At 40.9% G+C, this 57,671-nt stretch carries 52 protein-coding genes, 2 tRNA genes and 1 other RNA gene (1 of these 55 running past the window's edge); 19 read left to right on the forward strand and 36 right to left on the reverse strand.

Annotation, left to right across the window (positions count from 1 at the left end):
- Positions 1-143 precede the first annotated feature (143 nt).
- The 3 genes from PE36_RS08600 to phoB form a co-directional block, all read right to left on the reverse strand.
- Complete coding sequence (locus tag PE36_RS08600) at positions 144-1,121, reverse strand: PstS family phosphate ABC transporter substrate-binding protein (protein WP_006031611.1); 978 nt, start codon at positions 1,119-1,121, stop codon at positions 144-146.
- Positions 1,122-1,400: 279 nt separating this feature from the next.
- Positions 1,401-2,699 (reverse strand): phosphate regulon sensor histidine kinase PhoR, encoded by a 1,299-nt coding sequence (gene phoR / locus PE36_RS08605; RefSeq protein ID WP_006031612.1) that lies wholly within the window; start codon positions 2,697-2,699, stop codon positions 1,401-1,403.
- A gap of 22 nt (positions 2,700-2,721) precedes the next feature.
- Positions 2,722-3,408 (reverse strand): phosphate regulon transcriptional regulator PhoB, encoded by a 687-nt coding sequence (phoB, locus tag PE36_RS08610; protein ID WP_006031613.1) that lies wholly within the window; start codon positions 3,406-3,408, stop codon positions 2,722-2,724.
- A 388-nt stretch (positions 3,409-3,796) separates the two neighbouring features.
- Here phoB and rdgC point away from each other — a divergent pair, with 388 nt between their 5' ends.
- The 4 genes from rdgC (at position 3,797) to PE36_RS08630 (ending at position 8,224) form a co-directional block, all read left to right on the forward strand.
- Positions 3,797-4,714, forward strand: a complete 918-nt coding sequence (rdgC, locus tag PE36_RS08615) for a recombination-associated protein RdgC (protein WP_006031614.1) — start codon at positions 3,797-3,799, stop codon at positions 4,712-4,714.
- 395 nt (positions 4,715-5,109) lie between these two features.
- Entirely contained in the window at positions 5,110-6,261 is a 1,152-nt protein-coding gene (locus PE36_RS08620) for a sodium:phosphate symporter (protein WP_006031615.1), read from the forward strand.
- Positions 6,262-6,533: 272 nt separating this feature from the next.
- Positions 6,534-7,934, forward strand: coding sequence for a tRNA 5-hydroxyuridine modification protein YegQ (gene yegQ, locus PE36_RS08625; RefSeq protein WP_006031616.1), 1,401 nt, complete (start codon positions 6,534-6,536; stop codon positions 7,932-7,934).
- Between the two features lie 26 nt (positions 7,935-7,960).
- Positions 7,961-8,224: a YfhL family 4Fe-4S dicluster ferredoxin gene (locus PE36_RS08630; RefSeq protein ID WP_006031617.1), complete on the forward strand. Its 264-nt coding sequence runs from the start codon at positions 7,961-7,963 to the stop codon at positions 8,222-8,224.
- Between the two features lie 39 nt (positions 8,225-8,263).
- Here PE36_RS08630 and rimJ read toward each other — a convergent pair whose 3' ends face one another.
- From rimJ to PE36_RS08645, 3 genes are all read right to left on the reverse strand, one after another.
- Positions 8,264-8,842, reverse strand: a complete 579-nt coding sequence (rimJ, locus tag PE36_RS08635; protein WP_006031618.1) for a ribosomal protein S5-alanine N-acetyltransferase — start codon at positions 8,840-8,842, stop codon at positions 8,264-8,266.
- 39 nt (positions 8,843-8,881) lie between these two features.
- On the reverse strand, positions 8,882-9,460 hold the full coding sequence (locus PE36_RS08640; RefSeq protein WP_006031619.1) for an NAD(P)H-dependent oxidoreductase: 579 nt from the start codon (positions 9,458-9,460) through the stop codon (positions 8,882-8,884).
- 281 nt (positions 9,461-9,741) lie between these two features.
- Positions 9,742-10,269: an SCP2 domain-containing protein gene (locus PE36_RS08645; RefSeq protein WP_006031620.1), complete on the reverse strand. Its 528-nt coding sequence runs from the start codon at positions 10,267-10,269 to the stop codon at positions 9,742-9,744.
- A 173-nt stretch (positions 10,270-10,442) separates the two neighbouring features.
- Between PE36_RS08645 and PE36_RS08650 the strand changes: the two genes are divergently transcribed.
- Positions 10,443-11,438, forward strand: a complete 996-nt coding sequence (locus PE36_RS08650) for a peptidase U32 family protein (protein WP_006031621.1) — start codon at positions 10,443-10,445, stop codon at positions 11,436-11,438.
- A 69-nt stretch (positions 11,439-11,507) separates the two neighbouring features.
- Positions 11,508-12,389 (forward strand): U32 family peptidase, encoded by an 882-nt coding sequence (locus tag PE36_RS08655; RefSeq protein ID WP_006031622.1) that lies wholly within the window; start codon positions 11,508-11,510, stop codon positions 12,387-12,389.
- 136 nt (positions 12,390-12,525) lie between these two features.
- Here PE36_RS08655 and nlpI read toward each other — a convergent pair whose 3' ends face one another.
- The 15 genes from nlpI to rlmE form a co-directional block, all read right to left on the reverse strand.
- Positions 12,526-13,416 (reverse strand): lipoprotein NlpI, encoded by an 891-nt coding sequence (nlpI, locus tag PE36_RS08660; protein WP_006031623.1) that lies wholly within the window; start codon positions 13,414-13,416, stop codon positions 12,526-12,528.
- Between the two features lie 83 nt (positions 13,417-13,499).
- Positions 13,500-15,617, reverse strand: a complete 2,118-nt coding sequence (gene pnp / locus PE36_RS08665; RefSeq protein ID WP_006031624.1) for a polyribonucleotide nucleotidyltransferase — start codon at positions 15,615-15,617, stop codon at positions 13,500-13,502.
- Between the two features lie 211 nt (positions 15,618-15,828).
- On the reverse strand, positions 15,829-16,098 hold the full coding sequence (gene rpsO, locus PE36_RS08670; RefSeq protein WP_006031625.1) for a 30S ribosomal protein S15: 270 nt from the start codon (positions 16,096-16,098) through the stop codon (positions 15,829-15,831).
- Between the two features lie 217 nt (positions 16,099-16,315).
- Entirely contained in the window at positions 16,316-17,281 is a 966-nt protein-coding gene (truB, locus tag PE36_RS08675; protein ID WP_006031626.1) for a tRNA pseudouridine(55) synthase TruB, read from the reverse strand.
- Positions 17,282-17,283: 2 nt separating this feature from the next.
- Positions 17,284-17,709, reverse strand: a complete 426-nt coding sequence (rbfA, locus tag PE36_RS08680; RefSeq protein ID WP_006031627.1) for a 30S ribosome-binding factor RbfA — start codon at positions 17,707-17,709, stop codon at positions 17,284-17,286.
- A 76-nt stretch (positions 17,710-17,785) separates the two neighbouring features.
- Positions 17,786-20,485, reverse strand: coding sequence for a translation initiation factor IF-2 (gene infB, locus PE36_RS08685; RefSeq protein ID WP_006031628.1), 2,700 nt, complete (start codon positions 20,483-20,485; stop codon positions 17,786-17,788).
- A gap of 26 nt (positions 20,486-20,511) precedes the next feature.
- Positions 20,512-22,011, reverse strand: a complete 1,500-nt coding sequence (gene nusA, locus PE36_RS08690; RefSeq protein WP_006031629.1) for a transcription termination factor NusA — start codon at positions 22,009-22,011, stop codon at positions 20,512-20,514.
- 14 nt (positions 22,012-22,025) lie between these two features.
- Positions 22,026-22,484 (reverse strand): ribosome maturation factor RimP, encoded by a 459-nt coding sequence (rimP, locus tag PE36_RS08695; protein ID WP_006031630.1) that lies wholly within the window; start codon positions 22,482-22,484, stop codon positions 22,026-22,028.
- Between the two features lie 240 nt (positions 22,485-22,724).
- A tRNA-Met gene (locus PE36_RS08700) sits at positions 22,725-22,801 on the reverse strand.
- 277 nt (positions 22,802-23,078) lie between these two features.
- Positions 23,079-23,165: transfer RNA gene (locus tag PE36_RS08705), tRNA-Leu, on the reverse strand.
- 21 nt (positions 23,166-23,186) lie between these two features.
- On the reverse strand, positions 23,187-23,507 hold the full coding sequence (secG, locus tag PE36_RS08710) for a preprotein translocase subunit SecG (RefSeq protein WP_006031631.1): 321 nt from the start codon (positions 23,505-23,507) through the stop codon (positions 23,187-23,189).
- A gap of 248 nt (positions 23,508-23,755) precedes the next feature.
- Positions 23,756-25,090, reverse strand: a complete 1,335-nt coding sequence (gene glmM, locus PE36_RS08715; RefSeq protein WP_006031632.1) for a phosphoglucosamine mutase — start codon at positions 25,088-25,090, stop codon at positions 23,756-23,758.
- 91 nt (positions 25,091-25,181) lie between these two features.
- The gene (folP, locus tag PE36_RS08720; RefSeq protein ID WP_006031633.1) at positions 25,182-26,045 is read right to left on the reverse strand and encodes a dihydropteroate synthase; all 864 of its coding nucleotides are present in this window, start codon (positions 26,043-26,045) and stop codon (positions 25,182-25,184) included.
- A gap of 94 nt (positions 26,046-26,139) precedes the next feature.
- On the reverse strand, positions 26,140-28,077 hold the full coding sequence (ftsH, locus tag PE36_RS08725; protein ID WP_006031634.1) for an ATP-dependent zinc metalloprotease FtsH: 1,938 nt from the start codon (positions 28,075-28,077) through the stop codon (positions 26,140-26,142).
- A 296-nt stretch (positions 28,078-28,373) separates the two neighbouring features.
- Positions 28,374-29,018 (reverse strand): 23S rRNA (uridine(2552)-2'-O)-methyltransferase RlmE, encoded by a 645-nt coding sequence (gene rlmE / locus PE36_RS08730; RefSeq protein WP_006031635.1) that lies wholly within the window; start codon positions 29,016-29,018, stop codon positions 28,374-28,376.
- Positions 29,019-29,132: 114 nt separating this feature from the next.
- On the opposite strand from rlmE, the gene yhbY reads away from it, so the two are divergent.
- Positions 29,133-29,429 carry a ribosome assembly RNA-binding protein YhbY gene (gene yhbY / locus PE36_RS08735; protein WP_006031636.1) on the forward strand — a complete coding sequence of 99 codons (297 nt, stop codon included), beginning with the start codon at positions 29,133-29,135 and terminating at the stop codon, positions 29,427-29,429.
- Between the two features lie 115 nt (positions 29,430-29,544).
- On the opposite strand, the gene greA is transcribed toward yhbY, so the two are convergent.
- Entirely contained in the window at positions 29,545-30,024 is a 480-nt protein-coding gene (gene greA, locus PE36_RS08740; RefSeq protein WP_006031637.1) for a transcription elongation factor GreA, read from the reverse strand.
- Positions 30,025-30,970: 946 nt separating this feature from the next.
- Between greA and PE36_RS08745 the strand changes: the two genes are divergently transcribed.
- A complete protein-coding gene (locus PE36_RS08745; RefSeq protein WP_006031638.1) occupies positions 30,971-31,594 on the forward strand; it encodes a trimeric intracellular cation channel family protein in 624 nt (207 codons plus the stop codon).
- 108 nt (positions 31,595-31,702) lie between these two features.
- On the opposite strand, the gene tyrS is transcribed toward PE36_RS08745, so the two are convergent.
- Entirely contained in the window at positions 31,703-32,899 is a 1,197-nt protein-coding gene (gene tyrS / locus PE36_RS08750) for a tyrosine--tRNA ligase (RefSeq protein ID WP_006031639.1), read from the reverse strand.
- Between the two features lie 240 nt (positions 32,900-33,139).
- Between tyrS and PE36_RS08755 the strand changes: the two genes are divergently transcribed.
- Positions 33,140-34,438: a peptidoglycan DD-metalloendopeptidase family protein gene (locus tag PE36_RS08755; RefSeq protein WP_006031640.1), complete on the forward strand. Its 1,299-nt coding sequence runs from the start codon at positions 33,140-33,142 to the stop codon at positions 34,436-34,438.
- Between the two features lie 29 nt (positions 34,439-34,467).
- Positions 34,468-35,646, forward strand: a complete 1,179-nt coding sequence (locus PE36_RS08760) for an anhydro-N-acetylmuramic acid kinase (RefSeq protein ID WP_006031641.1) — start codon at positions 34,468-34,470, stop codon at positions 35,644-35,646.
- Positions 35,647-35,817: 171 nt separating this feature from the next.
- Here the strand turns inward: PE36_RS08760 and grpE are convergent, their stop codons facing one another.
- Positions 35,818-36,468: a nucleotide exchange factor GrpE gene (grpE, locus tag PE36_RS08765; RefSeq protein WP_006031642.1), complete on the reverse strand. Its 651-nt coding sequence runs from the start codon at positions 36,466-36,468 to the stop codon at positions 35,818-35,820.
- A gap of 258 nt (positions 36,469-36,726) precedes the next feature.
- On the opposite strand from grpE, the gene nadK reads away from it, so the two are divergent.
- The 3 genes from nadK (at position 36,727) to PE36_RS08780 (ending at position 39,966) form a co-directional block, all read left to right on the forward strand.
- Positions 36,727-37,608, forward strand: coding sequence for an NAD(+) kinase (nadK, locus tag PE36_RS08770; protein WP_006031643.1), 882 nt, complete (start codon positions 36,727-36,729; stop codon positions 37,606-37,608).
- A 185-nt stretch (positions 37,609-37,793) separates the two neighbouring features.
- Complete coding sequence (gene recN, locus PE36_RS08775; RefSeq protein WP_006031644.1) at positions 37,794-39,455, forward strand: DNA repair protein RecN; 1,662 nt, start codon at positions 37,794-37,796, stop codon at positions 39,453-39,455.
- A 154-nt stretch (positions 39,456-39,609) separates the two neighbouring features.
- Positions 39,610-39,966 carry an outer membrane protein assembly factor BamE gene (locus tag PE36_RS08780; RefSeq protein WP_043994370.1) on the forward strand — a complete coding sequence of 119 codons (357 nt, stop codon included), beginning with the start codon at positions 39,610-39,612 and terminating at the stop codon, positions 39,964-39,966.
- A gap of 90 nt (positions 39,967-40,056) precedes the next feature.
- On the opposite strand, the gene PE36_RS08785 is transcribed toward PE36_RS08780, so the two are convergent.
- Both PE36_RS08785 and PE36_RS08790 read right to left on the reverse strand, forming a co-directional pair.
- On the reverse strand, positions 40,057-40,386 hold the full coding sequence (locus PE36_RS08785) for an RnfH family protein (protein WP_006031646.1): 330 nt from the start codon (positions 40,384-40,386) through the stop codon (positions 40,057-40,059).
- The gene (locus PE36_RS08790) at positions 40,367-40,810 is read right to left on the reverse strand and encodes an SRPBCC family protein (RefSeq protein WP_006031647.1); all 444 of its coding nucleotides are present in this window, start codon (positions 40,808-40,810) and stop codon (positions 40,367-40,369) included. Before PE36_RS08790 ends, PE36_RS08785 begins: the two co-directional genes overlap by 20 nt.
- A gap of 221 nt (positions 40,811-41,031) precedes the next feature.
- Between PE36_RS08790 and smpB the strand changes: the two genes are divergently transcribed.
- The 4 genes from smpB (at position 41,032) to PE36_RS08805 (ending at position 42,605) form a co-directional block, all read left to right on the forward strand.
- Entirely contained in the window at positions 41,032-41,511 is a 480-nt protein-coding gene (smpB, locus tag PE36_RS08795; RefSeq protein WP_006031648.1) for an SsrA-binding protein SmpB, read from the forward strand.
- Positions 41,512-41,552: 41 nt separating this feature from the next.
- Positions 41,553-41,911, forward strand: a transfer-messenger RNA (tmRNA) gene (gene ssrA, locus PE36_RS23980).
- 135 nt (positions 41,912-42,046) lie between these two features.
- Positions 42,047-42,241, forward strand: coding sequence for a hypothetical protein (locus PE36_RS08800; protein ID WP_006031649.1), 195 nt, complete (start codon positions 42,047-42,049; stop codon positions 42,239-42,241).
- Positions 42,242-42,296: 55 nt separating this feature from the next.
- Positions 42,297-42,605 (forward strand): hypothetical protein, encoded by a 309-nt coding sequence (locus PE36_RS08805; RefSeq protein ID WP_006031650.1) that lies wholly within the window; start codon positions 42,297-42,299, stop codon positions 42,603-42,605.
- 940 nt (positions 42,606-43,545) lie between these two features.
- On the opposite strand, the gene PE36_RS08810 is transcribed toward PE36_RS08805, so the two are convergent.
- The 8 genes from PE36_RS08810 to rbsD form a co-directional block, all read right to left on the reverse strand.
- Entirely contained in the window at positions 43,546-44,493 is a 948-nt protein-coding gene (locus PE36_RS08810; protein ID WP_043994372.1) for a porin, read from the reverse strand.
- A 156-nt stretch (positions 44,494-44,649) separates the two neighbouring features.
- On the reverse strand, positions 44,650-44,952 hold the full coding sequence (locus tag PE36_RS08815) for a hypothetical protein (RefSeq protein WP_006031653.1): 303 nt from the start codon (positions 44,950-44,952) through the stop codon (positions 44,650-44,652).
- A 736-nt stretch (positions 44,953-45,688) separates the two neighbouring features.
- The gene (locus tag PE36_RS08825) at positions 45,689-46,693 is read right to left on the reverse strand and encodes a substrate-binding domain-containing protein (RefSeq protein ID WP_006031655.1); all 1,005 of its coding nucleotides are present in this window, start codon (positions 46,691-46,693) and stop codon (positions 45,689-45,691) included.
- An 81-nt stretch (positions 46,694-46,774) separates the two neighbouring features.
- Entirely contained in the window at positions 46,775-47,695 is a 921-nt protein-coding gene (gene rbsK, locus PE36_RS08830; RefSeq protein ID WP_006031656.1) for a ribokinase, read from the reverse strand.
- 161 nt (positions 47,696-47,856) lie between these two features.
- Positions 47,857-48,738 carry a ribose ABC transporter substrate-binding protein RbsB gene (gene rbsB, locus PE36_RS08835; protein WP_006031657.1) on the reverse strand — a complete coding sequence of 294 codons (882 nt, stop codon included), beginning with the start codon at positions 48,736-48,738 and terminating at the stop codon, positions 47,857-47,859.
- Positions 48,739-48,860: 122 nt separating this feature from the next.
- Positions 48,861-49,820 carry a ribose ABC transporter permease gene (gene rbsC, locus PE36_RS08840; RefSeq protein ID WP_085983533.1) on the reverse strand — a complete coding sequence of 320 codons (960 nt, stop codon included), beginning with the start codon at positions 49,818-49,820 and terminating at the stop codon, positions 48,861-48,863.
- 65 nt (positions 49,821-49,885) lie between these two features.
- On the reverse strand, positions 49,886-51,391 hold the full coding sequence (gene rbsA, locus PE36_RS08845) for a ribose ABC transporter ATP-binding protein RbsA (RefSeq protein WP_006031659.1): 1,506 nt from the start codon (positions 51,389-51,391) through the stop codon (positions 49,886-49,888).
- An 82-nt stretch (positions 51,392-51,473) separates the two neighbouring features.
- Positions 51,474-51,893, reverse strand: coding sequence for a D-ribose pyranase (gene rbsD / locus PE36_RS08850; protein ID WP_006031660.1), 420 nt, complete (start codon positions 51,891-51,893; stop codon positions 51,474-51,476).
- Between the two features lie 496 nt (positions 51,894-52,389).
- On the opposite strand from rbsD, the gene PE36_RS08855 reads away from it, so the two are divergent.
- Complete coding sequence (locus PE36_RS08855) at positions 52,390-52,854, forward strand: DUF1097 domain-containing protein (protein ID WP_006031661.1); 465 nt, start codon at positions 52,390-52,392, stop codon at positions 52,852-52,854.
- Between the two features lie 262 nt (positions 52,855-53,116).
- Here PE36_RS08855 and PE36_RS08860 read toward each other — a convergent pair whose 3' ends face one another.
- Both PE36_RS08860 and PE36_RS08865 read right to left on the reverse strand, forming a co-directional pair.
- Positions 53,117-53,983 carry an outer membrane protein OmpK gene (locus PE36_RS08860; RefSeq protein WP_006031662.1) on the reverse strand — a complete coding sequence of 289 codons (867 nt, stop codon included), beginning with the start codon at positions 53,981-53,983 and terminating at the stop codon, positions 53,117-53,119.
- 315 nt (positions 53,984-54,298) lie between these two features.
- Positions 54,299-55,138, reverse strand: a complete 840-nt coding sequence (locus PE36_RS08865) for an outer membrane protein OmpK (protein WP_043994373.1) — start codon at positions 55,136-55,138, stop codon at positions 54,299-54,301.
- Between the two features lie 1,077 nt (positions 55,139-56,215).
- On the opposite strand from PE36_RS08865, the gene ushA reads away from it, so the two are divergent.
- Positions 56,216-57,671: the 5' portion of a bifunctional UDP-sugar hydrolase/5'-nucleotidase UshA gene (gene ushA / locus PE36_RS08870; protein WP_006031664.1), read on the forward strand. It continues 212 nt past the right edge of the window; 1,456 of the gene's 1,668 nt are visible here — the first part of the coding sequence; its start codon is at positions 56,216-56,218; its stop codon lies off the right edge, out of view.

Genomic DNA, 57,671 nt, shown 5'->3' on the forward strand with positions numbered 1-57,671 from the left:
AAAATTTGCACCAAGATGGTGACAAAATGTGAGCAATGTATCATTTTGTGAGCAAGATCTCTAAACTCAGACATAGCAACAAACAGGCAGCAAAAAGCCCGCTACATAGCGGGCTTCGAATCATTTAACCTTAGTAACCAATATTACAGTGTAATACCCGCTTTCTTAAGATCTTTTGATGTTACTGAGTTCGGTAGTGGCACGTAACCATCTTTCGCTACGATTTTCTGACCTTGTTTCGATAACATGAATTTTAAGAACTCTGTTTGCATTGGTGATAATGACTTATTTGGGCTCTTGTTAACATAAACGTATAGGTAACGAGACAGTGGGTATTTACCTGATGCAGCGTTATCGAGTGATGCTTCAATGTAGTTCGTGCCTTTTTTCGCCAGTGGTACTGCACGTACGCCCGATGTTTTGTAACCGATACCAGAGTAACCGATTGCATTTAGCGATGATGATACCGACTGTACAACAGATGCTGAACCCGGTTGCTCATTGACGTTGTTTTTAAAATCACCTTTACACAGTGCTTTCTTCTTAAAGTAACCGTAAGTACCCGATACTGAGTTACGACCAAATAATTGGATATCACGCTCTGCCCAAGAACCTTGTAGGCCAAGTTCACCCCAACGTTCAACACGCTTAGCTTCACCACATTTTAGTGTGCTTGAGAAGATTGCATCGACATCAGCAATGTTTAAACCTTTAATCGGGTTATCTTTATGGACGAATACCGCAAGTGCATCGATAGCAACACGGATAGCGGTTGGCTTGTAACCATAACGTTTTTCAAACGCTTCTATTTCTTTAGACTTCATCTTACGGCTCATTGGACCGAATTGTGAAGTACCTTCAGTAAGTGCCGGTGGCGCAGTAGAAGAGCCAGCGGCTTGAATTTGAACGTTAACACTCGGGTAAGTATATTTGAATTCTTCAGCCCACAACGTCATCATGTTTGCTAATGTATCTGAACCAACTGTAGATAGATTACCTGAGATTCCGCTTACTTTTTTATATTCTGGTAATTTAGGGTCTAGACCTGCTGCAAATGCGCTTTGTGAAGCGATTGCTGTCATTGATATCCCTAATGCTACAACAATTTGTTTAATATTCATTTTTACTTCTCCAAGTATAATTTTTATTTTGTGTCTATGACTACAAGGTATATAAGCTTTGTATTTAGTGTCTACGACTACAAGTGATATAAGCTTTGTATTTAGTGTCTACGACTACAAGTGATATAAGCATGTATCTCGTTTCTGTGACTACAAGTATTCAATAAACTGATGACAATAATATGAATGAAACATGACGGTTTGATGACAGTGCGCAATTAATACTAAAAAACCCATCACAGCGGGATGGGTTTAATAACGAGGTTAAAGGCGATAACGTTAGTGACGTTTTACATAAAGAACCAAGGGTAGCGTAAAGCTAAAACAACTCCCTTCGTTTACTTTACTATCAATGTCCAACACGCTGTCATGATTGCTTAATACATGCTTCACAATCGACAAACCGATACCTGAACCACCAGAGTCACGTGAACGCGCATCATCAACACGATAAAAACGCTCAGTTAAATGATGCACATGCTCCGCAGAGATACCATCACCATTATCGGTCACGCTAAATGAGCCACCAGCAGACGTTTGTTTCCACTCAACGACAACTTTACCTTGTTCAGGTGTATAGCGTACCGCGTTGTAAATTAAGTTAGATACTGCACTGCGTAATTGCGATTCATCACCCATGGCAAACAACCCATGTTCGACATGGAATTCCACTTTTAAGGCTTTATCCGCCCCTAAAATTAATACTTCTTGCTCTAACATCGACAGCATAAACGGAATATCAACTTGCTTTTCAAAGTCGACCGCTTGTGCGGCTTCAATACGCGATAAGGCGAGCAGCTGATTTACTAATGAATCCATACGCGCCGTTTGTTCAGACATCACTTTATGCGCACGGGCAAACATTTTATCCCCCTCATCCGGTTCAAGCATTTCCAGATAACCCTTTAATACGGTTAACGGGGTACGTAATTCATGAGAAACATTGCCCATAAAATTACGTCTCACTTGTTCCAGTTGACGCAGTTCGGTGACATCACGAGCCACCAGCATCGATTGATCATCGGTATAAGTCATCACCCGAATTTCTAACGTCTTGGCATGATGGATTGGCGAGGTGATCTCTAACGGTTCTCGATAATCTTTGGAGTTTAAATATTGAATAAAATCCGGCGTTCGGATCAAATTACCAATATGTTGATGGGCATCTTCAGGCCATTTCAAGCCAATCATTTGTTGCGCTAATTTATTACACCACATAATAGAAAAATCCGTATCTAACGCCACCACCGCATCCGGCAAAGCCTCTGCACCTTCACGGAAACGGCGGATAACCATACGTAATTCTTTACGTTTACGCTTATGTCGTCGCTGCAAACGATAGATACCATTGAAAATAGATTCCCAACTGCCTTTACCTTCTGGTGGTGTCGCACTGCGCTCAACCCACAACCATTTATGCAATACATACTGACTACGATACAGAGCAATGACATTTACCACAGTGGCAATGAGTAAACTCAATGTAATGTTATCAATGATCAAACCAACAAGAAAAAACGGGATATACCAATAAACTAGTCGCCATAAGCCACTGACAAAAACATTCGTTTTATTCATATTGAAACTTCAACTCTCATGATTAACGTATCGAGAAGCGATAACCTGCACCACGCACGGTTTGTACATATTTGTCATGTTCACTCGGTGTTAATGCTTTACGTAGACGACGGATATGCACATCAACCGTACGGTCTTCAACATACACATTCATACCCCAAACATTATCTAATAACTGCTCTCGGCTATATACGCGTTCTGGATGAGTCATAAAAAAGTGTAATAATTTAAATTCAGTGGGACCAATATCAATCACGGTATCATTCGCTGAGACGCGATGAGCCACAGGATCAAGTTGTAAACCATGGATATCAATCACAGTATCTTGTGTCATAGGGGCAACGCGACGCATTACCGCATTTAAACGGGCAATCAATTCTTTTGGTGAAAATGGTTTGGTAATATAATCATCCGCGCCCACTTCCAAACCTTTAACCTTATCCTCTTCTTCACCACGTGCGGTTAACATCACCACCGGGATCGCGGATAAATGCGGTTGAGATTTCAGGTGTTTAATATATTTAATACCACTACCACCCGGTAACATCCAATCTAATAAGATTAAATTAGGGTAAGGTTCGACCAGCCGGTCTACCGCTTCGTTATAATCCCCTGCTTCGACAACATCAAATCCTTTTTGCTCTAACGCAAAACACAGCATTTCTCGGATCGCTAGTTCATCTTCAACTACTAAAATTCGCTTAGACACTTTGAATATCCTTTACTATTAGTCCCTTTATTAACTGTTGCCAGTCAGTAAAGTAATGATGAAAGACCCATTTATCTTCCGACTTTAACTGAAAGCAATTATCAGCTCAATATGTTTCAGAATTATTACATTAATGAATTTTTTATTAAAAATTAGCTTCATAGCTAATAAACGTCATAAATAAGGTATAAATATAACATTTAATTAAAGTGCTGATATTATTAATCAAAACTAGCTTTTCCATTATTCATTTATACTTTTAAATAACACCAATCAGTATTGGGTGAAAATGTTGATTGCTGCATGTTTAGCCAAGTGCCAAACTTGTATTTCCAACATCCTTGAGTATACTGGTTATCCAAACAGTTGATACCAAGGTCCTGCTATAATGTGGTTTAAAAACTTACTAATTTATCGTTTCACTCGTCCATTTGAATTAGATATTGAACAACTTGAAACCAAGTTAGCTGATTTTCCTTTTACCCCTTGCGGTAGCCAGGATTTATCCAAGTTCGGTTGGGTCAAGCCACTGGGTAAATCAGGTCAGGCTTTAACGCATGGCATTACAGATAACATCCTGATCTGTGCGAAAAAAGAAGACAAAGTATTACCAGCATCCGTTGTCAAAGACATGCTACAAGAAAAAGTTGATACGATTGAAGCAGAACAAGGCCGTGGTCTAAAGAAAAAAGAAAAAGATGCACTAAAAGAAGATATCGTTCATCAACTATTACCACGTGCATTCCCGCGCAGTAGCCAAACATTTGCTTGGATCTGTCCGTCACAAAACTTATTAGTGGTTGATGCATCAAGCGCGAAAAAAGCCGAAGACCTCATTGCTTTATTACGTAAGTGTGTCGGTAGCCTACCCGTTGTGCCTGTTGCTTTAACGACACCAGCAGATATAACCATGACCGAATGGTTAAATAGCGGCAGTGCGGCACCGGGTTTTGAATTAGGTGACGAAGCTGAATTACGCTCTGCACTTGAACATGGCGGCATTATCCGTTGTAAAGAACAAGACTTAACCAGTGAAGAGATCAAACACCATCTTAACGCAGATAAATTAGTCACTAAATTAGCCCTAGACTGGAGTGAGTCACTGTCTTTCTTACTTGGCGAAGACATGTCGGTAAAACGTCTTAAATTTAGTGATCTCATCAGAGAACAAAATGATGATGTTGCAACCGATGATTACGCAGCTAAATTTGATGCCGACTTTGCCTTAATGACTGGCGAGTTAATGCGCTTTATCCCAGACCTGATCACAGCATTAGGCGGCGAAGAAGCAACCACATCAAAATAATAATGCACGCTTGCAGTATACAGGTTTCTGTATACTGCATCTTCAACCAAACATGCTCAGCCTAGCGCTCTCATTTGCTATTCTTTAATTCAATTTCTATTTTATTCCCTATCCCCCCCATTTTGACCACACAATTAACATAACAAGACTGTCACAATTGCTATTTATGGCCTATAAAAGCCAACAAAACAGTCCATTCGCACATCAAGCCACACTAATACAAAAAATAAACACGACAAATTAATAAATATAAAACAGTAGCTTAAATAGTAATGCTAAATTTTTATGACATTAAGAATTCACTGTAATATTTCTGTCACATAACTTTGTTTTAATCCCCCTCGTCAACTAATTAAACAATCTGTCATTTGATACAGATAAAATGGTATTTAGAGATGAAAAATAACGAAGCAATTGAATTAAACCCAAGCATGATGAAAAAAATATTTAGCTGGGTAAGTGTAGCCGCATTGGTATACTTAGTGCTAGTTGCAGTATCTACGGTGAGCGGAGGTTTCAAAATGTTCTCCGGTGGTAGCGCTGGTGCAGAACAAATTTTCGCTTTCGCAACCAATCCATTTGTAGCCTTATTATTAGGTATCCTAGTAACAGCATTAGTACAGTCTTCAAGTACAGTAACATCAGTAATCGTTGGCCTAGTAGCCGGTGGCTTACCAATCTCAATCGCAATTCCGATGGTGATGGGTGCCAATATGGGCACGACAATCACCAATACCTTTGTCAGCATGGGTCATATCCGAGACAAAGAAGAGTTCCAGCGTGCATTTAGTGCGGCAACTGTACATGATTTCTTTAACATTCTTGCCGTTGCTATCTTCCTACCACTAGAAATTGCCTTTGGTATGCTTGAAAAAATGGCAACTTACCTAGCCGAGTTCTTTGTTGGTGGTAGCAGCTTAAGCATTAAAGAATTCAACTTTATTAAACCGTTAACAAAACCTGCGGTAAACCAAATTAAAGAACTTGCATCCGCATTACCATTCGAAAGCAGCACAACGGGGCTGGTTATGGTATTCATCGGTATCTTCATGATTGGCTTCTCGGTGACCTTCCTGGGCAAAGTATTAAAAGCTGTGATGGTTGGTCGTGCTAAAGCCGTGTTACACAATGCTATTGGTCGCGGTCCAATCGGTGGTATTCTATCGGGTACAGCGGTAACCGTGATGGTGCAATCATCATCAACAACAACCAGCTTGATGATCCCACTAGCGGGTAGCGGCGTGTTTACCACACGTCAGATTTTCCCATTCACCTTGGGTGCGAATATCGGCACCACAATTACCGCATTACTGGCAGCAACATCAATCAGTGGTGATACAGCCCAACTAGCAATGACTATTGCACTGGTACACGTTATGTTTAACGTATTCGCAGTCGCGCTTATTTACGGTATCCCAGTACTACGTGAGATTCCAATTAAGTGTGCAGAAGCATTAGCACGCCAAGGTACTGAAAATAAATTCATCGCTTTTGGTTATGTCATTGGTGCCTTCTTCGCACTACCTGGCCTGATGATTATATTCTAGAGAATACAATGACAGATAATGGTGATGACGATTAATCACCATTAAACTTTCAAGATTAAAAAGCTCAGACTTGCTCTGAGCTTTTTTTGTTTCCGACTTTGACATCACTATCTTGCCCCCCTCCCTTGCAAATATCAGTAACCACTCTCGAGCACGATTAAATAAAAGCTGATCCAGATCAAGGTCAGATCCACAGCCAACACGTAGAATCGCGAACCTTGATGCCCTTAGGGTATTCCCTGACTTGAACTCAGACAAAAATTGAGGTTGACATGTTTACTCCAGAATTACTTTCCCCTGCAGGTTCACTAAAGAACATGCGCTATGCTTTCGCTTACGGTGCAGATGCTGTGTACGCTGGCCAACCACGCTATAGCCTACGTGTTCGTAACAATGAATTTAGCTTAGAAAACCTAGAAATTGGTATCAATGAAGCACACGCACTTGGTAAGCAATTCTATGTGGTTTGTAATATCCAACCTCATAACTCAAAGTTAAAAACCTTCATCCGTGATTTAACGCCGATCATCGCCATGCAGCCTGACGCAATAATCATGTCTGATCCCGGTCTGATCATGATGGTGCGTGAAGCTTTCCCGGATATGGTTATTCACCTGTCAGTACAAGCAAACGCAGTGAACTGGGCAACGGTAAAATTCTGGTATACCCAAGGCATCAAGCGGGTGATCTTATCGCGTGAATTATCCCTTGATGAAATTGAAGATATTCGTTTCCACTGCCCTGACATGGAAATCGAAGTATTTGTGCATGGCGCACTGTGCATGGCTTACTCGGGTCGCTGCCTGCTGTCTGGTTACATTAACAAACGCGATCCGAACCAAGGTTCATGCACTAACTCATGTCGTTGGAAATACGATGCCCATGAGGCCACCGAAAATGAAAACGGTGATATTGTGGCAACCAACCCAGAAATTTATATACCAGAAACTAAGTCACCAGAGACTAAATCACCAGAAACTGAGTCACCAGCGCCGACATTAGGTAAAGGTAAACCGACCGACCAAATCTTCTTATTACAAGAACAAGGTCGTCCAAATGAATATATGCCTGCGTTTGAAGATGAGCATGGTACGTACATCATGAACTCAAAAGACCTGCGTGCGATCCAACACGTTGAACGTCTGACTAAAATGGGCGTACATTCATTAAAAATTGAAGGTCGTACTAAATCGTACTACTACTGTGCGCGTACCGCACAAGTATATAAACAAGCGATTAATGATGCTGTTGCAGGCCGTGACTTTGATCCCTCGCTATTGGGAACACTAGAACACCTTGCACACCGTGGTTATACCGAAGGTTTCTTAAGCCGTCATACCCACGATGCATACCAAAACTACGATTACGGTTATTCAATCAGTGAAACCCAGCAATTTGTCGGTGAGTTCAATGGTCGTAACGATAAAGGCCTTGCTGAAGTGATCGTGAAGAACAAATTCTTAGTGGGTGACTCATTAGAATTAATGACACCACAAGGTAACATGACCTTCAAGCTGGAAGAATTAGAAAACCGTAAAGGTGAAGCAATGGACGTTGCGCCAGGTTCTGGCCACATTGTTTACTTGCCAGTACCAGAAGAAGTCACACTGGATCACGCATTGTTAATGCGTAACTTTCATAACAGTGAAGATACGCGTAACCCGCATAAATAATCCATTAGGAAAGAAGACATAACCTTATGGCATTATTAATTAATGATAAGTGTATTAACTGTGACATGTGTGATCCGGAGTGCCCGAATGGTGCAATCACCTTTGGCGCGAAGATTTATGAAATCGACCCGCTGTTATGTACCGAGTGCGTGGGACATTATGATAAACCGACCTGTAAAACTGTTTGCCCGATTAACTGCATAATTACCGATCCGAATTATGTCGAAAAAGAGGAAGCATTATGGGAAAAATTTGTCATGATCCAAGAAGCGATAAAAGCCGCACGCTAATCATAGTGTAGCCTGGGTATAAAAACTAAAACTGCGAGCTTATAGCTCGCCGTTTTTCGCTGACCAATCTTCATGCAGTAATGCCGTTAATACATGGTCTTGCCAGCTTCCGGCAATCCTAAGATATTTTCGAGCATACCCTTCTCGTTCAAAACCAAGTCGCTGTAATAACGCACCGCTACGCTCATTGGCCGGAATATAATTGGCCATGACGCGATTAAGGCCCATATTTTCAAACATGAAAGCTAAACAGCTTTGCAAAAACTCGACCATCAGCCCCTGCCCTTCATAAGCCTTGGAAATTGAATAACCGAGATAACAGGACTTGAACACACCTTGAATAATATTACTAAAATTGGCCACCGCGACGATCTCAGATTTATCCGGCGTCAAAGCGATAAAGTTGATCGCACTGGCATCATTAAATTCCGCATGAATTTGCTGAATACGTAATGTCCACCAACGCAATGTATAATAAACGTCACTACGAATCGGCTCCCAAGGTGCAAGATGAACTTGATTACGAGCATAATACAGGCATAATTTTTCAGCATCACTCGCCATCGCCACTCGGATAACTAAACGCTCAGTAACAAATTGGGGAAATTTTGATAACATCCAACACCTCAGCCAAACTAGATCAACACTAGATAAAAACTAAGCGAGATGTAACCGTGCTGCAGATAATAAACCACCATTATCAACCAGCTGCTTCATCAAGCCTAAATTAGCCAGTATACGTTCTACTAATGGTGTTTCAAATGGATAATAAGTTTCTTTGCAATTATTCACCGAATCGATAGTCGCGACAATAAAATGTTCCAAGATCAAGCAAGTGCGATTTTTACTAAAATTGGCCATTGATAGCTCTGTTGGTGAATAAGCCCCACGGCAATTACTACCAACACGTAGTACCACACTGGGTAATAAAGATAAATTGTCACTTTCACAAAAGGCATAGAAGTTATCTAGGCTTTCTTCTTCCCACTCAGGACTAACAATAATAATCGCATCTGCGAGTCGCATTAATTCAGCGGTTTCCTGCCATTCGTCTTGCCAGTCGGCAATTTCATGTTTTAATGCTTTATCCCAAATAGGCAAAGCCACTTTAACAAAATCCAATAAATTCACTTTCTTAAACAATTGGGACTGCTGGGCTAATTGTAATACAGACTGTGCAACCTTGATGGTTGTCGACCGATTTCGAGTACTACCACTAATAACAACTAGTCTCACCTTATGCTCCTTGCATGAAAGACACTCACAACTGAGTTATGCCTATATCCGTATGGCATTTATACCCAAGTTATTTCAACATGCTTGGATATACATTAATCTATTGATGATATGAGGGAAGCATCCATAAGGTCTATAGCGATCGCGCAAAGCAATACTATAACCATACTAAGGCATGGTACTAAAGAGTAAATAGGAATGAGTATGAAGCGAATACCCACTTCGCCATCGCCATGGCAGTAAATAACAGTCAATGACAAAGTTGAGTATTCAGTCTGTGTTTATGCCGTTACTTTACCTTTCACGGTACTACTTAGTACTGGCTCAGCTAAACCTTGCTGAATAAACTCAGCAACATAAGCCAGTAATGTTGTTACCGCTTTTGGTAGTTCATCCAGATCAAAACTATCCAGCATGTTTTTTACTTCAAGGCCAAGTTCGGTATCGCCTTCGATTTTTAAACGACGCTGAAAAAATAACGTATCCGGGTCTTCTTTACGTGCGGTAATGAGCACTAATTCATTTATGTTACCTTTAAAGCTAACATCTACCGAGGCTGCATTGGGTGCAATAACCAGCTTATTGTCTACGCAACTAATAAACCAATTAATGCCTAAGTCAGTAATTTCAACCTGTAACCATTTTTTCTCAAGAAACTCAAACTCATCATCCGCTAGCGCTTCAGCAAATACTCTATTCAATACCTGTGATAGTACTTTCTCTTGCAGTGAAAACGGTAATACTTTAGCTGGGATCGCTAATAATCCAGGTACAGTATGTACCAACTTACGGTGTAGAGTATGTAACATCAGGGTCTAGTCCTTGCATAAAAAAACTATTTTAGCGTGCCATTGGCGAACATATCCTAAGCAAAGTCAATTTAAAGTAAATTAACTCAGATAATCCTGCCCTAAATCAAATCCAATAAAACATCGATGCCTTACAATTTTTACCAATATTCATCGTTCAAGATACTATAACAATGGAATTACTCTGCCCTGCTGGTAATTTACCGGCCCTAAAAACCGCTGTTGATCATGGCGCTGACGCAGTTTATATCGGTTTTAAAGACGATACTAATGCCCGCCATTTTGCCGGATTAAACTTTACCGATAAGAAACTCGACAAAGCAGTCGACTATATCCGCAGTCACAATCGCCACTTACACGTCGCGATCAATACCTTTGCTCACCCAGGTAAACTAGAACGTTGGCAACGTGCGGTTGACCGCTGCGCAGACATGGGCGTCGATGCTGCCATAATTTCAGATATTGCTGTGCTTGATTATGCCACCAAAAAACATCCCGATTTAGAATTGCATTTATCCGTGCAAGCCTCGGCAACGAATGTTGAAGCAATTAACTTTTATACCAATAATTTTAATGTCAGCCGGGTGGTATTACCGCGCGTATTGTCGATCCATCAAGTAAAGCAGTTAGCGCGTAATACCGATGTTGAATTAGAAGTTTTTGCCTTTGGTAGCTTATGCATCATGGCCGAAGGCCGCTGCTATTTATCATCCTATTTAACTGGCGAATCACCGAATACGGTTGGCGCTTGCTCACCAGCAAAATATGTCCGCTGGGAAGAAACAGAGCAAGGCTTAGAATCACGTTTAAACGGCATATTGATTGATCGTTACCAACCGGAAGAGAAAACCGGCTACCCGACACTTTGTAAAGGTCGCTTTAATGTTGATGGCAAAGTTTTTCATGCTTTAGAAGAACCAACCAGCTTAAATACCCTTGAATTAGTGCCGGAACTGGCACAAGCCAATATTGCGGCAGTGAAAATTGAAGGTCGCCAGCGTAGTCCAGCCTATACTGAACAAGTGACTAAAGTATGGCGTGCTGCGCTTGATCGCTACCAACAAAACCCAGAAAAATATCAGGTTGAAGCCGCTTGGAATAGACAACTCGATCGGCTTTCTGAAGGCACCAGTACCACGCTAGGCGCCTACCACAGGGATTGGCAATAACCTATATTTGCAAGAACCGTTACGGGTAACAACTTAAACTGGCAACCACAGTCAGCAGCGAGAATAAACATGAAATACGCATTAGGGCCAATCTTATATTATTGGCCAAAACAACAAGTTGAAGATTTCTACGCAGCCGCAATGAATTCACAGGCTGATATTATTTATCTTGGTGAAACAATTTGCAGTAAACGCCGAGAACTGAAACCCAAAGACTGGCTAGGACTAGCGAAAGAGATTGCCGATTCTGGTAAGCAAGTCGTGATCTCAACCATGGCATTACTCGAAGCGCCATCCGAGGTCAATATACTGCGTAAATACTGTGAAAATGGTGACTTTATTGTTGAAGCGAATGATTTTGGCGCGATCAATTTATTAGCTGAAGCCAAAACCCCCTTTGTCTGTGGCCACGCGCTTAATGTCTATAACGCACAAGTATTGCAGCTACTCGTGAATAAAGGCATGCAGCGTTGGGTCATGCCGGTTGAGTTATCGCGAGATTGGTTAGTACAATTACAAGAAGACAGCAGAATACTCAATATCCGTGATCAATTTGAAATCGAAGTATTTGCCCATGGTCACTTACCACTGGCCTACTCTGCACGCTGCTTTACCGCCCGTTCAGAAAACAGAGCAAAAGATGATTGCGAACTTTGCTGTATTAATCACGCCAATGGCAAACCCGTCTATAGCCAGGACAATAAAGAACTGTTTACCATTAATGGCATTCAAACCATGTCAGGTTACAAATATAACCTGTTAAATGATGTGGCAAGCATGCTCGATTTAGTCGATGTGGTACGTGTCAGTCCGCTAGGAGATTCAGCGTTTCAGACCCTAGATCAATTTAAACAAGCGGCAGAGCAAGACATTAAGTTCGACTTGCAGTTAGATCGGGAATGTAATGGTTATTGGCATCAGATTGCCGGATTCGATACGGTGACTAGCTAACCCCACCCTAGCCCTCCCCTTAAAAAAAAGGGAGGGAACAGAGAACTTAGCTCCTCCGCCTTACTTTAAGTAGGAGGCAGAGAACTTGCTCCTCCCCTTTAACTTCAAGGGGGAGGCTGGGAGGGGGTTTATCTTATTAACTATTATTTGCTAATCTCAATAACTCTAGACGTGCATAACCATGCTCGATAAATTCATACACATTATTGCTTAATGCTAATTTGAAATAGCTTGCTGCCGCGCGATCATCATTCATCAATACTTTGTACTTACCAAGATAAAAGTAGGTTTCGGTTAAACGATGCGCGAGTATTTTGTTATAACTCGGGTCATTCTCATCTAACCCATCAAGTAACTTGTCCAATAATTCTGTTTCATTTATCGCTTGGCTATAGAGCGCAACAATATTCCATGACCAAATGTCATCAATATGTTGATTATAACGCCCTTGAACTGATTTTAACGCGTCATCAGCATTAACTTGGTATTCTGGGTAATATAACCATAGCGTTCTAAATGGGTCGTTAGGCGCTTCATTATAAGCACTAACAAGATCATCAATCGCTAATGAATAGCGTTCGCCATAATACAGCGCAATACCGCGATTGAGTAATACATAATTATTATCAGGATCTAACTGGGCAATTGAATCATAAGCATCAAATGCTTCATCAAACTGCTCGGTTTGGGTCATATACAAGCCAATAAAATTATAAGCAGGCACAAAGTCAGGTTGTAAGGTTAATGAACGTTGAAAGTCAGCGTGTGCCAGTGAACGTAGTCCCATGCTATCCGCCAATAAACCACGTTCATAAAAATAGCGTGCTTGACGACTACGATCGTCTTTGGCATCAAGAATAAGCTGACTATAACGCATCAACATAATTTCGGTTTGATAATTAACTTGTAGTGGTTCAGCAAGGACTAGCTCAGAGGGCGTGCGAATATCTGCAGAGAAAGGCCCTGATAATGAGCTACAGCCAGAAAGTAAGGCTACAGAAATGAATAAACTTAAACATCTTTTCATAATTAAACCACTTATTTTTTTACAGATATAAAAAAGGAGCGTATCAACGCTCCTTAAAATAATCAATCTAAATAAACAACAAGTTATTCGCTAACTGGTTGCTCAGCAGGCGCTGCAGGAGCGTCCATTGCTTCTTTAATACTTAGACGGATACGACCTTGACGGTCTACTTCTAGAACTTTAACTTTAACTACTTGTTCTACAGACAGGTGATCTGCAACTTTGTTCACACGTTCTTGCGTAATTTGCGAGATATGAACTAAGCCATCTTTACCAGGTAAGATGTTAACAAATGCGCCGAAGTCAGCTAGACGTACAACTTTACCTTCGTAGATTTGACCAACTTCAACTTCCGCTGTTAGTTGGTGAATACGTTCGATTGCTGCTTGTGCTTGTTCGTTGCTTGTCGCTGCAATTTTCACTGTACCATCATCTTCGATTTCGATCGTAGTACCAGTTTCTTCAGTAAGAGCACGGATTGTTGCGCCACCTTTACCGATGATGTCTTTGATCTTGTCCGTGCTGATTTTGATTGTATGAATACGCGGTGCGAATTCAGATACGTCATCACGGTTAGTTGCGATAGCTTGATCCATCACACTTAAGATGTGTAGACGTGCAGCTTTTGCTTGTACAAGCGCTTTCTGCATGATGTCTTTAGTGATACCTTCAATTTTGATATCCATCTGTAGTGCAGTGATACCAGCACTTGAACCAGCAACTTTAAAGTCCATGTCACCTAAGTGATCTTCATCACCAAGGATGTCTGAAAGAATAACGCTACGGTCGCCGTCAAGTACTAGACCCATTGCGATACCCGCAACAGAAGCCTTGATTGGTACACCAGCATCCATAAGTGCTAACGAAGTACCACATACAGAAGCCATTGAGCTTGAACCGTTAGATTCAGTAATTTCAGATACAACACGTACTGTGTACGGGAATTCATCTGCGTTTGGCATAACAGCTAAAACACCACGTTTCGCTAGACGACCGTGACCAATTTCACGACGTTTAGGCGAACCAACCATACCAGTTTCACCAACACAGTAAGGAGGGAAGTTGTAGTGCATTAGGAAGCGATCAATCGTTTCGCCAGTTAGACTGTCGATACGTTGTGCATCACGTTCTGTACCTAGTGTTGCAGTTACTAACGCTTGCGTTTCGCCACGTGTGAATAGTGCGCTACCGTGTGTACGTGGTAGAACGCCAGTCATTACGCTTAGTGCACGGATCATTTCTGGATCACGACCATCAATACGTGGCTCGCCATCTAGAATACGGTTACGTACGATGTTTTTTTCTAAAGAAGCAAGTAACTCACCCGCTTCACGCGTGTTTAGCTCTGCATTTTCTTCTTGAAGTTTAGCGATTACTGCTGACTTGATGCCACCAACTTTAGCGTAACGTTCAGTTTTTTCTTGGATTTGGTATGCTTCAGCAAGGTCGCCTGATGCTAGTTCAGCGATTTTCGCTTTAAGCTCAGTATTTACTACTGGTGCAGTCCAATCCCATTTTGGTGTATTAACTTCTGCTGCAAATTCTTTAATCGCTTCGATAACAACTTGCATTTGCTCGTGGCCATACATAACCGCGCCTAGCATTTGTTCTTCGCTAAGAATTTCAGCTTCAGACTCAACCATCAATACTGCATTTTCAGTACCGGCAACAACGAGGTCTAGTTGGCTTTCTGCTAACTCAGATGTTGATGGGTTAAGAATGTATTCGTCATTTTGGAAACCGATACGTGCAGCACCAATTGGGCCATTGAACGGCATACCAGAGATACTTAATGCCGCTGAAACACCAATTAATGCAACCAAATCAGGTTGGATTTCTGGGTTAACAGATACAACAGTAGCGACTACTTGTACTTCATTTTTGAAGCCAGCAGGAAATAGTGGACGGATTGGACGGTCGATAAGGCGACAAGTTAATGTCTCGCCTTCACTTGGACGGCCTTCACGTTTAAAGAAGCCACCAGGGATCTTACCTGCAGCGTAAGTACGTTCTTGGTAATTCACTGTTAGCGGGAAGAAATCACGACCAGCTTCAGCTTGTTTTTTACCAACAACACTTACTAAAACAGAAGTATCACCGATGCTTGCCATTACAGCTGCTGTTGCTTGACGTGCAATAACACCTGTTTCTAATGTAACTGTATGTTGACCATACTTAAACGATTTTACGATAGGATTCACTCTTTGTCCTTAATCTTTAATGTCTCTTTAATTTCGTCGCTAAGTATACTGCATAAAAAAATTAAAGGGCAATGTAAGTATTGGAAATAGTGAAATAAGTTGGAAAATAATTTGAAGAGGAAAAGTTTGCAGGCAAATTTAAAAACAAAAAGGAGCCAATTTGGCTCCTTTCTTATAATCTGTTGTCCGTAGACGTCAAATTAATTGTCGATTAACGACGTAGACCTAGACGAGCAATAAGGTCTGCATAACGTACGTTTTCAGTACGTTTTAGGTAATCAAGAAGTTTACGACGGCTAGCAACCATACGTAGTAGACCACGACGGCTGTGGTGATCGTGGATGTGCTTCTTGAAGTGACCTTGAAGGTGGTTGATTTGTGCAGTTAGTAGTGCAACTTGAACTTCAGTTGAACCAGTGTCGCCTTCTTGGCGTGCGAAATCTGCAACGATAGCTGCTTTAGCTTCAGCGTTTAATGACATAGTGGAGTCTCCAATATAGATAAATAGCTCATAGCCGACCACTCGTTCAGCTATAAGAAGAACCGCGGAGTATACAGAGGTCAGATAATTCCTGCAATCATTTTCATCGATCAATTTACAAACGAATATGACGCATAGAAAGTCGTATAAAAAAGGCACTATTACCTGGGTAATAGTGCCTTTTTTCGCATGCATTAATCATCACTGAATAATGAATTTATTTTGGTTCGCGCGCCTGCGTTTCGTAATTAACAATACGCTTCGGAGCGACTCGCCCTTGGTCATCAATACTACCAACGCCAATGAAAGTACGCTCATCACCAACCGTCATACGGACTAAGCCAGATTCTGGTGTATTAGGAATGACAACAGGTTGCCCGTGTAATACAAAACCGCCAGTTTCGTCACTCATGTTCGCTTCCGGTAAGTGACTTACCGCTGAATCAAGTGGCAACAGTAATGGATCAAGCACATCTTTCGGCTCAATACCCTCTGCTTTCGCTTGCTCAACCATCTCTTCCAGCTTTTCAAACGTGATCATACGATCTGCTGGATAAGCGCTAACACCAATACGACGTAGCATAGTCACGTGTGCACCACAGCCTAATAGCTCACCTAGGTCATCCACGATAGTACGGATATAAGTACCCTTACTCACGTGGATTTCTAGATTAACTTCATCATTTTCATAACTTAATAATTTAAGTTCAAAAACCGAAATTGGACGCGATGGACGATCGATAAAGATGCCTTGACGCGCATACCAGTACAAAGGTTTGCCTTCGTGCTTCAATGCCGAAAACATTGACGGTACTTGCTCGGTGTCACCACGGAAAGTATCAAGAGCTATCAATAACTCAGCATCGCTTACGTTGACTGCCCGTGTTTGCACGATCTCACCATCAGAATCTGATGTATCTGTACGTTCACCCAGTTTTGCGGTTACTAAGTAACGCTTATCTGAATCAAGTAAGAACTGTGAGAACTTGGTTGCTTCACCAAAACATAACGGTAGCATACCGGTAGCAAGTGGATCTAAGGCGCCAGTGTGGCCTGCTTTCGCGGCAAAGAAAATTTTCTTCACACGCTGTAATGCATCGTTTGAGCTTATGCCTGTCGGTTTATCCAACAAGAATACACCGTGTACATCACGGCCGTTCCATCGACGACGACGTGCAGACATGACTAAGACTCTCCTTCAGCAGTGTCTTTGTCATCACCTTTGGTTCCAAATTCTTCTTGCAACTTTTTGTCTTTAGCACGTACTTCAGTTACGAGGCTTGACAGACGCATACCTTCAACCAGTGTGTTGTCATAGATAAAGCGCAGTTCAGGCACAATACGTAGCTTCATTGCACTACCCACTAACGAGCGGATATAACCACTTGCTGCTGTTAATGCGGCGATACCTTCTTTGACACGATCTTCATCGTTATCAATATTGAAAAAAGTAACATACACTTTTGCATACGACAGATCACGAGACAGATCAATGCTCGATACCGTTACCATACCGATACGTGGATCTTTAACTTCACGCTGTAAAATACGTGCAACTTCTTGTTGTAATTGCTGTGCAACACGACGAGAACGACTGAATTCTTTTGCCATTTTTAAATTCCTCTAAAGGAAAATGGGGACCGAAGGTCCCCATAAAGTTATTTTAATCGAACCGAGTTATTAACCGTTACAGAGTACGTTTAATTTCAACAGTTTCGAATACTTCGATTTGGTCACCAACACGTACGTCGTTATAGTTCTTAACGCCGATACCACATTCAATACCCATACGAACGTCTTGTACGTCATCTTTAAAGCGACGTAATGACTCAAGTTCACCTTCGTAAATAACGATATTTTCACGTAATACACGGATTGGAGCGCTACGTTTAATGACACCTTCAGTAACCATACAACCCGCGATAGAGCCGATTTTAGGTGATTTGAATACATCACGTACTTCAGCAAGACCAATGATTTCTTGACGGAACTCAGGCGCAAGCAGACCGCTCATCGCTTGCTTAACTTCATCAATCAAGTCATAGATAACGCTATAGTAACGTAAATCAACACTTTCGTTACTTACAACTTCACGTGCTTTTGCGTCTGCACGTACGTTGAAACCAAGTACGATTGCGTTAGATGCTGCAGCCAGTGTTACGTCAGTTTCAGTGATACCACCAACACCACGCGTGATGATTACAACTTTAACTTCGTCAGTTGAAAGTTTAACCAGTGACTCACAAAGTGCTTCAAGTGAACCTTGAACATCAGCTTTAAGCACGATATTCAATTCAGAAACTTCACCCGCTTCCATGTTCGCGAACATGTTATCAAGTTTAGATTTCTGTTGACGAGCCAGCTTAACATCACGGAATTTACCTTGACGGTAAAGCGCAACTTCACGAGCTTTCTTCTCATCACGCACTACTGTCGCTTCGTCACCCGCTTTTGGTACACCAGAAAGACCTAAGATCTCCACTGGAATAGCAGGACCAGCACTGTCGATTGGCTTACCGTTTTCATCACGCATTGCACGAACACGGCCATATTCTAGACCACAAAGAACGATATCGCCTTGCTTCAATTCACCTTGTTGTACAAGTACGGTTGCAACAGGACCACGACCTTTATCAAGACGAGATTCAATTACCACGCCCGCAGCTGGACCAGTAGCAACAGCTTCAAGTTCTAAGATGTCAGCTTGTAGCAAGATGCCTTCAAGTAGCTCATCAATACCCGTGCCTGCTTTAGCAGATACGTGTACAAACATGTTTTCGCCGCCCCAGTCTTCTGGAATAACGTCATGCTGTGCTAGTTCGTTTTTAACACGATCTGGATCCGCACCTTCTTTATCCATTTTGTTCACAGCAATGATCAGTGGAACCTTCGCTGCTTTCGCATGGTGGATAGCTTCGATTGTCTGTGGCATAACACCATCATCAGCCGCAACAACAAGCACAACGATATCAGTCGCTTTAGCACCACGAGCACGCATAGACGTAAACGCCGCGTGACCTGGAGTATCAAGGAAAGTGATCATGCCGTTTTCAGTTTCTACATGATAAGCACCGATATGCTGAGTAATACCACCGGCTTCGCCAGCAGCTACTTTAGCACGACGAATGTAATCTAGTAGCGATGTTTTACCGTGGTCAACGTGACCCATGATAGTAACAACAGGTGCACGAGTAACTTTAGTACCGCCACCTTGCGCTTCAGCTAATACCGCTTCTTCTAGGGCATTTTCTTTAACTAAGATAACTTTATGACCCATTTCTTCTGCAATAAGTTGCGCAGTTTCTTGGTCAAGTACTTGGTTAATAGTAACCATAGAGCCCTGTTTCATCATATATTTGATGATTTCAGTCGCTTTGATCGCCATTTTTTGTGCTAATTCACTAACACTAACCGTTTCACCGATGCGAACATCACGTTCAACTTTAGCAACTGGCTTGTTGAAACCTTGTTGCATAGCTTCTGGTGCGTTAACTGATTTACCTTGATGACGGCTATAACGGTTATCAGGTTTACGGCCTTTGCCTTTTGCTTTACGCGCTTTGCCTTTACCTTTCGGCGCTGGTTTTGCAGCTTCAACTGGTGCAACAGGTTTTTTCTTACGTACACCTTTTTGCGCCTGTGCATCAGCATCATCTTCAGCAGCTTGTGCATGAGTTGATGTTGTTACATGGTAATCAGCAGTTTTCTCTGTTTTTTCACGTGCAGCTTCTTCTGCAGCCCAACGGCCTGAGTTATCTTCTGCTAATTTACGTGCTTCTTCAGTTTTTTGTTGAGCTTCCAGCTCAGCTTTACGAGTGGCTTCCTGCTCTTGCTTCTGCTTCAACGCTTCCGCTTCGCGCTTCGCCATATCATCTGCCTCTTTTGATTTAGTAGTTTTCTGTTGCGTTTGACGTTTTGCTTTCTCTGCAACATCACGTTTTTCTTTTGCTTCTGCGTCCGCTTTTGCTTTTGCTTCAGCATCAGCGGTTGCTTTTGCCTCTGCTTGTGCTTTCGCTTCTGCCTGTGCTTTCAGTTCAGCCGCTTCTTGCGCCGCTTTTTCTTCTGCTAATTTCGCTTCATCTTCAGCTGTAGTACGTTTAACGAAAGTACGTTTTTTACGTACTTCTACTGCAACTGATTTTTGCTTACCGCCACCGCTTGCTACGCTAAGCGTGCTTTTGGTTTTGCGTTGTAATGTTAAGCGACTAGGTTCAGCCGTATCACTACCATGCTGCTCACTTAAGTGCACAAGTAGTGACTGCTTTTCACCTTCCGTTACCGTACTATCGTTCGCTTTTGCTATACCAGCATCAGAGAATTGTTGTACTAGGCGATCAACAGTAGTACCGATATCTTCGGCCAATTTTGTAATTGATACATCTGCCATGTAGTTCGATCCCTCTCTTCGCGTTATTATTCGCTATCACTGAACCAACAGATATTACGTGCAGCCATAATTAATTCGCCAGCACGTTCGTCCGTTAACTCTTCAATTTCACTTAAATCATCAATGCTTTGTTCTGCTAGCTCTTCCAGAGTTATCACTCCGATGCTGGCAAGTACGTAAGCAAGGTGTTTTTCTAAGCCTTCAAGTGCTAATAAATCGGCACTTGGCTCGGCACTCTCTAGCGACTCTTCTGCAGCAAGTGCAGACGTTGTTAATGCGTTTTTAGCACGTCCACGTAATTCATCAACAAGATCTTCATCAAAACCGTCGATTTGTAAGAATTCGTTTACAGGAACATAAGCGATTTCTTCTAATGACGAGAAGCCTTCTTCGATCAGTAGCTCTGCCATATCTTCATCGATATCTAATTTATCAGTGAAGATATTCATCAGACGATCGTTTTCTTTTTGATGTTTTTCGTTCGCTTCAGCAACTGTCATTACATTCAGTTCCCAACCAGTCAGTTGAGACGCTAAACGTACGTTTTGACCATTTCGGCCAATTGCTTGGGCTAGATTCTCTTGTTCAACAGCAATATCCATTGAGTGCTGATCTTCGTCAACAATAATAGAAGCAACTTCAGCAGGTGCCATTGCGTTGATAACAAACTGTGCTGGGTTATCATCCCAAAGGATAATATCAACACGTTCACCGTTTAGTTCATTTGAAACTGCTTGTACACGTGCGCCACGCATACCAACACAAGCACCAACAGGATCGATACGTTTGTCGTTAGATTTAACCGCGATTTTAGCACGAGAACCAGGATCACGAGCAGCTGCTTTAAGTTCAAGCATCTCTTCGTTAAATTCTGGCACTTCGATGCGGAATAATTCGATTAGCATTTCGTTACAAGCACGGCTAATAAATAGCTGTGTGCCACGCGCTTCAGGTTTTACTTCTTTCAGTAAACCTTTAATACGGTCGCCAGTACGGAATGATTCACGTGGTAGCATCTCATCACGGAACATTACTGCTTCAGCATTGTTACCCAGATCTAATACTACTGTTTCGCGGTTAGCACGTTTTACTAAACCAGTGATTAGCTCACCTTCATGTTTAGCGTAATGCTGAACGATTAAATCACGCTCTGCTTCACGTACTTTTTGGATGATTACTTGCTTAGCTGTTTGCGTTGTTACACGGTCAAATACAACTGAATCAATTGTATCTTCAATGTAACCGCCAACTTCGATGGTTTCATCATCATATTTAGCAGCATCCAGGGTGATTTCTGAGAAAGGATTTTCTAGTGGTTCACCTTTGTCATCAATTACAAGCCAGCGACGAAACGTTTCGAAATTACCGGTTTTACGGTCAATTTCAACACGCACTTCGATGTCGCCTTCATATCTTTTTTTAGTTGCTGTAGCTAGTGCAATTTCCATAGCTTCGAAAATTTTCTCACGAGGTAGTGCTTTCTCGTTAGAAACTGCATCAACAACTAACAGAATTTCTTTATTCATTCCCGGACGCCTCGTTAGTCAAATTTTGGAACAATATTTGCTTTTTGAAAATTTGCGTGTGCGAAGACTTCGTCTTTGCCATCAATGGTTACCGTGATCATATCACCGTCAACACTTTTGATTACGCCTCTTAATTTACGACGACCATTCACAGCCATACGTAATAATGCTTTAATTTCAGAACCACAATACTCTTGGTAATGTGCGACTTTAAATAATGGACGTTCCATACCAGGTGAAGACACTTCTAAGAAGTACTCTGTGCTGATTGGATCTTCAACATCCATAATAGCGCTAAGTTGGTGACTTACTTTCGAGCAATCATCAACGAAAATACCGTTTTCATGATCGATATAAACAAGTAATGTCGAGTGTTTACCAGCTCGTGTAAACTCAATACCAACAAGTTCAAAACCTAACATTTCAACTGTTGGTTCTAACAAATCAGTTAGTGTTTGTTCTAGACTCGCCAAAACAACCCCCTAAAAACAAAAAAAGGGCAAATGCCCGTAATTTAAAAAATAAAAAGCCCCGACTATAAGGCGGGGCTTCTTACTACTAGACCTTGTATGTCACTTGCGTGACGCTTATTAAATGAATAACAAGCAAGAAGCCAATAGTATTACGTAAATTACATTTACCAGAGATAAAATTAAATTTAAGTAATGCTATTTGCACACTGTTGACTAGCCTTATCAACAGGTATAAGAAAATGGTTGCGGGAGCCGGATTTGAACCAACGACCTTCGGGTTATGAGCCCGACGAGCTACCAGACTGCTCCATCCCGCGACAACTATCTTACTTGCGCTGATTATAGGCCATTGCAACTACAATATGCAAGGCTAAATTCACATAAATAGTGAATCTGCTGTGTGGAAGTAATGAATAACGCTAAATCATTTTGCAATCAAACTAATATATACCCAAACTACGTCAAGATGCCATATCAGAGACTAGCTTAGATATAAGACTAAAAATAGTGGGTTAGTCATATCTGATGGTCACGATTTAGCTGAAAATCAGGTAAAAAAAAACCTTAGTAGTTACTACTAAGGTTTTTCTTATTTGGTGCCGTGGGCGGGACTTGAACCCGCACGTCCTTTCGGACACCAGCCCCTCAAGCTGGCGTGTCTACCAATTTCACCACCACGGCTTTATTCTATTGAGGTGATTTTTATTGAGGTACGTCGCTGTTGTTTACTGGTGACACTGGAATATCACTTGTGATTGCTGGTTTCTCAGCATCTAAAATCACATCAGTTTCCGATTGCGAAGATAAGTTACCAAGTAGTAAACTTAACGCAAAAAACACCACAGCAAGGATCGCAGTAACGCGAGTTAAAAAGTTACCTGAACCGCCAGCACCAAATACTGTATTTGAGCCACCAGAACCAAAGCTAGCACCCATATCAGCGCCTTTGCCTTGCTGCATTAGAACGAATCCGATGATTGCAAGTGCAACAATTAAATAAATAACAATAATAACTTCGTACATTTTAATACCTAAATCTCAAAAGGTTTAATATAGCTTTATCGAACATCCTTACCCGAGGTAAGGGACACTTAAATCATACAGAGTCATTTTATAACTCAATAATGTTAAGTGGTAAAGCGGGGGAGATATTATCTAACCTCCACCTTAGTTGCAAGCTGATTATCAAAAAAACAATGAATAAAAGGCTTTAGCACAAAACAACACCAGTTGCCGTATGCTAATAAGCCTAAGTGCTGTTCTAAACCAGTTTAGAATGTCGCTTTCACGGCATCAGCAATTTTATTTGCTAATGCTAATACATGCGTTTCATCTTCACCTTCAACCATCACACGAATAAGTGGTTCGGTGCCCGATTTACGCAATAACACCCGACCGCGATCGGCAAGTTCCTGCTCTACATCCTTAACAGCCTGTAGTACTGATTCGGCTAATAATGGATCGGTATCACCATTAAAGCGAACGTTAACCAATACTTGTGGGAATTTGCTCATACCAGAGCGTAATTCTTTCAGCGTTAAACCACTATTAACCAGTGCCGCTAATACCAATAAGCTTGATACAATGCCGTCACCTGTTGTGGTGTGATCCAGAGAAATAATATGGCCTGAATTTTCACCACCGATACGCCAACCTTTCTCAAGCATCATTTCGACCACATAGCGATCGCCAACCGCACTACGGGCAAACGGAATACCCAGTGACTTAAGTGCTAGCTCTAAGCCCATGTTCGCCATTAATGTACCAACAACGCCGCCTTTTAATTCGCCGTTGCGCAGTGCATCACGTGCGATAATGTAAAGAACTTCATCACCATCAATCACATAACCGGTATGATCAACCATCATCAGGCGATCACCATCACCATCATAAGCCACACCTAAATCGGCTTTTTCGGCAAGTACACGTGCGACTAGTGCTTCAGGCGCCGTTGCACCACAACCATCATTAATGTTCAAACCATTTGGCTCCACACCGATAGTAATGATCTCTGCGCCGAGCTCTGTAAATACGCTTGGTGCGATATGGTAAGTTGCACCATGGGCACAATCGAGCACAATTTTCAGCCCCTTCAAACTTGCGCGTGATGGGAAGGTACTTTTACAATATTCAATATAACGACCTGCGGCATCTTCAATACGAACTGCTTTACCTAATTGAGCTGACTCAACACAGGTTAATTCTTTTTCTAATTGCGCTTCAATCGCCAGTTCAACCTCATCCGGTAGCTTAGTACCATTTGCAGAGAAAAACTTAATGCCGTTATCGTGATATGGATTGTGTGATGCACTGATCACAATACCCGCTTCCGCTCGGAATGTACGCGTTAAATAGGCAACAGCCGGCGTTGGCATTGGCCCCATAAACGCGACATCAAGCCCCGCCGCAGATAAACCCGCTTCTAACGCACATTCCAGCATATAACCTGAAATACGAGTATCCTTACCGATTAGAACTTTTCTTGTGCCTTGTTTTGCAAGTACCTTACCTGCAGCCCAACCCAGTTTAAGTGCAAACTCAGGTGTGATTGGCGCTACACCTACAAGACCACGAATACCATCGGTACCAAAATACTTTCTTGACATATTTAATCCCTAATATCTTTTATTACTGGCCGAGATATCACTCAACCAATCTAATTTCGATTCAAACTGTTAGTTATTATTACTTTTATTTTTAAATAGCCTGCTTACTAACACTGTGCTTAGCAAGCTGTGCCACGATAGCTAAAACATCCGCGGTTGCTCGCACATCATGGACACGTAATATTTGCGCACCATCGATTGCAGCGGCAGTTGCACAGGCAAGACTACCCGCTAATCGCTGTGATTCATCACACTGCAATAAATTACCTATCATCGACTTTCGTGAAACACCAATCAACACAGGTAGGTCAAATTGATGAAAGACCGACGTATCAGCCAGTAATTGGTAATTTTGTTCTAACGTCTTACCAAAGCCAAAACCGGGATCGAGGATAATATGTTCACGCTTAATGCCTGCATTCACACAATCATCAATACGCTGCTGTAAAAATGCCACCACTTCTGTTGTCACATTTTGATAAGACGGTGCGTCTTGCATGGTACTTGGCTGGCCTTGCATGTGCATAATACACACAGGCACAGCAAGTTCCGCAGCTGCTTGTAATGCACCCTCTTCCTGCAGCGCTCTCACGTCATTAATGATATGTGCGCCCGCCGCAATGGCTTGACGCATCACTTGCGCTTTACTGGTATCGATAGAAATGACAACATCGAGCTGTGTGGCTATACGCTTAATAATAGGGATAACACGGGAAAGCTCTTCATCTAAACTAACAGCACAAGCACCTGGACGTGTTGATTCACCACCAATATCAATGATCTTAGCGCCATCAGCAACCATCTTTTTTGCTTGTTCGAATGCCGCATCTAACGCGTGATACTGTCCGCCATCAGAAAACGAGTCTGGTGTTACATTCAAAATCCCCATCACCACTGACTGGCTTAGATCAAGTGTTTTAACACTGCCACTATTGGTCGTTAATTGTAACTGCATTATCGTTTCATCCCTAAAAAAAAACCCCGAGTTATACTCGAGGTTTATTCTATCATGAATTAATAGCTATAAAGTAATACTGAATAAGCGAGGCTTATTCTGTATCTTTTTTATCACTTTCTTTTTTGCTATCATCTTCATTATCAACGTTAGTTTCTTTTTTCACGTCTTTGGCAGTGTCGCTATCTTTAGTACTATCAAGAGTACCATAGCCTTCACCCCAATCTGCAGGCGCTCGCACTTCAACACGCGCCATTAGATCATCAATTTGCTTGGCATCAATAGTTTCATACTTCATCAATGCATCTTTCATTGAATGAAGAACATCCATATTGTCCGATAATAGTTGATGCGCACGTTTATAGTTGCTTTCAACTAAATAACGAATTTCATCATCAATCATTTTAGCTGTATCATCAGACATACTTGCCTGCTGACTACCACCACCACCAAGGAAAATTTCGCCTTGCTCGTCAGCAAATTTCATTGGACCTAATTTTTCAGATAGACCCCATTGCGTGACCATTTTACGAGAAATATCCGTGGCACGTTCAATATCATTTGATGCGCCTGTTGATACGCTGTCTTTACCAAAGATAATCTCTTCAGCAATACGGCCACCGTAAAGGCTTGAGATCATGCTTTCTAAATGACGTTTCGAGTGACTAAGACGATCTTGTTCAGGTAAGTACATAGTCACACCTAACGCACGACCACGTGGAATGATACTCACTTTATAAACAGGATCATGATCCGGTACTAAGCGACCAACAATAGCGTGACCCGCTTCATGGTAAGCCGTCATCGTTTTCTCTTCTTCGCTCATTACCATGCTCTTACGCTCGGCACCCATGAGGATCTTATCTTTGGCTTTTTCGAATTCAGCCATAGATACAGTACGTTTATTATGACGTGCAGCAAATAATGCAGCTTCATTCACTAAGTTAGCCAGTTCTGCACCAGAGAAACCCGGTGTACCACGCGCAATAAGTACAGTTTCAACATCATCGCTGATTGGCACTTTACGCATATGGACTTTCAAGATCTGTTCACGACCACGGATATCCGGTAGACCAACAGTTACTTGACGGTCAAAACGACCAGGACGTAATAATGCAGGATCAAGTACGTCTGGACGGTTAGTCGCCGCAATAACAATGACACCCTCATTACCTTCAAAACCATCCATTTCAACCAGCATTTGGTTTAGCGTTTGCTCACGTTCATCATGACCGCCACCCATGCCAGAGCCACGTTTGCGGCCTACAGCATCGATTTCATCGATAAAGATGATACAAGGTGATGATTTTTTCGCTTGTTCGAACATGTCACGCACACGAGATGCACCGACACCCACAAACATTTCAACGAAATCAGAACCTGAAATAGTGAAAAATGGTACTTTTGCTTCACCGGCAATCGCTTTAGCAAGTAAGGTTTTACCTGTACCCGGAGAACCAACTAATAAGATACCTGTTGGTATTTTACCGCCGAGTTTCTGGAAGCGACTTGGATCTTTTAAGTAATCCACTAATTCAGCAACTTCTTCTTTTGCTTCATCACAACCAGCAACATCTGCAAACGTCGTTTTAATTTGGTCTTCACTCATTAAGCGTGCTTTACTTTTGCCGAATGACATAGCGCCTTTACCGCCGCCACCTTGCATTTGACGCATAAAGAATACCCAAACACCGATCAGTAATAGCATTGGGAACCAAGAGATGAAGATAGAAGTCAATAAACTTGCTTCTTCTTCAGGCTCACCAAATACTTTAACGTTATTGTTTAACAAGTCATTTAATAGCTGTGGATCTTCCGCTGGTAAGAAAGTAACGAACTTCTGTCCACCTTGGGTAACACCACGGATAGTACGTCCGTTGATCTTAACCTCGTTAACCTGTTTATTTCTAACTTGTTGCACAAATGAACTGTAATCTAACTGATTACTTGAACTCTCATTTGGTCCGAAACTCTGAAATACTGACATTAATACGACTGCAATAACCAGCCATAAAATCAGATTTTTTGCCATATCACTCAAAATCTAGCCTCTCCGGGTCTTAAGTTCCCTGAAAAAAAACAGTTGAAATACTAAATATATTCTAAATATAGACAGTTTAACAACAACTTACATTTTAAATTTTCATCCTGTGAGCCTTACAATTAAAATGCAAGCTTGCAGAACCCTTTAGATATTCTCTACTGTCTGCTTAAATATATCAAGACTTGACTATTTATTAACATAATTAAATGTTTATTGAGACCAAATCTAGATTTTATTCTTCAATAACAGCAGTGATATTATCATTTGTAACAGGTTACAATAATTTAGCCTTTATAACCTTTCGCAACGATGAAAACTTCGCGTGAACGAGCACGTGATGAATCCGGTTTTCTAGTTTTAACGACATTAAACATACTACGTACATCTTTCATGTATTGCTCAAAACCTTCACCTTGAAATACTTTGACCACAAAACTGCCATTTGGTTTAAGTACTTCTCGACACATTTCCAATGCAAGTTCGACCAAGTACATTGAAGCAGGCTGGTCAACACCGATATTACCACTCATATTGGGGGCCATATCAGAAACAACCACATCAATCTTACCATCACCGACTTTCGCCAGTAATGCTGATAGTACTTTTTCATCTCGAAAATCACCTTGCAAGAAATCAACCCCTGCAATTGGATCCATCGGTAAAATATCACAAGCAATAACACGACCTTTATCACCTAAGTGCTTAACAGCAAATTGTGACCAGCCACCAGGAGCAGCACCAAGGTCCACAATATTCATACCCGGTTGTAATAATTTATCTTTTGCTTGGATTTCTTCAAGCTTAAAAGTCGCACGTGAACGCAACCCTTGTTTTTTAGCATCTTTAACATATTTATCGTTGTGATGCTCTAGCAGCCAATTTTTAGAACTGCCCTTTTGGGTACTTTTTTTCTTCGGTGTCGGGGTCATCTGAAAGCCTGTTTATAATATTTTTTTAAACCATTACCATAATGGCATGGTATTAAGATGAAGATGAAGCTAAAATTACTCTTTTTCAACCCTAAGTAATAAGAAATTTAAAATATGGCATTAAGCAACAAACAAAAGCAACACCTAAAAGGTTTAGCACATTCATTAAAACCTGTCATCTTACTAGGCCAGCACGGCTTAACTGAAGGTGTAATGGCTGAAATTGAAGTCGCACTAGCACATCATGAACTAATCAAAATTAAAGTTGCGTCTGCAGACCGTGACCAAAAAGCATTAGTAATGGATACCATTGTTAAAGAAGCTAACGCAGAAAAAGTACAGAGTATTGGCCACACATTGGTTATTTATCGTACAAGCGATGAAAAGAAAATCATACTGCCAAAGAAATAATAGCTTTGTGAGTATCCAGCTGGGCAAGGAATCCCAGCTCGACTATACCCAGCATTAAAACTGGGTCACAGTACACCGTAATGCGTGTCTGTATCTTCATGCAGTGTGTCGATAGTTAGATATATTCTACCGATACAATTTCAAATTCAATCGCGCCGCCAGGTGTCTTCACCATCGCCACATCATCGACACTTTTACCCACTAAACCACGTGCAATTGGTGAGTTAATTGAAATACGATTTTCTTTAATATTAGCTTCATCATCACCGACCAGATTATAAGTGATCTCTTCTTCTGTTTCAGTATTATAAATTTTAACTGTACAACCAAAAATAACACGACCATTATTTGCTATTTTTGTCACATCAATAATCTGACAATTAGACAGTTTCCATTCGATATCTTGAACACGGCCTTCACAGAAACCTTGCTCTTCACGTGCAGCATGGTATTCCGCGTTTTCTTTCAAATCGCCGTGCTCACGCGCTACCGCAATCGAACTTACAATTTCAGGTCGACGAACCGTTTTTAAATGTTCTAATTCGATACGTAAATTTTCTGCACCACGTGCAGTCATTGGGATCATATTACTCATAATGCTTATAGCCTTTCAATCAATTCATTATCATGACATTACTGAACGTCCAGTGCTGATAATGTTTACAATCATAATGCCACTATTGTAATACGAATATGACGACACTTCACCCTATTCAAACCATTAAACACATTTAATCTTATTAATGAGATCTATATTTGAGCATTGTCTATTCGCCTTAAAATTCAACTTAACATGCAATCCACACCTCATTTCACCCAACCCGAGCAAAGTTACGATCGTGACAACTAAAACAACACTTTTACATGTGATTTATAACTATAAAAAACAACAACAGGAGCAAACGCCAAGTAATAGACCAATAAAAATTGAAATAAACATACTAATCAGCACTTCACCAACCTAGAGAGCCCAAAGCACCAAAAGTTACAGTTTTCTTATAAAAAGCTAGCCAAGTGAATAGGATGTGTGCATAATGTAGTCAATGCAGCAGCCCACAGGACATTATCATGAAAGAATTTGTAGCCGTTTTTACTGTTTTAACTACTTTAGCTATCACAAGTGGTGTTTTACCATCAATCGCTAGCCTATAGTTTTAAAGTTCCGAAAACAGCATGGAAAAGTTTCTTGTTTTATAATGATATATTATAAATAGTCAAAAACTTCTCTATGCTGTTTTTTATACCTATTAGATAACCCCATTTCTCGCACTTCCCGCTCTATTTCACCTGAAAGATAATATTTTACACCCAAGCTACTTCAAGATGCTATATCAGCGACTAGCAGGGATATATCCTCTACTTCTACCTCATCAATAGTTCAAATTTTATTTATATTCTGCAACTTTATTTGTTAGAACTTCGATATAGCTACAAGAAATCATTTTCTCTATCCGTATACTCTGCCCTTCTTAATTATGGACAAATATACTTAAAGTAGTTTGGGTATAGAGCAAGGATCAATAAATTTTCTGATGATGAACATGGATATTATTTATTTACTCGATTTAGCGGGTACCGCCGTTTTTGCAATCTCAGGCGTGCAAGTCGCTGGCCAGATGCGCATGGACCCATTTGGCGCAACAGTATTGGCTGCAGTAACCGCGATTGGCGGAGGTACGATACGTGATGCTGTTTTGGATGTAGGTCCTGCATTCTGGGTACACGATCCCACTTACCTCACCGTTATTATTTTAACCTCCTTGCTAACGATTCTGTTTGCGAATCGTAGTCACCGCATGCCGCCAATATTATTACCGCTTGCCGATGCCGCAGGTTTAGCCTTATTCACCGTGATCGGTACACAGAAAGCTTTAGCTTATGGTGCGCCGGGTATGACTGCAGTGGTCATGGGCGTGATCACAGGTGTCGCTGGAGGTATTATCCGCGACCTATTGGCAAGCCGCGTGCCGATGGTATTACAAAAAGATATCTATGCGACAGCGTCAGTGCTGGGAGGCGTGGTATATACTGGTTCACTGGCGATTGGTATAACTGAAGGTTTGGCAATGTTACTCGCCATGACAGGGGTATTTACACTCCGAATGGCCGCAGTGCATTGGCATTTACGCTTACCGATGTTTGTTTTAAAACATCACCGTGAGTAATGCAGCAAGTTAATCGTTAAAAAGCCCGTTATGACAAAAATCATAACGGGCTTTTTTTTATAAACGCTCAATGATAAGCATTTACTTATAACGACTAGCTAGTCAATATTAAGCTAATGTAATACGAGCAAACTTGCGTTTACCAACTTGGTATACCGCGGTACCCGCTGTAGGAACAAGTCGAGTATCATCTATTTTTACGCTATCAATTTTAACCGCACCTTGCTTGATCATACGCATCGCTTCTGAAGTACCAGATACAAGACCCGCTTCTTTTAATAAATTCGCGATAGCCATTGCATCACTCACTGCAAAATCAAATTCCGGCATTTCATCTGGGATCGAATTTTTAGAAAAACGCTGAGTGAAATCATTATGTGCGCTTTCTGCAGCCGCTTCATCATGAAAACGGGCAATGATTTCTTTTGCTAATGAAATTTTAACATCACGTGGATTAACGGCGTCAGCCGCGATATCAGCTTTGAATTTTTCAATTTCAGCTAATGGACGGAATGATAATAATTCAAAGTAGTTCCACATCAACTCATCCGTGATCGACATGATCTTACCGAACATCTCGTTTGGCGCATCTGTTACACCAATATAGTTGTTCGATGATTTAGACATTTTCTTCACGCCGTCTAGACCAACAAGCAGTGGCATCATGATCACTGTTTGGGGTTTTTGACCTTCTGCTTTTTGTAATTCACGACCCATTAATAGGTTGAATTTTTGATCTGTACCGCCAAGTTCAACATCAGCTTTCAGTGCAACTGAATCATAACCTTGTAATAATGGGTACATAAATTCGTGGATCGCGATACCTTGACCAGACGCATAGCGTTTTTTGAAGTCATCGCGCTCTAGCATACGCGCAACAGTTTGCTGCGACGCTAAACGGATAATTCCCGCAGCACCTAATTCGTTTAACCACGTTGAGTTAAACTCAATGCGGGTTTTTGATTCATCTAAAATTTTGAATACTTGGTCGGTATATGTTTTCGCATTAACCAGTACATCTTCACGTGTTAATGGTGGACGTGTTGAGTTTTTTCCTGACGGATCACCGACAGTTGCAGTGAAATCACCAATCAAGAAGATAACTTCATGACCAAGGTCTTGGAATTGACGTAACTTGTTTAAGATAACAGTATGGCCCAAATGCAGGTCAGCACCGGTTGGATCAGCACCTAATTTAATTCTTAGCGGACGACCTTCTTTAAGTTTTGCTACTAGCTCTTCTTCAACTAGGATTTCTTCTGTACCACGTTTAATTTCGCGTAACGCATCATTGATTTGCGTCATAATGTTAAGCTCCACACTTATTACCTAAATATAATCACTCTATAGTACTGGATAGCGTTACAATTGAAAACCGTTGCCCACTGGCAATACCGTTAATTTAATTACAAATACTGTTTCCCGGCTACTTTTGCTGAGACATTGAAAACCAGAAGCACGGCGTTACAAATTTTTTTTGCACAGTCCTTAGTATTTGTTAGAATATGTGACTTATTTTAAATTTCCACAAGGCAGTGCTTTCTTATGTCATTCGGTAACCGTTTTAAGCAATTACCAAAGCAACACCGAACCTTCATTCTCGTTATTTTCGGTTTGATCATTACACTGCTGTTCCTGCCTGTATCCACCAGCGCACCACAATCTTCTGATGCTGGATCGTTCTACATTTATCAGATAGGCGATCGTTACAGTTTAAAATTACCGACGATAACCACAAGTGCAAATAAACCAGTTAAAACCCGACTCAACAGTAAAGAGATAATTGTTAAATCTGGCGATAACTTGTCATTAATCGGCAAACGCGGGCATTTATCAGCGAAAACCATTTATGAAATAGACCGACTAGCATCTGCCAAACGCTTACGCAACATTTATCCTGGACAAAAACTGACCATCACCACGAATGATGCAGGCCAATTTATGGGGCTTATCTATCCTTATAGCGCGACAGAGTCGTTGTATATCAATAAAACCAGCGATGGTTACGTTGCCAATACTGTAAAAAGTAAAATCGAAATACGCGAGCAATTTGCCCGTGCAGATATCACCAGTAATTTCTGGAATGCAGGTGTAAAAGCAAACATGCCAGCAAAACAAATTATGAACTTAGCTACCATATTTGGTTGGGATATTGATTTCGCCTTGGATATTCGCGCTGGCGATAGTTTTGCCGTCATTTATGAAGAACAATTTATTGATGGTGACTTTGTCTCTACCGGTAATATTTTAGCCGCCGAATTTATTAACCAAGGCGATAAGTTCCAAGCTGTGCGTAATAACGATGGCAGTTATTATACGCCGTCAGGACGCTCGATGCGTAAAGCCTTCTTACGGGCGCCAGTCAACTTTAAATATATCAGCTCTAGCTTTAATCGTAAGCGTCGCCATCCAGTGACAGGTAAAGTACGTGCCCATAATGGGATTGATTATGCGGCAAGAACCGGCACGCCGATTGTATCTGCGGGTGACGGCAAAGTGATTGCATCTGCTTATAATCGTTTTAACGGTAACTACGTCTTCATTAAACATAATACTAATATCGTCACTAAATACCTGCATATGAATAAGCGCACTGTAAAACAAGGCCAGCGCGTGAAACAGAACCAGAAAATTGGCACGGTTGGTGCTACAGGGCGGGTGACAGGTGCCCATTTACATTATGAATTCTTAGTGAATGGTAAACACAAAAATCCTAAAACGGTATCACTGCCAAAAGCCGATTCATTACGTGGTAATGAGAAAACCAAGTTTGTCGCTAAGGCAAAAGGCATCATAAAACAGTTAGAAAGCAACGCTAAATTATATGGTTCAATCGCACTATAAAGATACATCACTGAGCTTAAGGAGCTACAATGCGCGACAAACGTGAGTTATATATCGGCCTGATGTCTGGCACCAGCATTGACGGTATTGATGCGGCGTTAGTTGAGTTTAAGGACGGCAAGTGTCAGCTGATTGCCCAGCATTTACAGCCGATGCCTGCGACACTGACGGCACAGCTACATCAACTATGTCGTCCTAGTGATAATGAGATATCGGCGCTTGCGATCATAGAACAACCACTTGCTCAAGCCTTCGCACTGGCCTGTCAGCAATTACTGGCTAAAACGCCTTATACTGCCAGTGATGTTACCGCCATTGGTTCACACGGCCAAACCATACGCCATCACCCTGAGCATGGCTTTACCTTGCAAATCGGTGATGCCAATATCCTCGCTGCCTTAACCAATATTGATACAGTGGCTGATTTTAGACGTAAAGACATGGCACTTGGTGGTCAGGGAGCACCTTTGGTCCCCGCATTTCATCAAGCGGTATTTCAGCATCAGACCATCAACCGCGCTATTGTTAACATTGGCGGCTTGGCTAACATTACTTACTTACCCAGTCTGCAACAGACTAAGCCCATTATTGGTTATGATACCGGCCCAGGTAATACCTTATTAGATGCTTGGTTTAGCGCGAAGAATAACAATGACAGTCACTATGATGTGGATGGTCAATGGGCGAATTCAGGGGTTATTATTGAACCTTTACTCACGTCGCTATTGCAGCATGAATACTTTGCGTTGAATCCGCCGAAAAGCACAGGTAGAGAATTATTTAACTTAGCTTGGCTCGGCCAGTATCTAGCAATCGGCGCACGAGAATATACTGATGCGGACATACAACGCACCCTGACCCGTTTTACCGCCGTATCAATAACCAATGAAGTGACTAAATTGCTCCAAAGTGGTCGCGTTAATAAAAGTGGTGACATGAATAACAGTGGCGACGTGAATATAAACACTGAAGTGTATATTTGTGGTGGCGGCGCTGCCAATCCATTATTAATGGCGGATTTGGCGCAGCTGTTACCCAACAGCCCGGTAATGACAACCGCCGAGATTGGCATTGATCCTGATTGGGTTGAAGCAATTGCGTTTGCGTGGTTAGCAAAACAGCATATGCATAAGCAGCCTGGTAACTTACCTGCGGTGACCGGCGCCAGTCGCTTAGCCATTTTAGGTGCATTCTATCCGGCAGGTTAATATTATATTTAATGTAATGAGTATTAATGTAAATAGCCTGACGACTATTCAATACAAAAAAAAGATAAAAAAATAGAGCCCGATGGCTCTATTTTCATATGCAGATGTTGCTATACCAATGACATTAAATAATTGATCATCAATTTCTTGTCATTGGTACTACATTAGCAATTAAGCTTGCGTATCAATTGTTGGTGTTGTTGCAGCTTTTGAGATCATCACCATAGCTGGACGAATTAGACGACCATTTAGTTCATAACCTTTTTGCATCACAGAAATCACTGTATTTGGTTCAACGTCAGTACTTTCAATCATGCTCATTGCCTGATGTAACTCTGGGTTGAATTTTTCACCTTCAGGGTTAACAGATTTAACCCCAAACTTTTCTAATGCAGCTTCCAGTGATTTAGCCGTTAGCTCAATACCTTCGATCAGCGGTAGCAATGTTTCATTCGATTTATCAACATGTAGTAGACCACGTTCCATGTTATCAATAACAGGCAGCAGTTCATTAGCAAATTTTTCTAACGCGAATTTTTTTGCTTTATCCACATCAATCGCAGCACGGCGACGAATATTATCAGCGTCAGCTTTAGCACGTAATGCAACATCTTTAAATTCCGCTGCTGATGCCGTTGCTTTTTCAAGTTCAGCTTCTAATGCAGCGATACGTGCAACAGACTCATCAACTTCCACAGTCGCTTCTTCAACTGTCACTTCTTCAGCTGTAACACCTTCAACGACAGGCTGTACTTCAGCTTCTGTTACTGACTGCGCTTCAACTTGCTTTTCAGCCTGTACTTTTTGCTCTTCGCTGCTCATTACTTTCTCCGACATTCAATTCAGCATACTTTAATACAAGTACACTATATTACAATTAATGGGTTATACCGAAATATAATGGGGATCCTAACACGAGATTCAAGTCAAATTCATCTCTTGTTATTCTCTAACGCAAAATAGTGCCAAAAATAGAAGTTAAATGACTTACTAAGCGCCATATATATCGCGTTTATACTTTGAATCTTGAACTCGCTTGAGTATATACTAAACCTATACTTACTTAGTGGAATCAAGGCAATGAAGAGAGAGTTCAAAACTATCGGGTTAATCGGAAAGCCCAAGCATCCAGAAACAACCAAAACCCTTATTGCCCTACACAATTTTTTGACCAAACATCAATACAACGTGATAGTTGATAGTCGCGTATCTCAAGATCTTGGCATGGAAGGTGTCATATCTCGTCCACTGATGAATTTAGGTGAAGAAGCTGATCTGGCAGTGGTTGTCGGGGGCGACGGTAATATGCTGGGCGCTGGTCGGGTATTATCACGCTTTGATATCGCGGTAATCGGCGTTAACCGAGGTAATTTAGGCTTTTTAACCGATCTCGACCCCGAAGCTTTTGATGAACACTTATTAGGCGTACTCAAGGGCGAATACATTTCGGAAAAACGTATTTTATTAAATACCTCGATTTACCGCTACGGCATGTTAAAAGCCACCAACCTAGCATTTAATGAAACCATCTTACACCCGGGTAAGATCCCAGCAATGATTGAGTTTGAAGTGTATATCGATGATAGCTTTATGCTCAGTCAACGTGCCGATGGCCTACTCGTCTCAACGCCAACAGGTTCAACTGCTTACTCATTGTCTGCAGGTGGTCCCATTGTATCGCCAAATTTAGAAGCAATTTCCTTAATGGCGATGTTCCCCCATACACTATCTAGTCGCCCTATCGTAATAAGTGCAAATAGTACAGTGAGATTGGTTGTTTCGCTAAACAATGAAGAAAATATGATGGTCAGTTGTGATGGTCATGTCCACATAGGCGTATTGCCTGGAGATGAAATAATCATCAAACGTGATAAAAACCACCTGCATTTGATCCATCCAAAAAGCTATGATTACTTTAACGTTTTACGTGAAAAGTTAGGCTGGGGCAGTAAATTATTTTAGTCTGAGCGCAGCACTATAAAGGCTTAACTCGCCGTTAAGCCTTATCAACCCTCATCACAATATTCAGCCAATCTAGATCACAAATTAAAAATAAACCACGCAACTAAACGCAAAGTATTTACACTGACCAGCTCGCACATATATACTGTATATAAAACCAGGCTGATAAAATAAACAGGATACGTATGCTAACGCAACTCACTATTCATAATTTTGCTATCGTTAAATTTCTAGAACTTGAACTGAAATCGGGAATGACCACAGTCACGGGTGAAACAGGTGCCGGTAAATCCATTGCTATCGATGCATTGGGTCTTGCTTTAGGCTCTCGTGCTGATGCCAGTACCGTTCGTCCCGGTGAAAAGAAAGCAGAAATAAGCGCGATCTTTACCGTCGAAGCAAGTTCTCTCGCTTATAAATGGTTAGTCGAGCACGAATTAAATAATGAAGATGAATGTATCCTGCGACGTGTTATCACCGCAGAAGGTCGCTCTAAAGGTTATATCAATGGTATACCAGTGCCATTACAGCAGCTTAAATCCCTGTCGCAATTTTTGGTACAAGTACACGGCCAGCACGCACACCAAGCCTTGCTAAAGCCTGAAATACAATTAGCGATCCTGGATGGCTATGCCAGTCATCAAAAATTACAAACCAACGTACGTGATAGTTACCGCACTTGGCACAATTTATCTAATGAAGAAAAAAAACTACTACAAAATCAACAACAACGTGCGGCGAGACAGCAGTTATTACAATATCAAGTATCCGAACTTGACGAATTTGCCCTTGCTGACGGTGAGTACAGTCAGATAGAAGCAGAACACAAGCTGTTAGCAAACAGCACAGAGTTAGTACAAGAATGTATGAGCTGTGTCGATACCCTGTATGAAAACGAAGACAATGCTATCTGCAACATGTTGCAAGTCGTTACCCATCGTTTAGAAAATTTGCTCGACATGGATCCGAAATTAAAATCGATCACCGACACTTTACAAGATGCTGTGGTACTGGTTGAAGAAGCCGGTAACGAGCTACGCAGCTATACCGATAACCTTGACCGTGATCCGCAACAATTTGAATACTTAGATGAGCGTTTAGGTAAAGCCCTCGAACTCGCCCGTAAGCATCAAGTACCAGCAGACCATTTAGCAACACATCATCACATGTTAAAAGCAGAACTCGGCAATATCGCCGGTGATGATGAACGTATCGACAGCATTAAAATTGAATTACAAGCATCACAAGCCAAGTATCATCAACAAGCAGAAAAGCTATCGCTTAGCCGCCAAAAATACGCCAAACAGTTAAACAAACTGATCACCGCCAGTATGCATGAACTGAGCATGGAGAACGGTTGTTTTAAGATGGTCCTTGAAAGCAGTGAACATAAAACCCCTAACCCACAAGGTTTAGACAATATTGACTTCTTGGTATCAACCAACCCAGGACAGCCCTTACAAGCACTGGGTAAAGTCGCATCGGGTGGTGAACTATCACGTATCAGCTTAGCAATCCAAGTGATCACCGCACAAAAGATCTCAACCCCGACGTTAATTTTTGATGAAGTGGATGTGGGTATCTCGGGGAAAACAGCATCTATTGTCGGCAAGCTATTACGCCAATTAGGCGATAAAACCCAAGTCATGTGTGTCACCCATTTACCGCAAGTGGCATCAAAAGGACATCAGCAAATGTTTGTGAGTAAAACCACCGACGGCAAAACCACCGAAACCAGCATGAAAGCCTTAACGAAGGAAATGCGTATTGCAGAGTTAGCACGGTTACTCGGTGGCGATAAGATCACAGCATCAACCCTAAATAACGCTGCCGAAATGTTAGTTTAACCTCTCACAATCGCCATAACGCAGGGAACTAAAGCCTGCTTTTACCTTCTAATCAGCGTATCGTTAAGTAAGTCGGCGAAATACACCGATTTACTTCGCTCGCCAGCCGAGTTATTATTTACCTTTCTATATGGACTTAATTAGCAAAATACTTATGCGCTTAAAACACTTACTTATTGCAGGCTTGGCTATCTTTAGTTTATCAGGCTGCTCAATTCTAGAAAAAATGGTTTATAAAATTGATATCCCACAAGGTAACTATGTTGAAGATCGCCAAGTAGACAAATTACGTGTGGATATGACTAAAGAACAAGTAACGTTTGTACTTGGCAGCCCAATGTTAGTTGATTCGTTCGACCATGATATGTGGAATTATTTGTATCATTTCAAGACGGGCCGAGGCGAAGTAACAACGAAACAGCTGGTATTAACGTTTGCAGGTGATAACTTGAAAACTGTGGTTGGTGATTACCCACTAAATCCGAACTTTGCAACGCCGCTAGAAAGATAAAGCAAGATCGAGAGATCAATCTAATCGACAATGTTAGATAATAAAAATCACAACCTGCACTAGATTGTGATTTTTATTATGCCTATAGCATTACTTTATTTTTTGACCTGTCTTTTCATGCAGTCGCCCTTCTTCTTTGGCTTTCAGCGCTCGGCGTTTACGCATCTCTTTTGGATCGGCAATTAACGGTCGGTATATTTCAACCCGTTCACCGGCTTGCAGCACAGTATCAAGTTTGATTAAACGGCTGTAGATGCCTAATTTGTTCTTATTCAGTTCTATTTCCGGGTATTTAGCTAATATCCCCGATGCTTCAATCGCTTGCTGCGCAGTTGCACCTTGTTCTACACTTACCGTGAAGGTAATTTGTTCTTTCGGTAAGGCATAAATCACTTCAACATTAATTTTGGTCGACACCATAAACCTCTTTCGCACGCTCGGTAAAAGATTGCACCATGTTATTCACTAAGTCAGTGAAAATACGCCCAAACGCAACTTCCACTAATTTACTGCTAAATACAAAATCTAAATCCAAGGTTACTTTACATGCGGTTTCATCTAACGCTTTAAACGTCCAACCACCCGTCAATTTTTTAAACGGCCCATCAACTAGGTCCATTTTGACTTCTTGCCCGGGTATCAAGGTATTCTTGGTGGTGAATGTTTTGCTGATACCAGCTTTAGCAACAACAACAGCCGCTGTCATTTGATTATCATGTTCATCTAAAATGCGTGTACCAGTACAACCGGGTAAAAAATCTGGGTATGCATTAACATCGTTGACTAAATTAAACATTTGGTCAGCGCTATACATTAACAGTGCGCTGCGCGTTATCCGTGGCATACAAGTCCCTATATTGAAAACAACAATCAAAAAATTAAATCGCTTACTAATAGCTCAATATCTTTCCGCCAGTAGTAATAAGTAGGCAATTTTAGCATTTATCTGCATAAAATTCATTTGTTATTCCGCGCAAAGTAAGACTAGTACTAGGATAAAATTCGATTTTGTTATAAGATTTATAACATTAAATTCCGTCAATGATGGGTGCATAAAGATAAATTATGGCTAAGAAAAAACCAAAAAAAAGCGAAAACACCATCGCGAGAAATAAAACGGCTAGTTTCGAATATAAAATCGAAGATCGCTTAGAAGCAGGATTAGAACTCCAAGGTTGGGAAGTTAAATCATTACGCGCCGGTAAAGTAAACATTACCGAATGTTATGTGTTTATTAAAAACGGTGAAGCATTTATGTCTGGTGCGCAGATCATGCCACTTGATACTGCGTCAACCCATGTTGTTTGTAATCCAACTCGAATTCGTAAGCTGTTATTAAACAAGCGTGAATTAGAAGTGCTTGCAAGTAAAGTTGAACGCCAAGGTTATACGATTGTGGCAACATCTATGTACTGGAAACAGGCATGGGTTAAAGTCAACATTGGTCTTGCCAAAGGTAAAAAAGAGCACGATAAACGTTCAGATGTGAAAGATCGTGAATGGAAAATAGACAAAGAACGTATGATGAAGCACAAAGTGCGTTAATGTGTTGCAATTCTACACTAATGGCGTAGAATTTTAGTTCTGGGGTCGATTTAGGATTCGACGAGATTCACGAAACCCTAGGTGCATGTCGAGGGGCGGTTGGCCTCGTAAAAAGCCGCACTGTTATAGTTGCAAACGACTCTAACTACTCTCTAGCAGCTTAGGCTAGCTAGCCATCATTTAGAACCCTGCCTGAGGGTCTCTAATATTGTATGGTCATTAAATATCAGGATCGTGTGGACTCTTCGCTCGTAGAGAAAGCACTAAACACAATCGAGCACGCTTTTGTTCGGCCTGTCACTCGGCTTAATAAAAAGTTAAATTAATAGAGATGACTAAACATGTAGTACCGCGGATGTAGGTTTTTCGGACGGGGGTTCAACTCCCCCCGACTCCACCAATCTGTACTTAGAACGGCATTCTTCCTAAATGTCGCAGCCCATTGAATAGTTTGATTCAATGGGCTTTTCTTTATCCAAAATTCAACAAAAACAGGTAAAAGCTTGTTTTTTAAGCGTAAATCTATGGAGTGGTAATGAATAAAATAGTTTTAATGATAGTTCTTTGTCTGTCACTTCAAGGTTGCCTCACGACCCCGAATGACTCAAAAAGTGATGAACCCTCTATAATTGGTCAAAAAACTGAAGAAAAAAAACCAGACAAGAATGGTCTGCTTGCCATTACACAATTCATGGCTGTAATGACGCTGCTAAAAACCCAAACAGAGTAAGTCATTGCGAATACAACAAGTCTTTAATAAATAATAATACCTGTATGGGGTGAGCATGAGATATATACCATTAATCATATTTATCTGTCTGTTGAATCAAGGTTGTAGCACCAATTACAACCTGCCAATCAACCAACCGACAAGCACTATTCAAGCTTTAGCACCCGCAGCGATTGAAGATGCCACAGAAGTTCAACCAATTAGCGTTGATGACTTTGACGAGCCACAAATACATACAAGTGATGTGGTTGACGCAAAGGGCAATAAATTAGAAGAACCAAAAACAGAAGAACTAAGTGGTGAACTGAAAAACATGTCGGACGCCATCGACTTTATGCCGAAGCCGCGTTCTTATTGGATGTAGGTTATAACATGAAAAATATGACCATTACGTAAATCACGGCCAATTCGCAGTCACGATCCTTCTGTTTTGGAGGGATTACGTCAATTGAACATCCATTTCAATAGATTTCTAAACTAGTGACTAACGATAATATTTTAGCTGTTTTTTATTTTTTTTAACTCACCACAACAATTACATTTATAAATACTGCTATAAAACAGTTTTTGATACCATGTGCGACTTATTTTAGCCAGTCTCGCGTTTTTACAACATCTCATAATGTTTCCTCTATACCACAGATATCCAATGCACGATGAACGCTCGACTGAGCATCAATACTAAATTCGAACAGCTCATTCTTTATAAAATTATACAAATCGGCTAAAAGAATCATAATATTCAACCACTTAAACCACGCATTATACTTTATAGGTAGGCGTAAATATATAAATATATCAACTAGTGCAACATGAAATTAACCATAACTGATTAACGTTTATAAATAGGACAGATTCGGTCCTGAGCTTAAATGCTAGTAAAAATCGTTATTCGCTAATTTAAACATTTCACAAAGTGGTAGAACGCACAGTATTTGAATTACCCAAAGGGCAAATGAGCAATGTGTTACGCCATACGCTTGCGAGCTATTTTATGATGAATGGCGGGAATATTCTGGTGCTACAGGATGCAGTTAAGTTGAATTCGTTGGCAGTAACCTTCAGCGTACTTATTGGATGTATTACAACAGTACAGATAACAGTGGGATTTACCCTAGTACTTATATTTAACGATCAAAAAAATCCCGCTTACTGCAAATAAGCGGGATTTATATAAAGGATATATTACTTTATTCTACGGTAAAGACTAAGAAACCGACAGAAGTAGCGAACGCGAACTCTTGGTCACGCGCTGCTCAGTAGTAGATCGATTTCAATGAATCATTGCATTGAATGAGTCAGAATTAGAAAGAGTAACGCGCACCGACGATGAATTCATCTGCGTTGCTACTATTATAGTCAGCACCAGCAGTAGTATCGTTGTTAAGTGCAACTTTATAACCAGCATACGCTGCGATGTCACCAATATAACGACCATATTCAAATGCAACAAAGTTAACATCGCCAACGCTTGGCTCATCAGCACTTAAGTAGTTATATGAAACACTTACTGTATTTTCACCAAATCCATAAGATGCGAATGCATCAACGGCATCAAAGTCAGCATCAGCTAAAGTACCTTTTTGTACTAGGCCTGAAACTAAAATACCACCGTTAGTATAACGTGCACCGATCATGTATACATCTGATGATTCAGATGCGCCCACAGCAGTTTCAGTTGCGGCATAACCTGCACTTAATTCAACACTTGGAAGCAATTTATAAGCAACCATCAGGCCGCCGCCATTTTCAGTCTCTTTTAGATTAACTGAAGCATTAAATGTTAAATCGCCTTTTATCACACTATAAAGGATCGTATCTTCTGCTCTGTCACCACTCGCAGTAATGCCTTTGTTTGTCTCGCCGCTATAAACTTCAGCCACATCAGTGAAGTTAGTTAGATATGTAACAGCATTATCTTGAGTACCGTATGTTAATGTACCGTAAGCAGTCTCAACACCAACGTATCCGTAACGAATATTATTTTTAACTGTCGTATCCGATGAAGAGTCTTCTTGTGTTAATTCATACTCGAATTTACCAACAGCTGTTAAAGCATCATTAATTTCATGCTTACCTTGGCCATTTAAACGAACACGCGATTTATCATTAAAATCACTATCAGTAAGCGCAGCCCTTGCTTCAATACGTCCACCAAAAGAAAAATCGTCAGTGTTGATGTTTTCAGCAAGAACAGGCATAGATACGAGTGTAGCCAGTGTAAGAGATAATGCTTTATTTATTTTGTTCATGAACATTTCCATTTTTAGTGAAGCTGATAGCTAAATAATCTAAATCGCAGATTAAACCAAGATTTACGCTATATGTTATTATAAATATTAATAAAATATATAATAACAGTACATTCTCTTTACTCTAATTTACTTTGATTACAGCCAGTGTCTTAATTAATGCTGATAAGCTCGCCCTAACTGCTTTGCAACAATGGCTATTAACTTCCCGCGGCTAAATTTGAACTGCACATCGAATTCACCACCAACAGACGCATGCAAAATATAGTGATTACGTCCAATTCGTTTCGATGATTTCTCTTTATTGATCATTATCATCACCTCTGAATGTTGCATTTCAATACCACTAATCAATAACCCGCCACCACTAAGACGAAAGAAGTCCTCGGCTTTGGCGTAAGATAATGATGAAAAAGACTGTAATGCGATAAACAATAATCCGATATATTTTGATTGCATAAACTAATCCACAAGTTAATTATATTAAATCAATACATTATCATGTAGAAGCACAGGAGATTAATAAGTATTTCATATGAGCAACGTGTCTTGGACTCATTATGAGTAAGTTAACTTGGAAGAATAAATAAGTAGGCTTAATGCATAAAATGCACTTAAAAATAATGAAGGAGATAATGGGATTTGGTCAATTGAACATCCATTTCAATAGACCCTCTAAAATAATCAATAACAATATTTTAGCTATGTTTTATTTTTTTAAACTTGCCGCAGCTATTACATTTATAACTACTGCTATAAAACCATTTTTGAAACCATGTGCGATTTATTTTTATCATCTTTCCCGTTTTACAACATCTCATACATGACCTCATACTATTTAAATGTAGACACCGCCTTTAATGCGGTAATGACATCAATATACCAAATAGCATTGAACACATTTTTTCGTAAGCTTACGTGAGATATGTCGCAATGTTACATTTCGTTGCAAATTGATGATGCATCTTACCGTCTGCAAATGTGGAGCAATATATCGAATTTTAAAAATAATTCTTAAACGATATATTTTTTTAAATTAAGTGATGAATAGTTGTATTTTAAAGCACAATAAACCGAGGTGTCATTAAATACAGTGGTTTTGACTAGGGTGTGAAAAAGTTAACCAGAACTGATTAACTTTTATAATGAGGAGTGGACGATATTAAATGCTACGATAAAAAATAGTCGCTATCTACTAATTCAATGCTTTCACGCTATCGCGCTCCACTAAGGTCGGCTCTAATTCGATGATCTGGTTGCTTTCAGTCTTCGAGTTAATTTGTTCAAGTAACATGTCTACCGCCTTTTTGCCTAAACGGTGCTTAGGCTGGTGAATAGTGGTTAATGACGGGGTAATATATTTTGCCAATTTAATGTCATCATAACCGATAATAGACAGGTCTTCTGGTACTGAGATACCCTTTTTACTGGCGCTGTTGATCACGCTCATTGCCATCATGTCGTTACAGACAAATAAGGCGGATGGCAATGGGCCGTTAGCAACCATTTCAGCAAAGGCTTTTTCGCCACCTTCGCATTCAAAGTTACCCGCGGTCACCCACTTCGGATTAATATCTAAGCCCGCTTCTTCCATTGCTTGGGTAAAACCAGCAAAACGTTGTTGTGCGGTTAGCTTATCTAATGCACCGGTAATACAACCAATCTCGGTATGCCCTTTCGCAATTAAATGCTGTGTTGCCATATAACCACCGCGATGAGAATTATCTTTGATCTTATCACAAGGAAAATTGGTTGGGCCCCAATCCATCACCACTGTTGGTACCGGTTTGTGACGTTCAAATAGATTAAAGCCTTGGCTTTCAACTTCACTGCACATCAACATTAAGCCATCAACACGCTTTTGTAATAAGATATCAAGATTAGCATGCATACGGGCGACATCACCTTCGGTATTACATAGAATAAGGTTATAACCATGTTCATAACAACGACGTTCAACGCCTTTTAATACTTCAGCAAAAAACGGATTGGTTGAGGTTGTTACTAGCATACCAAAGGTTTTGGTACTCTGGACTTTAAGGCTACGTGCTAATGCCGACGGTGCGTAACGTAACTCGTCAACAGCCGCTTTTACGCGCGCAGACACATCGTCACTCACATAACGAGTTTTGTTTAATACATGACTCACCGTTGACGTTGATACACCGGCATGTTTTGCTACGTCTTTAATTGTTGCCATCAGCTAATCTTGTCCATCATCGTTTATTGTGAAAATAAGGCAGTGATTATATAAAGAGCTCTCCACTGCCTGTTGGCCGCGTTAACCTTGTAACGCTAAAAATTCATCCACTTCCGCTTTCGTTGGAATCGATGTTTGTGCACCGACACGTGTTACTGAAATGGCCGCGGCAGCATGGGCAAAACGGATAGCATCATCGAGTACTAATCCTGCTTGTAACCCTGCGAGTAAACCACCATTGAAGGTATCACCTGCAGCTGTCGTATCAACCGCGTCAACACGGAAACCTTTTACTTGCTTACCAGTGCCAGCCTGGCTGATCCATACGCCTTGGCTACCTAACGTGATCATCACCTCACTAATACCTTTAGCATGTAATGCATTAGCCGCTACTTGCGCTGACGCCATGTCAGTCACTTTAATGCCCGTTAATAATTCCGCTTCGGTTTCATTGGGGGTGATCAAATCAACAACAGCTAATAGTTCATCACTTAATGGCTGTGCAGGCGCTGGATTTAATACCACACGCGTACCCGCTTGATTCGCTATTTTAGCCGCTTGCGTAATCGTTGTAATCGGCGTTTCTAATTGCATTAACAGTGTATCAGCTTGTTCAATTAACTTGCTATGTGGTGCAAGGCGTTCAGGCGTTAAGCAGGCATTGGCTTCTGCCGAAATACAAATGCTGTTTTCACCGGTTGCCGCTACTTGGATCATCGCGATACCTGTTGGAGTATCTTGTTCCACCATCACGGCTTGGGTATTGATACCATCAAGATCAAACTCGGTGATCATACTAGCACCAAAACTGTCATCACCCACACAGGCAATAAACGCAATATCAGCACCTAAACGTGCAGCGGCAACGGCTTGATTAGCCCCTTTACCGCCTGGGATCACAGCATAACTATGCCCGAGTAAAGTTTCGCCTGGACGCGGAAAAGAAGCAACTTGTAAAACATGATCAGCGTTAACGCTACCTAACACAACTAATTTATTCATAAAGAAGCCTTAATACTTTGTAACTGGAGAGAATAAAACATGACTTAATGACACACTCTTAATAAAACGACATTGTCCACAGATGCGATTAAGTCATATTTTTCAATATTGAATTGATAGGAGCAAAGGGAATAACGGTTAACGCTATTCCCTTCCGAACATTATGACTTAGTAATAACTTGTAGTGGTACCGCGATGCTTTTCTCTACAGACAGACCTTTAAGTACTTTGTCAGCAGTTTCAACACCAAGTGCACCAATTAGCGCTGGTTGTTGTGCAATTGTAGCGCCTAAGATACCGCGATTAACTGCAGCAATACCGTCTTTAGTACCATCAAAGCCAACGATTAATACGTCTTTACCTGATGCTTGAACGGCACGTAATGCACCTAATGCCATTTCATCATTTTGCGCGAATACAGCTTGTACGTCTGGGTTAGCAGCAAGCATGTTTTCCATTACGTTAAGACCTTTAGTTCGATCAAAATCAGCGGGTTGACTCGCAAGCAGATTCATTTTATTGCTAGCAACAGCCTGCATGAAGCCTTGACCACGTTCACGTGCCGCAGATGTACCCGCAATGCCTTCTAGTTGGATAACTTTTGCATTAGCGCCAATGGTGTCACTAATATATTTGCCTGCCATTTCGCCACCAGCAACGTTATCAGACGCAATGTGGCTCACTACTTTACCGCGGCTCGCACCACGGTCTAATGTGATCACTGGAATATTAGCGCGGTTAGCCATACGGATAGCGTTCGATACAGCATCGGAATCGGTTGGGTTGATTAAGATTGCTTTTACACCACGAACTGTCAAATCTTCAATGTTCGCTAATTCTTTACTTGGATCGTTTTGTGAATCCAGCACAATTAGCTTATAACCTAAGGTTTTTGCTTTCGCTTCTGCACCTTCTTTCATGGTGACAAAGAAAGGGTTGTTTAACGTCGACACCACCATTGCAATCGTATCTTGCGCCATAACGGTTGCACTGAAAGATGCTGAAACGACAGCGGCAGAGATCAAGGTTGCTAATTTTTTCATTACATATACCTTCTTTTACGTTAATTCTGCTGCCTCAGATAGGGTATTGAGGTTCACAGGCTTTTTATTACGACTATTTATCGCTAGTTTTATTGTTGTTATTCTTCTCTTTCTTTATTTCTTTATTTCTTTTTCGTTTCAACTAATACTGCCAGTAAGATCACCACAGCTTTAGCAATCATTTGGAAGTATGAAGATACATCCAATAGATTTAATGCGTTGTTGAGGAAGCCGATAATTAATGCTCCGATCAGCGTGCCCATAATTCGACCTTTACCACCCGCAAGGCTGGTACCGCCGACGACGACTGCTGCAATCGCATCTAACTCATACCCCATACCCGCGGTTGGTTGCGCAGATGAGAGACGAGAGGTCACAATCAGGCCGGCTAGAGCAGCCAGTACACCACAGATTGCATAAACACCAATCTTCACTTTATCGACGTTAATACCCGATAAACGTGTCGCAGCTTCGTTACCACCAAGGGCATAAACATAACGACCAAAACGGGTATGATTAAGTAAGTACCATACCGAAGCAAAAACAATAACCATTAGCCAGACTGGTACTGGCACACCTAATAAATAACCCGTACCGATCCATGAGAAACTATCGGCAACATCCGTAAAACCAGTTGAGATTGGACGACCGTCGGTATATACCATAGTCACACCACGCAATAATGTCATGGTCACCAGCGTCGCAATAAAGGCTTGTACCTTACCTATGGCAATAATCATACCGCTCATTGCACCTAATGCAGCCCCCGCAAATAATGCCACAGGTACGGCTATCATCACTGACACTTCCATTGCGATTAAGGACGCAGCAAAGGCACCACATAGGGCTAATACCGAACCAACACCTAAATCAATACCACCGGTTAAGATCACTAAGGTCATGCCCACTGCAATGATCGCGCTCACCGATGTTTGACGTAATATGTTTAAAATATTGCCCATTGTGAAAAAGTGCGGATTTAAGAAAGACACCACCACAATCAGCAAAATTAAGGCAATTAATGATTTTTGTTCAAACAACCACTCTTTCGTGAAATATTTTCGGGTTAAAGTTTTCGTCATAACATCACCGGTCACATTGTTGTTCGAATGGTTATTGGAATTTTTATTAACTGTCTGGTTCTGGCTCATAGCCCTGCCTCATTGATTTTTTTGCCAACAGCACACGCCATCAGTTTTTCTTGGTTAGCATGTTCAGCCATAAACTCACCGCTGATACGGCCTTCGTGCATCACTAAAATGCGATCACTCATGCCCAGTACTTCTGGCATTTCTGATGACACTAGGATGATACTCATGCCTTCTGCTTTAAATTGATTGATTAACTGGTAGATTTCTTTTTTAGCACCAACATCAACACCGCGGGTGGGCTCATCTAAAATAAGGACTTTAGGGCGGGTCATTAAACCTTTGGCAATCGCCACTTTCTGCTGATTACCACCAGATAAGTTACCAATAATCTGATCGCGACTTGGGGTTTTAATATTAAACTGACGCATAAAATCTTCGACTGCGGTCGCTTCTTTCGCGTGATCTAATTGCACACCTTTAGACAGATAATCTAATGCGCACAAAGACATATTTTCTTTTACCGACAAACCAAGGACTAGCCCATCACCTTTACGATCTTCAGAAATATAGGCAATACCATTGGCCAAGCCGTCGCGTGGGGTTACTGGGCTAACAAGCTTACCGTCTAAGATCACATCACCTGATTCACGAGGTAATGCCCCATAAATAGCTTTCATTAATTCAGTACGGCCAGCGCCCATTAAGCCCGAGATACCTAATATTTCACCATGGTCTAATTTGAAACTGACATCATGCACACCCGGTGCCACAATATTTTCAACTTCCATGCAGGTCGTGCCATGCTTCGCATCAATACGTGGATAAATTTCATCTAAACGACGACCCACCATTTTCTCAATCAGGCCATCTTCATCGATGTCCGTCACCGCAATTTCGGCAATAAATTGGCCATCACGCAGTACGGTAATATCATCGCAGATCTCGAAGATCTCTTTTAAACGGTGCGAGATATAAACGATACCGCAACCATCATTGCGCAGTTCGTTAATCACTTTAAATAATGATTTAGTTTCACTTTCTGTCAATGCATCTGTTGGTTCATCCATCACAATCACTTGTGACTTAAATGACAGCGCTTTGGCAATTTCAACCATTTGCTGTTCACCTAAACTGAGCTCACCCAGTAACTGACGCGAACTGTGCTTTACATTTAAACGCTGTAGCAATACATCAGCATCACGATACATCTCAGCCCATTTAATACCGCCAAACGCATTGGTTTTTTCACGGCCTAAATAGATATTTTCAGCAATCGTTAACTCAGGGATCAAGTTTAGTTCTTGATGAATAATACTAATGCCCATCTCTTGCGAATGACGCGGACCATCAAAACTAACATCACTACCTTGATAGTTAATATTACCTTTGTCCATTTGATAGATACCCGTAAGTACCTTCATCAGCGTCGACTTACCGGCACCATTTTCGCCCAGTAATGCCATTACTTTACCTGGGTATACATTCAAACAAGCATTATCCAGTGCTTTCACACCAGGAAATGATTTTTCGATACCACTGAGTTTTAAAATTGCTTGCGTCATGTCAGTTCCTACTTTATTCCGCATAAATAGCTGCTATTACGTTTCGGTCAATCAATACCGTGTTGGCTTTAAAACAACTGAATTAAAACACCACGCCAGATTGGAAAATCACGTTGGCATAAGGTGTACATTCACCCGTGCGCACAACGGCTTTGCTCTGCTGCGTTCTTTGCTTAAAATCTTCATGGCTAATATAGGTGATTGCAATGGTTTTACTTGTTAGTTGTTCTTCATTGGCGATCACATCAAGTAAGGCGGTATGTAACTCAGGGCTAACCGAAGCAAACTCTTCCGCTAATACGATGCCTTCAATTTGCATCTCGCCAAGAATCGCTTTAACCGTGGCGATGAATGTCGGTACACCCGGAATAAGCGCAAGATCGATACGCTGCGTTGAATCTGGAACCGGTAAACCAGCATCACAAATGGTGATCTCGTTGGTATGGCCAAGTGTTGCAACTAAATAGGATAAGTCTGCGTTGATAAGTGCATTTTTCTTCATGGTTCACGCCTTACAAGGTGAAAATAACTAAATCTGAATCTTCAATATAATTCATGTTAACGCCATCGAAACGTTTGCGCAAACGTTTCGATGGCTTGAATATAGCTAAAAATAAGGATAATTCTAGTACTGAAGTATAAAAATGCGAGTTAGCTCTAAGAACGAGTGAAATTTCTTTCATTTGAAATGGGGAGGTTATTTTTACGAAGAAAAACGCTTATATCAAAAGTAATAGAGCTGGTTAAATGAAGAATAAAATAAAATAGCGTTAAAAAATTGTACGCTCTACTTTGACAATAAATGCTCAAATTTAAAGCACTGGCAGCAGTATTTATAAATCACAGTACAGTACAGTACAGTACAGTACATTATATTCCACTGAGTATTTTATTAGAATGCAGATTTTAATATCGCATTTACGACAGGCTTCATGGTTTTATTCTTACTTATACTGTAATTTAATCACTAAAATTATTAGTATTTATTAGAGTAAAACATGAAAGATCGTTACCAAGTAGCAATTTCCGCAGGTCTACTTGCTGCACTGTGGTGTGGTATAGCCGATACGTTTCATCTGGTTACATGGATAGGTTTTTTAGGTTGCAGCACTTATTTTGCACAGCCAAAATCCGGATTTCAAGGAGTATTAATGACTTGGTTCACGACGCTGTCAGGGGTGTTCTGGGCCTGGTTAGCTATCACCGGCAGTGGTTTTGTCGATACTCCATTACTAGGTTATCTGCTCACAGGCATTGTGACCAGCGCCATGTGCTTGCAAGCCAGCTATGCCAAACTGGCGTTTATCCCCGGTGCCTTCATCGGCTGTTGCATTACCTTTGCCATGGCTGGTGACGTGATACCTATTATACTGCCGCTGCTACTGGGTGCCCTACTAGGTTACGCGATGACACAGCTAACAGCCTGGTTTGTTAGTTTTAAAACCACCCCGCAGCACGCCTGAACGCGACCTTCCAGCAAGCTGCTTGCTCAATCTCCAAAACTATAATGAGAGCTAGATGATCCCTAGCTCTTTAGGTATACCCAAGTTACTTCAAGATGCTATATCAGAGACTAGCAGGGCAATCCGAATGAAGGCATCTTCGGCGTTATGAAGTCTTGATTTAGAATAACTAAATCCTCGACTTCATGCCTTGAATATACTCTTCTTTCGGTTTGCTGATTGTGCATCTTGAAGTAGCTTGGGTATATATCCAAACGCAAACCTAGAACTTATATATCGCAGCAAAATAATGGGAAAAACCGGTAGACTCTAACTCGAGTACACCAGCGCCATCTTTGACAGTATATACATCGTTATAAATCTTCATTCCATAACCAAGCGAGTAACGGTCTGAGTGCCAGTAAATTCCGTTAAACATCACCCCACCATGTGCCGTCGTTGGCACAAATACAGCATCATTGGCATCGGCACCAAACTGATAATCAACATAACCCTGATAAGCAATAAAACTGTTATCATCGAAAGTCACAAACGGTTTAAACCAGTTCATTGAAAACTGATAACCATTCCAGTCTTTGATATTCAGATCATATAAGCCATACAAGTTCATTCCGACCTTACCAAACCAAGGCACCATGACATCACTGCCTAAGCCCCAGAATGAATTATTTACATCACCACTAATTGAATTACCATCGCCATCAACCCCAGTAATGCCACCACCACCCCAATTAAATAACGTCGCGATATAAACTTCTTGCACAGGACCAAAAGACAGATCTTTCCCGGTCATGGCATCCAGTGAAAAACGCGGCGAAAGTTTCATGAATATCTTACTCGCCCCATCGGTTTTATCCGAGTCACTCGAATCTGAATTCGCTAAATTAAATACGTCAACATAACCATACAAATCGACAATGCCAGAGCGACCACCAAATTCCAGTTCTAAATAATCATGATCCAAATTATCTGCAATGCTTGGTTTTTCATTAATTGAATACATAATATTAAACTGCATCCATTTATAGTCATTCTTATGTAGTCCATCGCTATAATCAGCCGCAATTGCCGTACTTGATAAAGTGGCTAACGCAGCACTCGACAGTAATAATTTATAGATAGGATTCATCAATCAACCTCACAACCATTATGTTATGTATAGACGTTATCAATAAATGCAGTACTGCTAAATCTGATTTTATTGAGCTAAATGCAATTAACACATAATTATAGATCAAGTGATGAAAATGGCTCTAGAGGGGTTAAAAACCGATACGACAGAAAGAAGGTTACTGTTATATAACAGTGAAATAGGAAAACATAGAATTGATAATAAGGTGCGATTGAGAAGTTAATGAGAGAGTAGTACGAGGAAAGCTATAACTTGAAGGGAACGTGGAGCCACGCTAAACGTGACTCCACAAATTAGTCTAAGATTAGGTTCTTAGAATTTGTAAGATGCAGCGAAGTAATGTGCAAAGCCTGTAGATTTAAGACCTACGCTACCAGCTCCATCGTCAATAGTGTAAACGTCGTTATATGCTTTAAGGCCATAACCCACAGAGTAACGCTCTGAGTGCCAGTAGATACCATTAAACATAACACCACCACTACTTACTTTAGGTACACCTGCATTACCTTTATCAGTCGCGCCGAATTGGTAATCAATATAACCTTGGTAAGAAATAAAGCTACCATTGTCAAAGTTAACAAAAGGCTTGAACCAGTTCATCGAGAATTGGTAACCGTTCCAGTCTTTAGCATTCATATCGTATAAACCATAAAGATTCACACCTACTTTACCAAACCAAGGCACCATCACATCAGAACCTAGACCAACGAAAGCATTATTAGTTGTATCTGAGCTGCTGATGTCGCCACCACCCCAGTTAAATTGAGTAGCAACATAAACTTCTTGTACAGGACCGAAAGATAGATCTTTACCTGTCATACCATCAAGAGAGAAACGCGGAGCAAACTTCATGTAGATTTTGTCACCGCTATTTTTATCTGAGTTACTAGAGCGTGAGTTTGTAAGATTAAATACATCAACATAACCGTATAGATCAACAACCCCTGAACGGCCGCCAAATTCCATCTCTAAATAATCATGTTTCAGGTTATCTTCACCGCTTGGCTTTTCACCAACAGCATACATTAAGTTGAACTGTGACCATTTGTAATCATTCTTGTGGATATCATCAGAATAATCAGCCGCGAATGCGTTGCAAGAGATAGCAGCAAGCGTTGTTGCAGCTAATGCTGCATTTTTAATGTTTTTCATCATTACTTCCATTGTTATGGTGCACAGCTCTGTATGAGTCAGCGCTCTATTTATATTGTGCGGATTCTAACTAGAATTATTAAAAGTTCAATAAATCTGTCACAAACACAGCAGTAAATATTACAAAATGTGATCACAGGTCGAATTAACTGCATTATGAGCAACCATCAAACGATTTAACTGTACATGAGTGTTTTTAAAGTAAGTCATTGTTGATAAAAGATTTCTTAACATCTCTTTTATCCATTAAAAATCGACATCTAATTAAGCGTTTGATTTAAATGGTTTTCAGTGAACGTTTGATTTTAAAGCAGAACCAGCGGCCTATTCACTAGATGTACAAAAAACAACCAAAACAATAAAAATATATAATAATCAATAATTTACATTAACTTACAAAGTGCATGTCAGAGGTGAAATAAATTCAAGCTAACCTACCGACCAACCAAAACATAAAATTAATTATTCATATTAAAGATAAATAAGCAGTACCCCCAACAATTATAAAAATCATTTACCCCCATCTAAAAAGCGCCAGTTACACGTTTAAACACAAAAAACCAAAACAGCACATTATGCTAATACAAAATCCTTTGAACTCACTCTAAAAACACATAAATAAAGAGCATTGGAAAATGAAATCACACACCTGAATGTTGCGCTTGAGTTAACAGGAAGTTACAAGGGAAGTAGGCAGAAAAGCAGGTTAAACCAAATCTTGTACACAATACATTGTAATAAAAGACTTTAATCACAATAAAATGACACATTTCAATTTAACTTTGTGTACAAAATATTTGACGAATGTTTTATTTTTTTTAAATAAAATGATGAAGCAATCGCTCTAAATCACAGTTTTAGAATTTAACCTGCTACGAACTTGGCTATTTAAAACATTGATGTATAGTTGTTTCCCCTACATTAACCATCGACAACAGTCAGATTGATTGGAGTGTCGGTAATGGTAACGATTGTCGGCATTCGTGGCATCAGCAATGAAGCTACATAAACCTTATCTTCAATTTAATCTTGAAGGCTTGTATTTCTACAGTAATTAATATTTTTAGGCGTAAAACTATGACTTATAAAAACCTCGCTTTAACCACGTTAGCACTGGCAATTGCAACTGGTTGTTCCAGTTCAAATATTGACCAATTAGATAGTACAATTTCTAGCCATGATTGGATCCAAGATAAAGCATACAATCTGACCATTCTGCATACTAACGATAACCACGGTAACTTCTGGCAAAATAAATACGGTGAACGCGGTATGGCTGCGCGCGCTACATTAATCAATAACATCCGCGCCGAGGTAAAAGCCGAAGGCGGTTCGGTACTGCTGTTATCGGGTGGTGATATTAATACCGGAGTGCCTGAATCAGATCTACAAGATGCGGAACCCGATTTCATCGGCATGAATATGATTGGTTACGATGCGATGACATTAGGTAACCATGAATTCGATAATTCACTAGACGTATTAGCCAAACAAGAAGGTTGGGCAAACTTCCCCTTCATCTCTGCGAATATCTATAAAGATGGCAAGCGCATGTTCGACGCTTACAAAATCTTTAACAAAGACGGTATCAAGATTGCGGTTATCGGCCTAACGACTGAAGATACAGCCAAGATCGGTAATCCTGAATTTATCGGTGAATTAGAATTCCGCGATCCAAAAGTTGAAGCCAAAGCAATCATCGCTGAATTGAAAGCAACTGAAAATCCAGATGTGATCATTGCGGCAACGCATATGGGTCATTACCTTAACGGTGACAACGGCTCCAATGCACCGGGTGATGTGCAACTGGCTCGTTACTTAGATGAAGGCGATTTAGACATGATCGTGGGTGGCCACTCACAAGAACCAGTGTGTATGGAGGGTGCTGAATATGCGAAATTCAAACCCGGTCACGACTGTGCACCTGACGTGCAAAATGGTACTTATATCGTGCAAGCACATGAATGGGGGAAATACGTAGGCCGTGCTGATTACACCTTTATCAATGGTGAGTTTACACTGCAGTCATACAACCTTATTCCAGTTAACTTAAAGAAAAAAATCAAAGTTGATGGTAAGAGAAAACGCGTATTAATCCAAGATGAAATCGCCCAAGATCCGGCCGTATTCGCAAAACTAAAACCCTTCCAAGAAAAAGGCCAAGCAGCATTAAACATCAAGATTGGTCAGTCTGATGGTCTATTACAAGGTGACCGTAACGTTGTACGTAACAACCAAACCAACCTTGGTCGCTTGATCGCAACAGCGCATATGCAACGTGCAAAAGCAGACTTCGGTGTCATGAATTCAGGTGGGGTACGTGCGTCAATTGAAGCAGGCACAATCACTTATAAAGACGTACTAACCGTACAGCCATTTGGCAACATCGTGACTTATGTCGATATGTCAGGTGCTGAAGTGATGGATTACTTAAATGTAGTCGGCACGAAGACCAAAGATTCAGGTGCGTTCGCACAATTCGCCAATATCTCGATGACAGTTGCAAACGGCCAGGTATCTAATGTGGTCATTG

It is taken from the genome of Moritella sp. PE36, assembly GCF_000170855.1.
Lineage (GTDB): Bacteria > Pseudomonadota > Gammaproteobacteria > Enterobacterales > Moritellaceae > Moritella.

Coding starts and splice junctions, on each gene's coding strand:
- PE36_RS08600 (WP_006031611.1), bottom strand. CDS start 1,121: ATGAATATTAAACAAATTGTTGTAGCATTAGGGATATCAATGACAGCA.
- phoR (WP_006031612.1), bottom strand. CDS start 2,699: ATGAATAAAACGAATGTTTTTGTCAGTGGCTTATGGCGACTAGTTTAT.
- rdgC (WP_006031614.1), top strand. CDS start 3,797: ATGTGGTTTAAAAACTTACTAATTTATCGTTTCACTCGTCCATTTGAA.
- PE36_RS08620 (WP_006031615.1), top strand. CDS start 5,110: ATGAAAAATAACGAAGCAATTGAATTAAACCCAAGCATGATGAAAAAA.
- yegQ (WP_006031616.1), top strand. CDS start 6,534: ATGTTTACTCCAGAATTACTTTCCCCTGCAGGTTCACTAAAGAACATG.
- PE36_RS08630 (WP_006031617.1), top strand. CDS start 7,961: ATGGCATTATTAATTAATGATAAGTGTATTAACTGTGACATGTGTGAT.
- rimJ (WP_006031618.1), bottom strand. CDS start 8,842: ATGTTATCAAAATTTCCCCAATTTGTTACTGAGCGTTTAGTTATCCGA.
- PE36_RS08645 (WP_006031620.1), bottom strand. CDS start 10,269: ATGTTACATACTCTACACCGTAAGTTGGTACATACTGTACCTGGATTA.
- PE36_RS08650 (WP_006031621.1), top strand. CDS start 10,443: ATGGAATTACTCTGCCCTGCTGGTAATTTACCGGCCCTAAAAACCGCT.
- PE36_RS08655 (WP_006031622.1), top strand. CDS start 11,508: ATGAAATACGCATTAGGGCCAATCTTATATTATTGGCCAAAACAACAA.
- nlpI (WP_006031623.1), bottom strand. CDS start 13,416: ATGAAAAGATGTTTAAGTTTATTCATTTCTGTAGCCTTACTTTCTGGC.
- rpsO (WP_006031625.1), bottom strand. CDS start 16,098: ATGTCATTAAACGCTGAAGCTAAAGCAGCTATCGTTGCAGATTTCGCA.
- truB (WP_006031626.1), bottom strand. CDS start 17,281: ATGTCTGCACGTCGTCGTCGATGGAACGGCCGTGATGTACACGGTGTA.
- rbfA (WP_006031627.1), bottom strand. CDS start 17,709: ATGGCAAAAGAATTCAGTCGTTCTCGTCGTGTTGCACAGCAATTACAA.
- infB (WP_006031628.1), bottom strand. CDS start 20,485: ATGGCAGATGTATCAATTACAAAATTGGCCGAAGATATCGGTACTACT.
- nusA (WP_006031629.1), bottom strand. CDS start 22,011: ATGAATAAAGAAATTCTGTTAGTTGTTGATGCAGTTTCTAACGAGAAA.
- secG (WP_006031631.1), bottom strand. CDS start 23,507: ATGTACGAAGTTATTATTGTTATTTATTTAATTGTTGCACTTGCAATC.
- glmM (WP_006031632.1), bottom strand. CDS start 25,090: ATGTCAAGAAAGTATTTTGGTACCGATGGTATTCGTGGTCTTGTAGGT.
- folP (WP_006031633.1), bottom strand. CDS start 26,045: ATGCAGTTACAATTAACGACCAATAGTGGCAGTGTTAAAACACTTGAT.
- ftsH (WP_006031634.1), bottom strand. CDS start 28,077: ATGGCAAAAAATCTGATTTTATGGCTGGTTATTGCAGTCGTATTAATG.
- rlmE (WP_006031635.1), bottom strand. CDS start 29,018: ATGACCCCGACACCGAAGAAAAAAAGTACCCAAAAGGGCAGTTCTAAA.
- yhbY (WP_006031636.1), top strand. CDS start 29,133: ATGGCATTAAGCAACAAACAAAAGCAACACCTAAAAGGTTTAGCACAT.
- greA (WP_006031637.1), bottom strand. CDS start 30,024: ATGAGTAATATGATCCCAATGACTGCACGTGGTGCAGAAAATTTACGT.
- PE36_RS08745 (WP_006031638.1), top strand. CDS start 30,971: ATGGATATTATTTATTTACTCGATTTAGCGGGTACCGCCGTTTTTGCA.
- tyrS (WP_006031639.1), bottom strand. CDS start 32,899: ATGACGCAAATCAATGATGCGTTACGCGAAATTAAACGTGGTACAGAA.
- PE36_RS08755 (WP_006031640.1), top strand. CDS start 33,140: ATGTCATTCGGTAACCGTTTTAAGCAATTACCAAAGCAACACCGAACC.
- PE36_RS08760 (WP_006031641.1), top strand. CDS start 34,468: ATGCGCGACAAACGTGAGTTATATATCGGCCTGATGTCTGGCACCAGC.
- grpE (WP_006031642.1), bottom strand. CDS start 36,468: ATGAGCAGCGAAGAGCAAAAAGTACAGGCTGAAAAGCAAGTTGAAGCG.
- nadK (WP_006031643.1), top strand. CDS start 36,727: ATGAAGAGAGAGTTCAAAACTATCGGGTTAATCGGAAAGCCCAAGCAT.
- recN (WP_006031644.1), top strand. CDS start 37,794: ATGCTAACGCAACTCACTATTCATAATTTTGCTATCGTTAAATTTCTA.
- PE36_RS08780 (WP_043994370.1), top strand. CDS start 39,610: ATGCGCTTAAAACACTTACTTATTGCAGGCTTGGCTATCTTTAGTTTA.
- PE36_RS08785 (WP_006031646.1), bottom strand. CDS start 40,386: ATGGTGTCGACCAAAATTAATGTTGAAGTGATTTATGCCTTACCGAAA.
- PE36_RS08790 (WP_006031647.1), bottom strand. CDS start 40,810: ATGCCACGGATAACGCGCAGCGCACTGTTAATGTATAGCGCTGACCAA.
- smpB (WP_006031648.1), top strand. CDS start 41,032: ATGGCTAAGAAAAAACCAAAAAAAAGCGAAAACACCATCGCGAGAAAT.
- PE36_RS08800 (WP_006031649.1), top strand. CDS start 42,047: ATGAATAAAATAGTTTTAATGATAGTTCTTTGTCTGTCACTTCAAGGT.
- PE36_RS08805 (WP_006031650.1), top strand. CDS start 42,297: ATGAGATATATACCATTAATCATATTTATCTGTCTGTTGAATCAAGGT.
- PE36_RS08810 (WP_043994372.1), bottom strand. CDS start 44,493: ATGAACAAAATAAATAAAGCATTATCTCTTACACTGGCTACACTCGTA.
- PE36_RS08815 (WP_006031653.1), bottom strand. CDS start 44,952: ATGCAATCAAAATATATCGGATTATTGTTTATCGCATTACAGTCTTTT.
- PE36_RS08825 (WP_006031655.1), bottom strand. CDS start 46,693: ATGGCAACAATTAAAGACGTAGCAAAACATGCCGGTGTATCAACGTCA.
- rbsK (WP_006031656.1), bottom strand. CDS start 47,695: ATGAATAAATTAGTTGTGTTAGGTAGCGTTAACGCTGATCATGTTTTA.
- rbsB (WP_006031657.1), bottom strand. CDS start 48,738: ATGAAAAAATTAGCAACCTTGATCTCTGCCGCTGTCGTTTCAGCATCT.
- rbsC (WP_085983533.1), bottom strand. CDS start 49,820: ATGACGAAAACTTTAACCCGAAAATATTTCACGAAAGAGTGGTTGTTT.
- rbsA (WP_006031659.1), bottom strand. CDS start 51,391: ATGACGCAAGCAATTTTAAAACTCAGTGGTATCGAAAAATCATTTCCT.
- rbsD (WP_006031660.1), bottom strand. CDS start 51,893: ATGAAGAAAAATGCACTTATCAACGCAGACTTATCCTATTTAGTTGCA.
- PE36_RS08855 (WP_006031661.1), top strand. CDS start 52,390: ATGAAAGATCGTTACCAAGTAGCAATTTCCGCAGGTCTACTTGCTGCA.
- PE36_RS08860 (WP_006031662.1), bottom strand. CDS start 53,983: ATGAATCCTATCTATAAATTATTACTGTCGAGTGCTGCGTTAGCCACT.
- PE36_RS08865 (WP_043994373.1), bottom strand. CDS start 55,138: ATGAAAAACATTAAAAATGCAGCATTAGCTGCAACAACGCTTGCTGCT.